Raw genomic sequence first — 57,671 nt, 5'->3', positions numbered from 1 at the left:
AGGACTACCAGGTTGTGTAATGTTTATGAAGACGACGGTTTTTGATGTTATATTACCATTTATCATGTCAGACACTGAAGTTACTAAACAAATAATTGCAGAGCTTGGGTATGGTGGGTTTTGTTTGGGATGTGATGACTGTCACTATCCTAACTGTCAATATGGTAAGGGGATTTAATGAAAAAACAAGACAAAATTATTATATTTTTTGCCTTTGCATGGTTAATAACTTTGATTGTTTCTTTTAAGTTGAATATGAATTTTTTTAAAAATTATGACTATCATATACTAAGATTTATTAGAAACAACATTCATTTTATAAGTTTTTATAAGTTTATAACATTTTTTGGAAATACAACTACCTACTTTTACATCTTTATTCCCGTAGGAATATGGATGATTAGGAGAAAGAAAGGTAAGAAGTTTCTTTATATTTTAGCTGCAATTTTAATTGCAACTTTGATTATGGTGACAATAAAAAATACTGTAAGAAGGACTAGACCTATAGACTTCTTTGTTATTAATCAGGGTGGTTATAGCTTTCCAAGCGGTCACTCCATAGTTTCCGCAGCAACCTATTGGACTATTTATAGGATAAATGATTTAAAGAATACTTCGTATAAGGTGTTTTTAATTATTTTTCCACTATTAATAGGATTTAGTAGACTTGCATTGGGGGTACATTGGCCAACTGATGTAATAACAGGATTACTACTTGGCTATTCCATATCTTCAGTTGTAAAATATAGATATAAGAAGGTCTTAATATGATTAAAAATTTACCTACAACAATAACGGTGCTGCTTATTTTGACGGTACTTACAGTTGGTATAATTGGTAGAAGATCAAATGGTTTTAAACTTGATGTAAGAGTCAGAGATTTTTTAGTAGCTAATACATCAAAAAATATGAGAGAGATTATGGAGACTGTAACCAACTTGGCAAATGTGGATTCAATTTGGATTATGACGCTGCCAATTGTATTTTACTTGGTTTCAGAAATGAAATACGAAGCTGCATCAGCCATAATTCTTTCAATAATCACAGCTGTTATAGCAAGTCAAGGACTTAAAATTCTATTTAGAATTCATAGACCAGAAACTGCAAAAGAGTTTTATGACTTGGGTTATTCATTTCCAAGTGGTCACTCCACAGTTGGCATGAGCTACTATCTCACTATGGGATTTGTACTTTCCGACATGACTGGAGGAAGTCCCATTATTGTAATAGGGATGGGTATATTGGGAGTGATGATAGGATTTTCAAGACTTGTACTGGGAGTACATTGGTTCACCGATGTGGTTATTGGACTTTTACTTGGAGCCATTTGCTGTTATTGGGTAATATTTCTTTTCAGTACAGGCTATTATATTAAATTATTATTTTAAATTAGGGGGATATTATGAGTTTTTTAGACGGATTAAGAAAAGATAAGATGCAAGCATTGAAGAATAAAGATAAATTAAAGGTTAATGTTATAACATTACTTATGTCATCAATAGCATTGGAGGAAAAAGAATCTAAAAAGGTTTTAACTGACGATGAGGCTATTAAATTCGTTCAAAGGGAACTTAAACAACTTAAGGATACTTTGGCACAAACTCCAGAAGATAGAAAAGATATTATTGATGAAACAAACGCTAGAATTGAAATCGTTGAGTCCTACTTGCCAGAACAGGTATCCGAAGATGATATAGAAAAGGAAGTTAAAATGTTTATTGAACAAGAGGGCTTAGAGATTTCACCTAAGAGCAAGGGATTAATAATTAAACACGTTTTAGGAAAATATGGTTCACAAACCGATGGAAAGACTGTAAATGGTGTAGTTGACAAAGTTTTAAAAGCTTAGAAAGTAAAGGTGCATTATGGGGCAAGAGGCAAGTAGATTATTAGAAGCCATATCATATATAAGAATAAGAGATGTTATTGACATTATAATTGTAGCTTTAGCCATTTATAAGATATTTATTCTTATAAAGCAAACTAGAGCAGAGCAGTTAATGAAGGGTGTTTTAGCTATTTTCACATTTGCAATTATAAGCAAGCTTCTTAATCTATATACTGTAACATGGATACTTGGAAGAGCCATGACAGCAGGTCTAATACTCTTTATTGTTGTATTTCAACCTGAACTTAGAAGGATGCTTGAGTATATAGGAACAAGCAATATCTTTAGAAAGTCGTTTATAGACTTACAATATGAAACTATTAATCAAGTTACATCTGAAGTGGTTTCCGCAATGAGTTCTCTATCAAGACAAAAAATAGGAGCGCTTCTTGTGTTTGAAAATAAGACTGGATTGAATGAAGTTATTGAAACAGGAACAAAGTTAAATTCAGATATATCCAGTGAACTGTTGATAAATATATTTATTCCAAATACGCCTTTACATGATGGTGCTGTAATCATAAGAAAAGATAAAATTATTGCAGCCTCATGCTTCTTACCGATGTCTGATAGCCAAGCAATTTCAAAGGAGCTTGGAACAAGACATAGGGCTGCCCTTGGAATGTCTGAAAGGTCAGACTCTCTATCAGTAATAGTATCAGAAGAGACTGGAAGTATTTCCGTTGCAGAAAAAGGTGAACTAAAAAGATATGTGGATGAAGATACTTTAAAAGAAATTCTATTGAAGTTCTATAATTATGATAATGAAAAGAAAGGGGTTTTAGATGGAGAAGATTAAAGAAAACTGGCCATTCAAATTAATCTCTTTGATTTTCGCCATAGCACTTTGGTACTATGTTGTTTCAGAAACCAATCCTAACATAAAAAAAGAATACAAGGCTATTCCTGTAACTTACAAAAACGAAAGTGTTTTAAAGAAAAAGAACATGGCGATTATAGATCCCATAGACCCTGTGGTAAATGTTACGTTAGAGGGAAAGAGAAATATTATTTCAAGAGTGAGTAGAAATGATATTCTAGTTTATGCAGATATGAACGAAATGAACGAAGATGGAGAAGTTAGTTTAAACTTCTCAGTACCACAAGGGACTTCTATTATAGAAAAATCAGATTATAAGCTGACTTTGAAACTAGATGAAATAATGACTCTTGTAAAAAAAGTAGAAGTAAAGCGCATTGGAGAATTGCCGTCTGATAACACCACTGTTACAGATATAGAAGTGGTGCCAGGAGAGGTTAAGATAACGGACCAAAAGGAACTTATAGACAAAATCGCTAAAGTTGTTGTTCCGGTTGACTTGTCGGTTATAACTAAGGATACATCTATTTCTAAAAAGATTCAGATTCTTGACTCAAATGATACTGAAATTAGAGATTTAGATGCAGAAAATACAGATGTAACAGTAAATATTTTTGTGTCATCTACAAAACAAGTACCAATTAAAGTAAATTACAAAAATCAACCATTTGATTTTAAGTCAGAAGACTTAAAATTGAGTAAGAGTAAGATGACCATAATCGGACAAAGAGAAAAGCTAGATAAGATAAAAGAGATTAGTACAGAAACTTTAGACCTTTCAGATTTTATAAACAATACAACTAAAAATATAAAGATAGAATTTCCAGAAGGCATAGCGCCACTTTCAGCAGAAGATAAATTCATAGACGTAACCTATTCTTCAAATGTAGGAGAAGGAAAGCCTAGTAAATTATTTAATGTAAGCACTGAAAACATAGAAGTTATAAACAAAGCAAGTGGTAAAGCGTTAATTCTTCCTTCTGATTTATCTGAAGTATCCGTTAGGGTATTTGGTGATGAAAAAGTTGTAGAAGCCATAAGGCTTAAAGATTTCAAATTGCAAATAGATTTAAAAGATTTGGAAGATGGAGAACATGATGTTCCTATAATTATTAAGTTAGATGAAGAGGGAATAGATAGCACATTGGTGTATCCATCAACAATAAAAATTAAAATAGTTAATGAATAATGGAGGAAATATGGGTAGATATTTTGGAACAGATGGAATAAGAGGAGTTGCAAATAGTGAACTTACTCCAGAACTTGCGTATAAGCTTGCTAGAGCTTCCGCATATAGATTGGAAGAAGACAATAATAAGTTAATATTAATTGGAAAGGACACTAGAATTTCAGGCGACATGCTTGAAGCCGCACTAGTAGCAGGTTACACTTCCATGGGATTTGATGTAAAACTATTGGGAGTAATACCGACACCGGCAGTTGCCCATCTAGTTTTAGAGTATAATGCAGAAGCAGGTATAGTAATTTCTGCATCACATAACTCCTTTGAATTTAATGGAATTAAATACTTTGGTAGCGATGGATATAAATTGCCAGACGAAGTAGAAGATGACATTGAAGATTTAATAGACAACTATAAATCAATAGAAGAAAGGCCTATCGCCAAAGATTTAGGAAGGGTAATCTATGACCAAGAGTCTGCTATAAATTATAAAAACTACTTGGAAAAGTGTGCTTCATTAAAACTTGATGGATATAAAGTTGCACTTGACTGCGGAAATGGTGCAACATATAAAATAGCGCCTGAAATATTTAAAGAGCTTGGTGCAGAAGTAATAGCCATAAATACAGATCCTAACGGAATAAACATCAATGATAAATGTGGTTCCACTCACCCTGAAAAATTGCAAAAGTTAGTTGTAGAAAATAATTGCGACATTGGATTTGCATATGATGGTGATGGGGACAGATTAATAACTGTTGATGAAAAGGGAAATCTATTAGATGGAGATCACTTCTTAGCTATTTTATCAATGCACCTTAAAGAAAAAGGAAAGCTCGAAAATAATGGCGTTGTAGGAACTGTAATGACCAATATTGGTCTGGGAGAGTTCTGTGATAAACAAGATATAAATTTAATAAAGGCTTCTGTAGGGGATAGATATGTGCTAGAAAAAATGTTAAAAGAAGGCTACTGCATTGGTGGTGAGCAATCAGGACATATTATCTTTAAAGAGCATGCAACAACTGGAGACGGAATATTATCATCACTCTTATTGATGCAAGTTGTAGTAGAATCATCTAAAAAAGTATTTGAGTTAAATGATTTAATGACCACATACCCTCAAGTACTAGTTAATGCAAAAGTAAAGAATGAATTTAAAAAGTCTTACGAAACAGACGAGGAAATTCAAGAAGAGATAAAAAGAGTAGAGGCGATTTTTGAAGGACAGGGCAGAGTTCTTATAAGACCGTCAGGAACAGAACCTTTAGTTAGAGTTATGATAGAGGGAAAGGATTTAGAAATTTTAGAAAGAGAAGCCAATAAGATTGCTTTACTAATTGAATCTAAATTCTTCTAGGAGGTTTTATGACAAAGAGATTAATACTTGCGGATTCTGCATGTGATCTTAACGATAAAATAAAAAAGAGACTTAATATAGAATTAGTTCCATTTCACATAGACATAGACGGAGAAAGTATTTTAGATTCCCCTGATGTGGATAGAGAAAAGTTTCTAAAACAAATGGAAAAGACTTCTAAACCAATAGGTTCAGCAGCACCATCTCCAAACCAATTCATGGAGAAGTTCAAGGACTATGAAGAAATTTTCATTATAACAATATCAAAGAAACTAAGTGGAACATATAATAATGCAGTTCTTGCTAAGAATATGTTTGGAGAGAGTTCAAATGCAAAAGTTCATGTTTTTGATTCTAAGTCAGCGGGGTCTGGTGAAACAGCAGTTGCATTGAAGATTCAAGAACTGATAGAAGAAGAAAAAACTTTTGAAGATATAGTTAAAGATACAGAAAAATTTATTTCAGAGTTAAAAACTTATTTTATCCTAGACAACTTTGATAACTTAATCAAAAATGGAAGGATGTCAATGCTTACAGGAAAAATAGCAAAGTTTTTATCCTTCAAACCTGTTATGCATGGTGTGGATGGTGAAATAGAAGTATATGCAAAGACAAGGGGATATTTAAATGCATTAAAGGAACTTTACAGTGCAATATCCAACGAATCTAATTTAAATGAGAGAAATTTTGTTATTTCACATTGTAAATCCTTAGATATGACCAAAAAAATAAAAAACCATATTGATCACAATTTTAAAAACAAGAGCATTAACATTGTAGATACAGGTCTTTTAACTTCCGTCTATGCAAACCTTGGTGGAGTTATTGTATGCTTTTAGAAAATAAAAATATTGGGATTATTTGCGCAATGGAGTCTGAATTAAAATTCTTTTTAGATAGAGTTGAAATAAAAAGTACTTCAAAAATATGTAAGAGAAAAATATACGAAGGTATTTATCTTGGTAAGAATATTTACTTTACTGACTGTGGAGTTGGAAAAGTAAATGCAGCAATGCTAACTCAGGGTATAATAGATAAATATAGTCCAAGCATAGTTATAAATTCAGGAATTGCAGGAGCATTAGACAAAAGACTTAAACATCTTGATTTAGTTGTGGCAAATGAACTTACCTACCATGACTATGAGCTAAGACTTTTAAAAAAATATTCTCCATTTGTAAGTTCTTTTAAAGTTGATAAAGATATTCTTTTAAAATTTGAAGAACTTTTAAAAGGGGATTCATACTATGAAGGTCTTATAATCACGGGGGATAAGTTTGTAGTTGATGACAAATCAAAAAACGAATTAAAAAATAATTTTGATGCTCTATGCGTTGAGATGGAAGGAGCGAGCATAGCACATGTTTGCTACTTAAATGACACTAAGTTTTTAGTTATTAGATCCATCTCCGACTTAGCGGATAGCTCTGGAGATAACGACTATGATGAATTTGAATTTATTGCAGGGAAAAGAGCTGCAGAGCTAACATTAAAATTCATAGAAGAGATATAAAATAACCTCTAATGATTCTTCTAAAAAGAAGAATGGTTAGAGGTTAAAACTTTTTATATTTTAATATTATTTCATACCAAAAGTCGATTAACGGTCCTGTAAAAAACGCAGATATAATTGTACCTACACCAATTGGGCCGCTAAATAAAAAAGCCACAAGAGTAAAGGTGGTGTCTTGTATAACCCTAAGCACTCTATACTTAAGACCGGTCTTTTCTTCGATTAATAAAGTCAGTCCATCATAGGGAGCAACACCTAGTCCGGAAATAATATAAACGCTTATTCCAAGTGCAAAGATGGAACAGCCTAAAATCAAAGTAATAGCTTTGAAAAACAAATTTGATTGGTACACCGTAAGGCCATTAAGTAAGCCTGTAAAGAATTCAACACTATAACCAATCATCACCATACTTATAACAGTACCAAGCCCAAGAAACTTTCTTCCAAACAAAAGTAATACAACAAGCATGATTATATTCATAAGTAGTTGAAAATTTCCAAGTGTTATATGAAAGGCGCCTCCAACTCCGATATTAAAAGCCGTAAATGGATCTACGCCAACATTACCAATATTTAAAATGGCCACTCCAAAACTTAGTATAAAAACTCCAACTACAGAAAACAAAGTATTATAAATTAATTTTTTCTTTTTCATAACAACCTCTTATTCCATAGACTTCTCAATGCACTTCTTAGTTAAAACATCCATTGCATCAATATAATGAAGACTTGAATCTAAAAACTTTAAACAACTTAACTCTGTGCAGGCAAGTATGGGCATGATGTCCTTTTCGTTTAAATCCCTGATTAGTTTTTCAAACTCATCGGACTGAATCATTGCATCTTCCTTAACCCTATAAATAGTTTGCATTGAAAGTTCTTTTTCCATTTCAGATAGCAAATATGACTCAAGTTCATATTTACTTATATATCTTTCATACACTTTTGAATTCAAAGTTCCATAGGTTCCAAGAACAGCAATTTTATTAAAATTAGTTTCATTTGCAATATAGAGAACAGTCTCTTCAACCATGTTAATAATATTTATATCTGTCATCTTTTTAAAATCATCAATAAAAAAATGGCTAGTGTTGCAAGGGATAGCAATATTATCCACCTTTAGATGATTCATTATTTCAAAATCTTTATTTATTGCATCAAGAAAAACATCATAATTCTTTTCTTCAATTACTTTAGTCCTATCAGGAAGAGAAGCGTGATTTAATATTACCATGTCTATATGATCTTGATCTTTATGGGCATCAGTATTTTCAACAATTCTTTCATAAAATCTAACAGTGGCAAGGGGACCCATGCCACCAATAATACCTAATTTTTTTATTTTTAACACCAACTTTCTTAACAAGATTATTATATATAATCTTTAGAGGCTTGGCAATTTTTTAAAATGTAGTATAATAAGGGCAGTGCCAAAATAATATTACTTGCTTTTTAAGCTAATTTAAAATTTTTTAAAAATATTTCAAAAAAAGCTTGCAAAAAAAATTTGTTGGTGCTATACTATAATAGTCGTTGAAAAAGAAACGACATTTCGGGGTGTAGCGCAGTCCGGTAGCGCACGTGGTTTGGGACCATGGGGCCGGGGGTTCAAATCCTCTCACCCCGACCATAAAGACGTCTGATTTATCAGGCGTTTTTTTATTGCCTATTTTCACCTAGGAAAGTGTTTAATCACCCTGCGGGAAAATAAAATTAATTATCAATTTATTAAAGATAAAATAAAGAAATAAAATCAAAACATAGCGAACATAAGGTTAAATGTTACAAAAAAGTTACAAAATATAAAAAAATTTGGTAAAATCGGCCTATAAATTGGAATAGTTTTCATCTTTAAGATATAATTCTATTAGATTTGGGAGGAAAAAAGGAGAGAGAAAAAGAATGAGCAAAAAAATTGTTAGAAAAATTTCTTTATTGATGGCTTTAACTATAATGCTTACTACTTTGTTTTTCGGTAATGCATTAGTTTCTAAGTCACTAGCTAGTGAAGCAGTAAATATAAGCAGTATAGAAGGGGTTAAAAACATACCTCTATATATTAAAGACAGTAGACTTGGAAGCATCAATGGGAACACAAAGGTAACTTTTAAAAACGAAGATGGTACCATTAGGGAATTTAATTCAAGTTTCGATGAAGATTTAGGTCTTTATTATCTAGAACTTAACTTTGATACTTCTGGACATTGGAAGCTTGTTAATGAAAATATTCCTAGTAACATAAATGCAGAAGATTTTTCTGTTAATATCTATGAAAACTTAAATGAAATGACAGGATTTTCTGGAGGATATGTTTCAACAGAAAATTTGGAAAATAATTCTTCAATAATTGGCGAAAAGCTAGAAGATTTAATTTCAAAATTAATTGGATATGATAGCACAGGTAATTATACTGATGTTAAACTAAGTTTTTCTGGACAGGCAAATGCAACAATAAATGTATTTAATAATGGAATGTCTTCATCAATAACAGTTCCAGAAAATACAAACCTACCTGCAGGAAGATACAATGTTAAAGTTCAAGCAGGTTCTTTTATAAAAGATGTTACTATAAATTTATTATCAGATTATAGCAACATAGAAGATCTAGAAAACATTGAATCAGTAAGTACACTAAGCGGAGAATCATCTCTATCAGCTACTGTTTCAGCGGATAGACTATCAGGCATAAGTAGATATGAAACTGCTGTTGCAATATCTAAGAACCAGTTTTCTAGTTCAAAATATGTAGTTCTTGCAAATGGACAAGCTCCTAATGATATATTAGTTGCTTCAAGTCTTGCAGGAAATTTAAATGCGCCTATATTAATTACTGATAGAAATTCCTTAAATGCTTCAACAAAGGCAGAAATACAAAGACTTAATTCAAGCAATATCATAGTAATCGGAGGAAATTCAAAAATTTCTTCAGCTGTTACAAATTCATTGAAATCAATGGGTAAAAATGTTGAAGTTATCAATGGATCATCAGATGCTGATATGTCTGTTAAAGTTGCAAATAAAGCAATGGAATTTAAATCAGCAAATACAGTTATACTGTCAAGTGAAAAGGGTTTACCAGACTCATTATCAGCTTCAGCACTAGCAGCAAAAAATGGATATCCAATAATCTACACAGGAAAAAATGCAATTTCAGGAGTTGCAAAGGGCTTTATAAAAAATGGAAAGATCTCTAATGTCATAATTGTTGGTGGAGACCAAACTATAAGTAATGGAGTTTTAAACTCAGTTAAATCCATGGGAAAATCTGTGAGTAGAGTTTATGGAAGATCAAGATATGACACTTCACTTGCAATTGCAAAGAATTACTTTAACAATAGTTCAACAGTGGGACTTGCTACTGGAGCAGAATTTGTAGACAGTTTGACTTCAGGACCTGTAAGTGGATTGAATAATCAAGCAATCCTACTTGTTAGCAATAACACATTATCTTCAGGAATAAAGGATTATATTAAGAGCACCGGTGCAAAGAGTGTATACCTATATGGTGGAACATCTTGGCTTTCTGAAGGCTTTAGAGGAGAAGTATTAAAATATTTAAATCAAATTCACAACATTTCTCAAACACAAAATGTGGCAACTAAACCTAGACCTACAAAGCCTAGAAGTGGAAAGGTTAGAATTTTATTAGACCCAGGTCATGGAGCAGGATCAAGACATAACAGAGGTTATGTTGGACCTAAGTGGAAGAACGAAGGAGATGGAAACTATTACTATTCACTTCTTCTAGCAAAAGAATTAAGAGCATATGGAATTGAAGTAGGTACTACAAGGGACAATATCTATAAGGATCCAAGTCTTCAAGCAAGGGGACAAATGGCAAGGGGATATGACCTATTTATATCTCTTCATACCAACGCCTTTAAAGGTCAGACAAGTGGTGTAGAAATATATGAAGATGTTAATGATGGAGCTCCTGCGCTTACAGCAGCTTTAAGTAGAACTATTTCTGAAACACTAGATATTCCAAATAGAGGAGTTAAGCATAGATATTATGGAGATAATGACTCTGGAGTTAATCCTAAAGCAAATTATTATGGAGTGCTAAGGGCAAATGGAGCAACTGCCGGTATGTTAATCGAACATTGCTACCACGACTACGAAAGTGATGTTTTGAAATATGAAGCAAGGGCAGAACAACTTGCTAAAAACATGGCAAGAACTATTGCAAAATATTATGGCTTAATTTAAAATAATTAGTGAAATGGGCTACCTGAGGTAGCCTTTTTTATGCAAATTTTAAGAAAATATGATATACTAAAACAATGTTGATATTTTAATTATAATGGAGGAATATAATGAGCGCAGTATTAGTAAGTAAAGAAAAAAACAGAGCGGTTTTCACTGTAGAACTTCCGGGAGAAAAGCTAGAAGAAGCAATACAAAAAGCTTATTTAAAAAATAAAAGTAGATTTTCAATTCCTGGCTTTAGAAAGGGACATGTTCCAAGAAAAATTATCGAAATGAACTATGGAGTTGAAATCTTCTATGAAGACGCAGTAAATATTTTACTGCCAGATGCATATGAAGAAGCTATTGAAGAACTTGATTTAGACCCAGTGGCACAACCAGAAGTAGATGTGGATGAAATCGAAAAGGGTGGCCCTGTTAAGTTTAAATTTGAAGTAGATGTAAGACCAGAAGTTGAACTTGGTGACTATTCAAAACTAGAAGCAGAAGTAAACAAATATGAAGTTACTGATGAAGACATTATGAGAGAAATAAATAGAGAGCTTGACCAAAACTCAAGAATAATCTCTGTTGAAGACAGAGCAGTTAAAGACGGAGACATTGTAAATATTGACTTTGTTGGTAAGCTTGACGGTGAAGAGTTCCCAGGTGGAGACGCTAAGGGATACGACTTAGTTATAGGTTCAGGTGCATTCATTCCAGGCTTTGAAGAACAAATAATTGGAAAAGAAATTGGGCAAGAGTTTAATGTTGATGTAGTATTCCCAGAAGACTATCATGAAGAAAGCCTTGCGGGAAAGAATGTTATATTTGAAGTTAAACTAAACTCTATTCAAGAAAAAGAATTACCTGAGTTAGATGATGAATTTGTAAAAGACATTTCAGAATTTGACACATTAGAAGAATACAAAAACAATGTAAAGATAGATCTTGAACAAGAACTAAAAAAACAAGCTGAGGTTGAAAAGGAAAATAAGGCAGTAGAAGCTCTTATTGACGTTATGACCGTTGACATTCCAGAGTCTATGATAGACATGGAAGTACAAAGAGAGTACCAAAACTTCCTTTACAGAGTTCAAGGCATGGGAATTACTCTAGACCAATACTTTGCAATTGCAAACTCTGACGAAGAAAAGACAAAAGGAGATCTTAGACCTGCTTCTGAAAAGAAGCTTAAAGGAGAACTTGCTTTAGATGAATTTATTGTAAAAGAAAATATTGATGCAACAGAAGAAGAAATAGACAAAGAAATTGCTGAACTTGCAGAACAATACGAATTAAAAGATGTAGATTCATTTAAAGAAACTTTAAAAGAGTCAGGAGATTTAGACTTTATAACAGATGCCGTTAAGAGAAGAAAAGCCTTAGAAAAACTAGTTGAGATGGTAAAATTTAAAGAAGCTTAAATAGTTAGGAGGTATTTTATGACTTTAGTACCTATGGTAGTTGAACAAACTAATAGGGGTGAAAGATCTTACGATATATATTCCAGACTTTTAAAGGATAGAATAATCTTTGTAAGTGGTGAAATAAATAACCAAATGGCAGATTTAATCGTTGCCCAATTGTTATTCTTGGAATCTGAAGATCCGAACAAGGACATTCAGATGTATATAAACTCACCAGGAGGATCAGTTAGTGCGGGATTTGCAATATACGACACTATGCAATATGTAAAATGTGATGTAAATACAATTTGCATTGGTATGGCAGCAAGTATGGGAGCTTTTTTACTTGCAGCAGGAGAAAAGGGAAAGAGATTTGCACTTCCAAACTCAGATATAATGATTCACCAACCTCTTGGAGGAGCCCAAGGACAAGCGGAAGATATTAGAATACATGCTGAAAAGATTATTAAGATTAGACAGAAGTTGAATCAAATTTTATCTGAAAGAACGGGACAACCACTTGAAGTTATTGAGAGGGATACCGATAGAGATAAATTCTTAGAAGCACAAGAAGCAAAGGAATATGGATTAATTGACAAGGTAATAGAAAAGTCAAATTAAGGGGGTCATATGACAAAAAAAGAGGAAAATAGAATTAGTTGCTCTTTCTGTGGAAAAACCTCCGATGAAGTCAATAGATTAATTGCAGGACCAAATGTCTTCATCTGCGATGAATGTATTAAACTATGTAATGACATAATAGATGAAGAGTTTAGAACTGCACAGAAAAAAGAGTTAAAAGAGAGTAAGTTTTACAAGCCGGCTGAGATAAAGTCCGTTTTAGATGACTATGTTATACAACAGGATCAGGGCAAGAGGGCCTTGGCAGTTGCAGTATACAATCACTATAAAAGGCTTAACAGTAATTTAGACGACTCCGATGTAGAACTACAAAAGTCCAATATATTATTAATTGGACCTACGGGTTCAGGAAAGACTCTCTTAGCTCAGACACTGGCAAAAACTTTGGAAGTGCCATTTGCCATAGCAGATGCAACTTCACTAACAGAAGCTGGATATGTGGGGGAAGATGTTGAAAATATAATACTAAAACTCGTACAAGCAGCTGATTACGATATTGAGAGGGCTGAAAGAGGTATTATATATGTGGATGAAATCGACAAGATTTCAAAAAAATCTGCAAACCCTTCAATCACTAGAGACGTTAGTGGCGAAGGAGTTCAACAGGCCCTTCTAAAGATTATTGAAGGAACAATTGCCAATGTTCCACCACAAGGTGGAAGAAAACACCCTAACCAAGAATATATCGAAGTGGACACTTCAAATATCCTATTTATTTTTGGTGGTGCATTTGACGGTGTTGAAAAAATTGTTGAAAAGAGAAAGGAAACTAAGTCCATTGGATTTGGGGCCGACACCCTTGGAAGGCATGGCAAAAAGATAAATGAACTTCTTAAGGAAGTAAAACAGGAAGATTTACTAAAATACGGTCTTATTCCCGAACTTATAGGTAGAATTCCTCTAATAGTAACTTTAGATGAACTTGACGTTGATTCACTGGTTAAGATACTATGTGAACCAAAGAATGCAATAGTTAAGCAATATCAAAAGTTATTTGAAATGGATGGAGTTGAGTTAGAGTTTACAGACGAAAGTTTAAGAGCAATAGCTCAAAAGGCCTATGACAGGAAAACCGGAGCTAGGGGACTGAGATCTATAATAGAAGAACTATTACTTGATTTGATGTTTGAAATACCTTCAATGAAAAACATTAAAAAGGTAATAATTGAAGAAAAAACTGTAGTTGATGATGAAAAACCAACTTTAGTATATAATGAATAAAAGGCTCACTTTAGTGAGCCTGTTTTTATGAGAGGTAAGATATGGATAAAGAGAAAAACAATTCCCTTGAAAAGATAATTCCGGTAATACCTTTAAGAGGAGTTTCCGTTTATCCTCACACAATAATGCATTTTGATGTGGGAAGGGAAAAATCAATAAATGCTTTAAATACATCCTTATTAAATGACGAAAGGATTTTGCTTGTACCACAAATTGAAGCTATTGAGGAAAATCCAAAGTTTGAAGACCTTTATGACTATGGAGTGGTTTCTCAAATAAAACAGACCTTAAAGCTTCCCGGTGGCAACACTAGAGTTCTAGTTGAAGGAGAATCTAGATGCAAGGTCCTTGAGTTAGCAAATAGGGATAATTACATTGTAGCAAGGGTTGAAATAATAGAGGAAGAAGAAATAAAAAATCCTACAGAGGAGATGGAAGTTTTAAGAAGACTTCTTTTAAAAGATGTAAATGAATATGTTAGTAACAATCCACTAATAACACAAGAGATGGTTCTTCCTTTAATGGAGATAAATGATCCAATTCTTTTAACAGATACAATTAGTTCCTATTTGGATTTAAAGACTGAAGACTATTACACACTATTAAAAGAAGTGGACATAGTAAAAAGACTAAAATCCCTACATGAAATCTTCTTAAAAGAGATAGAGTACCTAAGAATTGAAGAAGAGATTAACAAAAAAGTAAATGTTCAGATAAACAAGTCGCAAAGAGAATACTTTTTAAAAGAACAGCTTACTGCAATTAGAGAAGAACTTGGAGAAGAGGAAGACGAGTCCCTTGTTGATAACTACATCAAGAAGATAAAAAGACTTAAGTTGGATAAGGACTCACAAAAACATCTTCTTAAAGAAGCCAATAGACTAAAGACAATGTCCATGGGAAGTCCCGAGATAAATGTCATTCAGTCATACCTAGATGAAGTATTGTCACTTCCATGGAAAAAAGCTTCCAAGGAAAGTTACGATATAAAAAAGGCCAGAACAATATTAGACGAAGACCACTACGGACTTAATGATGTAAAGGAAAGAATTTTAGAATATATCGCCGTAAGAAAACTTACGGAAGGACTAAAGGGACCAATACTTTGCTTTGTAGGCCCTCCAGGAGTTGGTAAGACATCCATAGTAAAATCAATTGCAAATGCAACCAACAGAGAATTTGTAAGCATGAGGCTTGGTGGAGTTAGAGATGAAGCGGAGATAAGAGGCCATAGAAAAACCTATATCGGAGCAATGCCAGGAAAGATTATTAAGCTACTTGAAAAAGCAGATACTAAAAATCCTGTGTTCTTGCTTGACGAAATAGACAAGCTTTCTTCAGATTTCAGAGGAGACCCAGCTTCGGCATTACTGGAAGTTTTGGATCCTGCACAAAATGACAGCTTCATAGACAACTATATTGAGATTCCATTTGACTTGTCCAAGGTTATTTTTATTACAACTGCAAATTCACTTAACACAATTCCAGCAGCCCTTCTGGATAGAATGGAAGTTATAAGAATTGCAGGTTATACTGAGTTTGAAAAGTTCAATATAGCTAAGAAGTATTTAGTGCCTAAGCAAATAAAAGAACATGGTTTAAAAGAAGAACAATTTAGTATTTCAGATGCTAGCATAAGAAAGATTATACTAAACTACACTAGAGAGTCAGGAGTTAGAAATCTAGAGAGATTAATATCAAAGGCCGTTAGAAGAGCCGTTGTTGAAATAGTTGAAAACGAAAAAGAGTCAATAAAAATAGATGGCAGAAACCTTGAAAAGTATATCGGGCACGAAAAGATTATTGATGACGACATTCCAAAACAAGACATGGTAGGCGTTGTAAATGGATTGGCATGGACTTCCGTTGGTGGAGAAATCCTTACAATCGAAGCAAATGTCATGAAGGGAAGTGGCAAATTAAAGCTAACTGGAATGTTAGGGGATGTTATGAAGGAGTCGGCACAGGCTGCGGTTTCATATATTAGAAGCAATCAAGAAGCCCTTGGCATTGAAGGTGAATTTTATAAAGACAAGGACATTCACCTACACTTCCCAGAGGGGGCAGTGCCAAAGGACGGACCTTCAGCAGGTATTTCCATAACAACAGCTTTAGTTTCAGCCCTAAGCGGAAAGAAGGTTGACCATGAACTTGCCATGACAGGTGAAATTACCCTTAGGGGAAGAGTTTTACCAATTGGTGGAGTCAAAGAAAAGGTACTTGCAGCAAATAGATACTCTATGAAGAGGGTTTTATTACCGCTGGGAAATAAAAAGGACCTTGATGAAATACCGGAAAATGTTAAGAAGAATATTGAAATTAAATTTGTTGAAACTATTGACGAAGTATTGGAGTTAGCTTTAATAAAGTAATATCTGTTTATAAACTTGTAGATAGCTTTAGCTATGGTTATAATAATAGATAGGAATAAGCAAAGGAGTTTAATATGGATAATAGACGGTTGGCAATTAACACTATTAAAGTTTTATCGGCTGAGGCCATTCAAAAGGCAAACTCAGGACACCCTGGATTACCTTTAGGAGCGGCGCCAATGGCGTTTACTCTTTGGAATGATGTTTTAAAGCACAATCCAAAAAATCCAAATTGGATAAATAGAGACAGATTTATTTTATCTGCTGGACATGGTTCAATGTTACTATATTCTCTATTACATCTATTTGGATATGGTGTAACGATTGAGGACATAAAAGATTTTAGACAATTGGACTCAAAGACACCAGGCCATCCAGAGCATGGTCATACTGTTGGAGTTGAAGCTACAACAGGGCCACTTGGACAAGGTATTTCCATGGCTGTAGGAATGGCTATGGCAGAAGCCCATTTAGCTGCAAAGTACAACAGAGAAGGACTAGATATTATTGACCACTACACCTATGCACTAGTGGGAGATGGTTGTCTAATGGAAGGAATTTCAAACGAAGCTTCTTCATTTGCAGGTACAAATGAACTTTCAAAACTAATTGTACTTTATGATTCAAATAACATCACAATTGAAGGTGATACTGAAATAGCTTTTAAAGAATCCGTTATAGACAGATACAAAGCACTAGGCTGGGAAACTTTCTTAGTAGAAGATGGAACAGACTGTGAAGAAATTCTTAAGGCTATTAACAAAGCAAAGAAATCTTTAAAGCCTTCACTAATTGAAATCAAAACTAAAATTGGTGCAGACAGTCCAAGGGAAGGCATGGCAAAAGCACATGGCGAAGCCCTAGGAGAAGATGGAGTAAAGGCTTTAAAAGAAAAACTAAACTGGAATTACGAAGAAGAGTTTTATGTTCCAAGTGAAGTTTCAGAAAGCATAAACAGGGATAATGAAAATAGACAAAAAGTTGAAGATAAATGGAATGCTCTTTTTGAAAAATATGAAAAAGAATATCCTGAAGAAGCGGCTCAACTAAAGAGTTCCTTTGAAAAGGAAATCCCTTCAAATCTTTTTGATGATGACTTCTACAAATTTGAAAAAGATGACGCATCAAGAGGGTATTCAGGAACAGTTTTAAATAGAATTGCCGAAAAAGTTCCTTATCTATTTGGTGGATCAGCAGACTTATCACCATCAAACAAATCTGTTATGAAAAATTCTGAATTTTTCAGTCCAAAAAATAGAGGAGCATCCAATATAAACTTTGGTGTTAGAGAGATGGGCATGGCTGCAATTGCAAATGGAATCAGCTTACATGGAGGACTACTTCCGTACGCTGCCACATTCCTAGTATTTAGCGATTACTTCAAGCCATCCATAAGACTTTCTGCCCTAATGAATCAACAAGTTCTATACATCTTGACCCACGATAGCATTGGAGTTGGAGAAGATGGACCAACACATCAACCTATTGAACAGATAGCAATGCTTAGAGCAACACCAAACACAACCGTATTTAGACCAGCTGATGGAATGGAAACAGCGGCAGCATATGAATATGCACTTACAAATAAAACAGGCCCTACAGTATTTGCTCTATCAAGACAAAAATTAAAAAATCTTGAAGAAACATCTAAAGATGCAATGCATGGAGGATATGTACTAAAGGACTTAGGAGACAGAATAGATATTATTCTAATGGCTTCAGGTTCGGAAGTTGGACTAATCTGTGAAGCAGCTGAAAGACTAAACAAATTAGGCCATGGCGTAAGGGTAATTTCAATGCCGAGCCTAGACCTATTCTTGAGACAAGAAAAGTCATATAGGGACAATGTACTGCCAAATGAAATAAGAAAGAGAGTTTCTGTTGAAGCCCTTTCCACATTTGGTTGGGACAAGGTTGTTGGCCTAGATGGAATCACAATAGGAATGGAAGGCTTTGGTGCATCAGCACCTGCTGAACAGCTTTTTAAAAAGTTTGGATTTACAGTTGATAATATAGTAGAAAAATCACTTGAACTTTTAAAGTAAGGTTTGATAATTAAGATGTCTATTGACGATGGAATAGACATCTTTCCTTATTTTTTACTTGATAGGAATGTATAATTATGATATTATCGTAAATGAACTTATGCACGGGAGGTGGCAAATGAATACTTTTTTACAAGTTCTACTTGGATTAGCAAGTATAGTTATTATAGTTGCAGTTTTATTACAAGAGTCTAAGTCAGATGGATTAGCATCACTTACAGAAAGCTCTAATACTGCAGGATATGGTAGAAAAACTTCAAAGAATTACTACATTGATAGAATAGTTATAGTAGCATCAATCATATTTTTACTTTCAGCATTGATATTGGCTATGATATCGAAGTAATATTGTAAATTTAGCGATTAAAGAAATCGCTTTATTTTTGTTATTATTAAAATTTATAGGAGGAGAAAATGGAATCAAATATTTTTGGTTATGTTGCCATATGTGCAGGAGTATTAGCATTAATCTTTGCTTTTATTAAACTTAATTCAATAAACTCCATGCCTGTGGGAACAGATAGAATGAAAGAAATATCTTCTTTTATTCACGAAGGTGCAATGGCTTACCTTGGAAGACAAAACAAAGCAATCTTTATTTTCTTAATTGTTGTTGCAATAGTATTAGGCGTTGCAGTTGGAATTAAGACAGCTATCTGCTTTGTACTAGGTGGACTTTTATCAATGGCAGCAGGTTATATCGGTATGGTTGCTGCAACAAAAGCAAATGTAAGAACAGCAAATGCTGCTAAAGAAGGCGGTATGGCGAAGGCTTTAAACGTTGCATTCTCAGGTGGAGCAATCATGGGTATGTGCGTAGTAGGTCTTGGTATTATCGGTATTACAGCATGTTACTTAATCTTTAAAGATGCAACAATCGTAACAGGATTCAGTTTTGGTGCTTCATCAATCGCTCTTTTCGCAAGAGTTGGTGGTGGTATCTACACTAAAGCTGCAGACGTTGGAGCAGACCTTGTAGGTAAGGTTGAAGCAGGTATCCCTGAAGACGACCCAAGAAACCCAGCAGTTATTGCAGATAACGTTGGAGATAACGTAGGGGACGTTGCAGGTATGGGAGCTGACCTTTTCGAATCATATGTAGGATCAATCCTTTCAGGTATTACACTTGGAATGGTTGCTTTTGGTGCACAAGGTATTTATTACTCTATTGCAGTTGCAGCCCTTGGTGTTATAGCATCAATTATTGGTATCTTAACAGTTAGAGGAGACAAAGACCCACAAAAGGCATTAAATGGTGGTACATTAATTTCTGCGATATTAGCTATAATTGGTGCAGCAGTACTTTCAAAGATGATTCTTGAAAGCTATCAACCATTCATAGCTGTAGCTATAGGTATCGTAGTTGGAGTATTAATTTCTCACTTCACTGAATACTACACTTCAGGAGACAAGAAACCAGTACAAAAAATTGCAGAAGAATCAGAAACAGGTTCAGCTACAAATATCATCTCTGGTCTTGCAGTAGGTATGATGTCAACAGCAGCTCCAATCGTTATAATTGCAATCGGTATAATCGTTGCATTTATTTCAGCTAACGGAGCACAAAACCCACAACAAGGACTTTATGGTATAGCAGTTGCTGCAATTGGTATGCTTTCAACTTGTGGTATGACTATAGCAGTTGATGCTTATGGTCCTATTTCAGATAACGCTGGCGGAATTGCAGAAATGTCAAACCTACCAGAAGAAGTTAGAAATATTACTGACAAACTAGATGCGGTTGGAAACACTACAGCAGCTATCGGTAAGGGATTCGCAATTGGATCAGCAGCCCTAACCGCATTAGCGCTATTCGCATCATATAATGAAGTTGTACAACTTGAATCAATTGACGTTTCAAAACCAGCAGTAGTTGCAGGTATGTTAATCGGTGGTATGCTTCCATTCCTATTCTCATCACTTACAATGGATGCAGTAGGAACAGCAGCTAACGATATGATTATTGAAGTTAGACGTCAATTTAAAGAAATTCCTGGAATCATGGAAGGAAAAGCAACTCCTGATTACAAGACATGCGTAGACATTTCCACTTCAGCAGCTTTAAAACAAATGATCGTTCCTGGAGTTCTTGCAGTAGTATCACCAATCCTTATTGGATTCTTATTAGGAGCAGAAGCTCTTGGTGGATTACTAGCAGGTTCATTAATCACAGGTGTACTAATGGCGATATTCATGTCAAACGCAGGTGGAGCATGGGACAATGCAAAGAAATACATTGAAGATGGTAACCACGGTGGTAAGGGTTCACCAGCACATGCTGCAGCTGTTAACGGAGATACAGTTGGAGACCCATTCAAAGATACATCAGGTCCTTCACTAAACATCCTTATTAAGTTAATGACAGTAGTATCATTAGTATTCGCTCCACTTATTTACCAATATGGTGGAATCATTATAAACTCATTTGGAAAATAAAATAAATTCGCTTATTAAAGGGAGTGCGAAAGCATTCCCTTTTTACATATAAAAACTAATAAAATTTCAAATGAAATAAATATTCTTTAAGAATTTTTTAATGAAACTCTGTTACTATGATACTAATGAGGTGAAGTGAATGAGAATTTTAATAGTTGAAGATGAAGTGAGACTTGCAGAGGCAATCTCCGAAATAGTTAAAGAGGAAAAGTACGAATCGGATATGGTCTACACTGGCGTAGACGGACTTTACTATGCTTCATCTGAAATATACGACTGCATTATACTAGACGTTATGCTTCCAGAGATGGACGGCTTCGAAGTTTTAAAAGAGATTAGAAAAAAGGGAATAGAAACACCAATACTTATGCTCACAGCAAGAGACGAAGTAAAGTCAAAGGTCAAAGGACTGGATTATGGTGCAGATGATTATATGACTAAACCCTTTGATGTAGAAGAGCTCCTAGCGCGAATTAGGGCTATTACGAGGAGAAAGGGGCAGGTTATACTAGATGAACTTAAGTTTGAAGACTTAGTTCTAGACTTAAATAACTATAGCATCTCAACTAATTTCAAATCCATCAACCTAACAGCAAAGGAGTTTGAAATTATTAAACTACTAATGTCAAATGCAAATATAGTGGTAACCAAGGACGATTTAATTTCAAAAATTTGGGGCTACGATTCAGACGCAGAAGATAATAACGTAGAAGTTTACATTTCATTTATAAGAAAGAAACTTAAATTTATAAAGAGTAAGGTTGAAATAACAACGTTAAGAAAGTTAGGATATAAACTTGAATATACTGGATAAACTAAAGAAAAAATTTTTAATAATTTCAATATCACTGGTAGGAGCAGTTCTTTTAATTGTTTTTTCAAGTATATTTTTTTACTTTTATAGAGTAATAAATATAAGCACCGACGACTATCTACAAAATGTAGTTTCAGAACTATTTACCGGTGGAGAAATATATGGGGTGCCTTTTTTTGCAAGAGGAGATAACAAAAGCCAACCCACCTTTGTCTATGAGATAGACGGAGAACCAAAATTTATTGCCAGCAATATAAATAGACAATTAAAAGATGATATTATAAAAAAGATCGTAAATAGCATTGACCCTGATCAATCTACAAGAGGATTTATTTTAAATGAAGAATTTAAATACCAACTGGTAAAGACCTCAGATGGACATCACATACTTTTTTTACTAAACATTTCCCCACAAATAAATATGATAAAGCTTTTGGCAAAGTCACTAATAAGTTCCTTTGTCTTCACAATGATATTAATCGGATTTATCGCAAAATATTTAATTGCCAAGGCATTGGATCCAGTTGAACAGTCCTGGAACGACCAAAAGCAGTTTACTGCAGACGCTTCACATGAACTAAAGACGCCGCTTACTGTTATACTTGCAAATCTTAAAATACTAAAAAAATATGAAAACTATGACGAGAATCAAATAAAGTGGATTGACAACACAGAACACGAGACCAAAAGGATGAAGGGCCTTGTGGAAGAGATGCTCTTCTTGGCAAGACGAGACTCAGGAAACATGGTACTAAACTTTGAAACAGTTAACTTTTCAGAGCTAGTTGAAGAAGTAGCACTTACCTTTGAATCAATCGCCTTTGAAAATGATTTGAAAATGATATTTGAAGAAAAAGAAGATAACTTGACACTAGAAGGAGATAAAAAACAACTTAAAAGACTTGCAATTATACTTATAGACAATGCCTGCAAATATGCAAAGCCACACAGTGACATACTTATTAGACTGATTAAAAAAGAAAAGAGGATTATATTTTCAGTCACCTCAATGGGAGCACCAATAGACGAAGACTGCGCAAAGAGAATTTTCGAACGCTTTGTAAGAGAGTCTAAGTCTAGATCAAGGGACTCACAGGGAGGGTATGGTCTTGGGCTTGCAATTGCAAAAAGTATTACAGAAAGTCATAATGGAAAAATATACTGGAGAAACTTCGAAGACAAGGGCAACACTTTTGTTGTAGAATTACAAGCTTAACACTTTTTTTAAAAGCTCATATGTGTTATATTTAATAATAATGAATTTTTTAGGAGGAAACATGGAAGGCACTATACCGGACGTCTCGAAGCAGATAGCAATTTTAATTTTACTTACTACGATTAATGGTTTTTTTGCTGCTGCGGAGATGGCGATAGTATCCGTAGACAGAAAAAGAATTAATTACTTAGCCGATGAGGAAGGAAATAAAAGAGCAAAAATACTTTTAAAGCTAATAGCTGAACCATCAAGGTTTTTATCAACCATACAAGTTGGAATAACTTTGGCAGGTTTTTTTAGTGCGGGTTCCGCATCAGTAGGACTTACACAACAACTTGCAAAAGTATTTAAAGAATTTGGAATACCATACTCAACTAAGATTTCATTTATTTTAATAACAGTAATACTAGCCTACTTTAACCTAGTATTTGGAGAGTTAGTACCAAAGAGAGTTGCATTACAAAATGCAGAAAAATTCTCTTTGATATCCATAGGAGTTGTAAATTTCTTCTATAAAATAATGAGACCATTCGTATACCTATTATCTGCAACTACAAATGGCGTGCTTAGACTAATAGGACAAGACATTAGTGACATGGAAGCAAAAGTCACCCTAGAAGAGATAAAGTCAATTGTAGAAGTTGGACAAGAACAGGGTATAATCGACCCAGCTGAAAGAGAGATGATAGACTCTGTAATAGGATTCGATGACACGCTTGCAGAAGATATAATGACCGCAAGAACAGAAGCCTTTTGCATCGACATAACAAGTCCAATCGAAGACTATATTGACCAGATGATGGAACTAAAATACAGTAGAATTCCAGTGTATGAAGAAGAGATAGACAATATTATCGGCATACTATACATTAAAGACTTTATGAAAGAAGCCTACACTCATGGATTTATGAATGTGGACATTCGTAAAATTTTAAAACCCGCATTCTTCGTTCCAGAGAGAAAAAATATCAACGAACTCTTTTTAGAACTACAAGAGGCCAAGGTTCACCTTGCAGTTTTAATTGACGAGTATGGTGGATTTTCTGGAATAGTTACTCTAGAAGATCTTATAGAAGAAATCATGGGAGAAATCTATGACGAGTATGACTTCGACGAGCCTGACTTCAAAGTTATAAATGAAAACACATTCCTAGTTAAAGGAAACCTAGAAATAGACGAACTAAACTATAGACTGGGAAGCGAATTTGACGAAGATACAGAAGACTACGACACAGTTGCAGGACTAATAATATTTCACCTAGGCTATATACCAAGGGACGGAGAAAAACCTACACTGGAACTAGATGGCGTTAAGTTCAATGTTGAAATTGTTAAAAACAAGAGAATTGAATTAGTTAAAGTTATTTTAACAGAAGATTTCAACTCAGATAAACACTCAGAGGAGAATGAAGATAATTGATTTACATTAAAAATTCTAAAGAAATAGAAGCGATGTATAAATCTGGGCAGATAGTTGCGCAGATGCATAAAGAGCTAAGAGATTTTATAAAACCGGGAGTTACCACAGGAGAAATAGACAAATTTTGTGAAAAATTTATAAGAAGCCAAGGAGGTATTCCTGCGCAAATTGGATACCAAGGTTATCCGTATGCCACATGTACATCAGTTAACGATGTAATATGCCATGGATTTCCAAGTGACCAAGTCCTAAAAGAAGGAGATTTAATTACAGTAGACACCGTAGTTGAATACGAGGGCTTTATGGGAGACTCCGCATGGAGTTATAAAGTTGGAAAAGTATCTGACCAAGTAAACAAACTTATGGACATAACAAAAGAATGTCTCTACCTTGGAATAAAAGAGGCAGTTATAGGAAACCGCCTTGGAGACATAGGCCATGTAATACAAAAACACGCAGAAGCAAATGGCTTTTCAGTAGTAAGAGAGTTTACAGGTCACGGCATAGGCAGAAGTATGCACGAAGACCCAATGGTACTTCACTATGGACAAAGTGGCAGAGGCTTAAGACTACAAGAGGGAATGGTAATAACCATTGAGCCTATGATAAACACCGGAGACTGGAGAAGTAAAATTGACGATGACGGATGGACTGCTAGAACAAAAGACGGAAGTCTGTCATGCCAGTACGAACATACCTTTGCAATCACAAAAGATGGACCAAGGGTACTTACAATTCAAGACGGAGAAACAATATAATTATTACCCCTAAGATTGAGAAATAATTTTAGGGGTAAAATTATGCGGATATCTAAAATTAGGTAGACATCTAAAATTTGAAATCAATTCATTATAAACAAGTAGTAATTTGTGAAACTTTAGGATTCCATATATAATGAATCAATAATCTAGGTGCAGCAGCTATTGCAGCATCTGCTCTTGCGTTCTTACAAAGAAAAAAAGACGACGACAAAAAATAAATCTTAACGAGGAGGGCTAAATGAAAAGAAAAATTATAAGTATCATCCAAGCCCTTCTTGTACTCATACTTGCATGGAGCGTATATAAGATTTATTCTTATAAGAATGATAATCAAGCCTATAAAGTTATTGATAATAAATATAAAGTCATGCGTGATAAGAGTAATGAAAAAATAAAGAGAAATCTAATAAGGGGGAGGTAGACCCTGAGATACAGGCTGCCGTACTCTTTGTTCGAGAGCTTAATAAATCTTATCCACAGATTAAGGGGAGACTCTTAATTGAAAATTTGGATATGGATTACCCAATAGTTCAAGGAGAGGATAATTCTTTTTATCTAGATCACGATTATGAGGGAAATTATCATCCATTTGGTGCAGTTTTCATGGACTCTAGAAATTCTTTTGATTTTAGAAATCAAAACACTATTTTATATGGTCACAATGTTAAGTCGGGACATGTTTTTAATCCGCTTAACAAGTATAGGGATGAAAATTACGTTGAAGACAATCCTAATATAGTGATTGATAGTCTTGAAGGAAGATTCACATATGAAATCTTTGCGGTTTATGAGGCGGATCAATACGAAGATTATAGGTCTCCATCATATGATGAAAAAGATTTTGAAGAATTTATTTCCAGAATAGAGGAAAAGAATTTTTTAGATGGGGAGCTGCCTAATAAAGATGATAAAATATTGACTCTGTCCACTTGTTCCGATGTGAATGAGAGGATGGTTGTTCAAGCAAAGTTAGTAAAAATTGAAAAGTAATATAAATTAAAACGGCCTCTTGGCCGTTTTTTGAATAGTGAATTTTTGGGAGATTTACTTACTATCCTAATATCAACATTGAATTTATTACTTCTCAACAATGGGAAAATATTCATACTCAGACTTGATTTCGTCTGTAATTATATTGTAAAGAGTAGTTGCTTCATCTTCCAATTTAAATAATTTTTTTGATAGCCCATCTTCCAAGTTGAAATCTTTTTTATTTACGATCAAGGACAAATCGGAATTGTCGTTTATTTTTTTTAGTATTTCCTTTCCTTTTTCATTAAACCCTAGCACATTTACAAATTTGGGTCTTGTGGAAATGGCTTCGTCCACAAAGTCCTTTGTTATATCTAACAGGCTATTTAAAATAAATCTCTTAATTCGTCCTTCTTTAAATCTTTTGCTCTTTGAATTTTCTATAAAATCTTCAAAGTTAGTAGTCAACTTTAAATTTTTAACAATCATATCATCCATTCCCTTCTCATAGCCTGTAATGGTATCAAATTTTTTATTCGATAGAAGGAAGTGGTATTTTATTATGTCGTAGTAGTTCCATCTATAATCTACGCTTTTAAGGCTTGTAGCAGTGGACATAGGAACGAACTTTTCAACTAAATCAAAATTATTTTGGGTTACCATTTTCCTAATTGCAATTGCTGATGGCTGCAAATCTTCTTTGTAATCTTGGCTTAGATATGAAGATCCCTTTCTCTTTATTGGAAGTAGTTCTATGGATGAATTGTTTTTTAATTTCGATTTTATATATTCCAATGCCAAAATATTATTTGACTGAAATACATCCACTTCCTCATTAAATAGTTCTCTTGTTGCAAGTTCAAAGGCCTTTGGATAGGAGTAACCTTCAGTCATATGGTTTGAAATAATTTTTTCAATCTCTTCTTTGTTTTCGTATTGAAACTTCGCAATTTCAAAAAGCTTATCAAAGTCTTCAGTCTCCACACCAAAGGATAAAATATCAATTACATTTAAATCTTCTAAAATATTATATGGTCCTAAGGCAAAGTTCTCAGCTGACTGTAAGGAATAGATGGTAGGTATTTGTAATACTAAATCAACACTTGAATCGATTGCGTTTTTACATCTTTCATATTTGTTAAGTACTGCAGGTTCTCCTCTTTGCACAAAGTTTCCCGACATTATTGCTGTAATTGTAGAATTTGGATATATTTTTTTTATTTCATTTATTTGATGCACATGCCCATTATGAAATGGATTATATTCTGAGATTATCGCGATATTTTTCCTCAAAGCTAATGGGAACCTCCTTATTTATTTTAATACTGTCCTTTGTAACTATAGAGTTATAGGCCTTAAGCAATACATTATTTTCCTTTGCTCTTATTAGTGCCATGGAAAAGTCTTTGTCCATATTGTAATTAGGAACTAGCAAATTAGCATTTTCTAATTGTATTAGAAATACAAATATAGCACCATAGCCTTCACTAACCGCATCCACAAGTTCATCTAAATGTTTCTTGCCCCTTGTGGTAGGTGCACCTGGAAAGGCAGCTATCCCATTTTCTTCCAAGGATACTCCCTTTACTTCAAGAAAATACTTTTTATCCTCACTTTGGGAATAAAATGATATATCAAATCTGGAAGATTTATAATTTACTTCTCTTTTTATATCGGCTGGTTTAAGACTTGATAAAATTTTCCCTTCCACAATTGCATCAAAAATAATTTTATTTGGTATTTGCGAATCCAAATTTATTAAGATACCATTTTTCTCTGCAGAGATTAAAGTGTATTTTGTCTTTCTATTTGGATTTGAAGATTTTTCTAAATAGCAAATTGCACCGGGAATAAATATTTCACCACATCTTGATGTGTTTTTTATATGAACACTTTCTATTTTTCCATTTATGTCAACAAGGGCTAATAAGCGATTTAATCTTTTTACAAAATGCCCTTTAAATATATTTTTATACATTTAAACTCCTTATTGCTTTTCTATTATGCTTATTATATACTAAAAAAACAAGGGTGGTCATATGGATATTAGAATTACTTTTGAAGATATTTTTGAAATTGAGTCAGATGGGCTTGTTTTCTTTTCGGACAATGTTCTTTTAGATAAAGGCTCAAACAGTTTAATTAAGAATGCAGGGGAGAGAGTACTTTCTCCTTTATCAAAGATTCAGGGTGTAGCTACTGGGGATGTAAAAATAATTCCCGGATTCGATTTGAAACAGCTATATATTTTTTTAACCGTACTTCCTGAAGACATTGAATCGGAATTAAACCAGAAATTATTTAAAGACTCTTTTAAAAAGATTATAGGACTGTCAAAGGAATTTAATTTGGAGTCCATTGCAATAAATTTAAATTATTTAAAAGAGAGATATGGAGAATATTATATCGACTGTTTAAACAGGGTTTTACGTAGTGACGACTATAAATTTGAAGATTTAATAGTGTTTTTGTGCGGCTAGTTCCATTGACTTTTTATATTAATTTTGGTAGTATTTAATAGCAGTTAATTTAGAATTAACATATGGAAAGGATGTTTTACTATATTACCAAACACACACGTTATAATAGCAAATAAACTTTATGAAACTCTTAAAAGAGATTATAATATTAAATTAAATAAAAAGTGGCTTGCTTGGGGAGCTGTATCTCCAGATGTATTACCACAGTATAAAATTGTAAGACATTACAAGGAATATAGTATTGATTTCTTGGTAAATGAAATTGTTAGTCTTATTTACCTTGCTAAAATTTTTGACTTTAAGAACTTAGATAGGGTAAAAAGAAAATATTTATCTAAAAAGCTAGGAGTTATTAGCCATTTTCTATGCGACTACATGTGCTTGCCACATAAGGAGAATATGACTTTTAAAGGCTCTTTCAGAGAACATTGTAAATACGAAAAAGATTTAAATAAATTTGCAAAATCACATGTTTTTACAGAAAATGTGATTAAACTGGAACCAATTGACTTATTTGAGTTTGAAACTGTAAATCTTAAGCAATTGGTAATTAATTATATAGATAAGGTTGAAGAAGAATATTCAAAGAGTGTATCTTTTGAAAGGGACTTGGACTTTGCATTAAACTTAAGTTTAAATATGTCCTGCTTTATAGTAGAAGTTGCAGAAGCTCTAGCAGCAGAAAAGGACTTGAGATACTCTTTTGTATTCTAATTAAAAGTATGAAAAGGAGGGACTATGCATCTTGCTAGAAAAAAAGAAGACAAGTTAAAAGATGAATTGAAGTCGAGATTTCTATATCAAGATGACCTAGACTCCCTATACCTTTTACTTTCGGTTATTGAATCGCAGTACAGATGTAACACTCTAAGACCAAAGTACTCTTGCACTAAGAGAGCCTACAATGCATTGGGCAAGTTCTTTATGGACAGGGAGGATGTTGAAGAGATAAAAGCTGCAGGAGTCAAAATACTAAATGACGACCTTTCAAGGTTAGAGTTTGCAATATACCTTGAAGCTTACACTCTAGGCTATGAAAACTTACATTCAGTAAATATGGCAGAAAATTATATTCTCACCAAAATTTCCCCAAAGGACATCAAAGGTAAGAAGAAATTACTTCACACTTACAAAGATAAAGAAACTAGACAGGTTAAGAAGTGTATTGTAGAAAATCTAAAGGATTATAAAGAGTTTGAAAAGAACACTGAGATACTTGTGAGAAAGTTTTTCGACAGGATTGTTAAAGACAAGATATATTATTTAAATAAATACTTAGATAAGCAATTAATCTTTAGATATGACGGTGTCAACACCTATATCGTAGAAGAGAGATTTATAACTTTAAAAGAACTGGAATTATTATTTGACAAATTATTAAAAACCTATATGCGCTCAATCAAGTTCCTAAGTAAGGAAGCCATATGGTATGGCGTAAATGATAGAGTTCTAAGTAGATATTAAGAGGGGATACCCTCTTTTTATTTTGCCACATAGATGTGAAACTGCTTTACGAATATATGGTAAAATTATAATGAGGTGTTATTTTGAGAGTTTTAGGAATAGATCCAGGAATAGCAATAGTTGGATATTCTATTTTGGATTTTGAAAATAATAAATTTAAATTGGTTGAATATGGATGTATTACCACTGCTTCAACTTCACCCCTGACAGAGAGGCTGAAGTTTATTTATATGGAGATGGAAAATATAATAAAGGAATTTAAACCAACTGACATGGCAATAGAGGAACTGTTTTTTAATAAAAATGTTAAAACTGCCATTACAGTTGCCCAGGCCAGGGGCGTGGAAATTCTTGCTGGAATAAATAATGGACTTTCCATTTATGAATATACTCCCCTTCAAGTTAAGCAGGGGATTGTAGGATATGGAAGGGCAGATAAATTTCAAGTACAACAATCGGTAAAAAATATGTTGAGACTTGACCATATACCAAAGCCCGATGACGCAGCAGATGCTATTGCAATTGCTATTTGCCATTGTTTCAGTAGCAAGTTTAAAGATTTATATGAAATGAGGTAAGAGATTGTACGCTTATATTATTGGAGATGTTAAATCCATTTTACAAGGTGAAGTTATAATTGAAAACAATGGAATAGGTTATAGAATTTTTACAACTGCCAGTACAATTGCAGAGTTAAATACTTATGAGACCTTTAAGTTATACACAGAATATATCGTAAGGGAAGATGGAGTTTTTCTATATGGATTTGCTACTGAAGAAGAGTTAGATTTGTTTAAACTTCTTATAAAGGTTTCTTCCGTTGGTCCAAAGGTTGCCATAGGACTACTTTCAACTTTAAATGCTAATGATATTAAATACTCTATTCACAACAATGACATAGAGCTTTTAACAAAAGCGCCAGGAATTGGGAAAAAGACCGCAGGAAGAATAATTTTAGAACTTAAGGACAAGATTGGACAGGACTTTGAACTTCCTACTGCAAATGAAGGCGTAAATTCTTTTGACGATGACGACAGCTTTGCACTGGAAGCATTAATAAATCTTGGATATATGAAGAATGATGTGGAGAAGGTGTTAAGAAAACTTGATCCTGAACTTAGACTTGAAGACAAGATAAAACTTGCCATGAAGAATTTAGAGAGTAAGAGGTGATAATGGTGGAAGATTCTAACGAAAGAATAGTTGGGAGAAATTTTATTTCTCAAGACGAAGTCATCGAAAACTCTTTAAGACCCAAGTGGATGGGTGATTATATTGGCCAGGACAAGGCAAAGGAAAAACTTGATATATTTATAAAAGCTGCAAGGGAGAGAGGAGAAGCGCTGGACCATGTGCTATTACATGGGCCACCGGGACTTGGTAAAACCACATTGGCAAATATAATTGCAAATGAAATGGGAGTAAATCTTAGAATTACCAGTGGACCAGCCATAGAAAAGCCTTCAGACTTAGCATCTATTTTAACCAACTTACAAAAGGACGATGTTTTATTTATCGATGAGATTCACAGAATAAATCGCTCCGTTGAAGAGGTGCTATACCCTGCAATGGAGGACTTTGCCCTTGATATAATCGTTGGAAAGGGACCTTCTGCAAGGTCTTTGAGAATAGACTTGGAACACTTTACATTAATAGGAGCAACTACAAGGGCGGGACAGTTAACTTCGCCGTTAAGGGATAGATTTGGTGTGTTACTAAACTTTGAACTTTATTCCAATTCAGACTTGGCAAAGATTGTAAAGCGTTCGGCAGGAGTTTTAGATGTTGAGATTGACGATGAAGGAGCTCTTGAAATCGCTAGACGAAGCAGGGGGACTCCAAGAATAGCAAATAGGCTTCTAAAGAGGGTTAGAGACTATGCACAGGTGCTACATGATGGCAAAATCGACAAGGATGTTGCAAATCATGCACTGGATATGCTTGAAGTGGATAACTTGGGCTTGGACAGCGTAGATAAAAAGATAATTCTAACCATTATAAATAATTTTAATGGAGGGCCTGTGGGAGTAGACACCATTGCTGCTTCAACGGGAGAAGAGAGCATTACAATAGAGGATGTTTATGAGCCCTATCTACTTCAAATCGGATTTTTAAACAGGACCAGTAGAGGTAGAATGGTTACTAAGAGGGCTTATGAACATTTTGGAATAGAGTATGAGGAGTAGATATTGAAAACAGATGATTTTGATTTTGACTTAGACGAAAGTCTCATAGCCCAACATCCCATTAAGAACAGGGATGAGTCAAGGCTTATGGTCATGAGTCGGTCAAGTGGAGAAATTTCACATAAAAAGTTTTATGATATTATAGATTATTTAAACCCAGGGGATGTGCTGGTGCTTAACGACACCAGGGTTATTCCCGCAAGGCTTTTTGGAAACAGGCCGGGCAAGGACGAAAAGATAGAAGTCCTTCTGGTACAAAGAGGCGACGATGATGTTTGGGAGACTCTTGTAAAGCCAGGTAAGAAGATGAAACTTGGGTCTGAAATTTCATTTGGAGATGGTTTACTAAAAGGCGAAGTGGTTGATATTAGTGATGAGGGAAATAGATTTGTAAAGTTTTATTATGATGGAATCTTTGAAGAGATATTAGATAAACTTGGCAACATGCCCCTTCCACCATATATAACTGAAAAACTTGAAGACAAAGAGAGATATCAAACTGTGTATGCAAAGCATGAAGGCTCTGCTGCAGCGCCAACTGCAGGACTACACTTTACAAAGGAACTTTTGAAAAAGATAGAAGAAAAGGGCGTTATTGTAAAATTTGTCACCCTTCATGTTGGACTTGGAACTTTTAGACCTGTTAAGGTTGATGATGTGGAAAAGCATAACATGCACTCTGAAATGTATATTATGCCAAAGGACACGGCAGATGCAATTAATGAAGCTAAGAAAAATGGCAAAAATATAATTGCGGTAGGAACAACCTGCATTAGAACTTTAGAATCAGTTGCAAAAAAGCATGGAGACATAAGGGAAGACAGTGGATGGACTGATATTTTTATCTATCCAGGATTTGAATTTAAAGTTGTGGACAGTTTAATTACAAACTTCCATCTACCTAAGTCAACACTTTTGATGCTGGTATCGGCATTTTCAACTAAGGAAAATATTTTAAGGGCATATGACATTGCAGTTAAGGAAAGATATAGATTTTTCTCCTTTGGCGATGCTATGTTTATAAAGAGGGATTAATATGATAAGTTATGAAATAGAAAAGAAGTCCTCAAATACCAAGGCCAGGGCAGGTATAATTCACACTCCCCATGGAGACATAAAGACACCAGTGTTTATGCCAGTTGGTACTAGAGCGACTGTTAAGACGATGACTCCAGAAGAGTTAAAGGACATTGGAGCACAGATTATACTTGGGAACACCTACCATTTATACTTAAGACCTGGACAAGAGGTATTAAGACAGGCAGGCGGACTTCATAAGTTTATGAACTGGGACAGGCCTATACTTACAGACTCAGGAGGCTTTCAAGTATTTAGTTTAAATAAGATTAGAAAAATAACCGAAGAGGGAGTGGAGTTTCGTTCCCACATTGATGGATCAAAACATTTTATTTCTCCTGAAAAGTCAATGGAGATTCAAAATGACATTGGTTCTGACATAATGATGGCATTTGATGAATGTGCACCATATCCATCAACCTATGACTATATAAAGAACTCTACTGAAAGAACTCTGAGATGGCTAGAAAGGTGCAAAGAGTACCACAAGAACACTGACAAACAATCACTTTTTGGAATTGTTCAAGGTGGTATGTACAAAGATCTTAGAAAGTTTTCTGCAATTGAATCGGCAAAGCTAGACTTACCTGGCTACTCAATTGGTGGTCTATCTGTGGGAGAGCCGAGAGAGCTTATGATTGAGATGTTAAATTACACAACACCATTTATGCCAGAAAATAAACCGAGATATTTAATGGGTGTAGGAACTCCTGACTATCTTTTCGAAGCTGTAGAAGCAGGAGTTGACATGGCGGACTGTGTTCTTCCTACTAGGATTGCAAGAAATGGAACTGCAATAACAACCCATGGTAGATTGGTTGTTAGGAATGCAAAATATAAAAATGATTTTAGTCCACTGGATAGTGAATGTGATTGTTATACATGTAGAAACTATTCAAAGGCCTATATTAGACATTTGATAAGTGTAAATGAAATACTTGGAGCAAGGCTATTGACAATTCACAACTTATCATTTTTAATAAATATGATGGATAATATTAGAAATTCAATTCTTGAGGATAATTTCCTCGAATATAAAAATGAATTTTATGAAAAATATGGTTATGAATACCACAAATAAAGGAGGAGAATATGCCACAACAACAATTATTTAGTTCAATAAGTTTTATGGTCATCGTATTTGGTGCCATGTACTTTTTCATGATTAGACCTTCTCAAAAGAAACAAAAAGAAGTAAATAAGATGAGAGAAAATCTAAAAGTAGGAGACAACATAATTACAATTGGTGGAATCAAGGGAAAAGTGATCAAAATCGGAGATGACTTTGTAGTAATTGAAAGCTCAAATTCAAAAACAAAATTAGAATTTGTAAAATCTGCAGTGGGAACAGTTATTGCAAATGAAGCCAATATAGCAACAGAAAAAGAAGAAAAAGAAGAGAAATAATAAAAGAGGGAAAGATAAGATATTTTTAAAATAACTTATCTTTTTTTGGTGAAAAATGAATAAGTGGTTAATTAAAGCGGCAAAAAAAGAATATAAAAAAATCGCTAATGATTTTGAAATAAATGAAGTTTTAGCAAAGATAATTGCAAATAGAAATGTCGAATATGACGATATACCAAAATATATAAACCCCACAGCTGAAAACTCAATGCATGACCCATTCTTGATGAAGGACATGGACAAGGCAGTGGATATGCTAATTGAAGCCATAGATTTAAATAAACATATAAGGATTGTGGGAGACTATGACCAAGATGGTAACTCTTCTACCATGACACTACTAGATGGTCTTATGCTCTTTACTGAAAATATTTCATATGCCATACCACATAGAGTTGAAGATGGATATGGAATTTCAAAGAGGATTGTTGAGAAGGCAAAGGAAGAGGGAGTAGATTTAATTATCACCTGCGACAATGGAATCAGTTCCTTTGAGCCGGTGAAGCTTGCTAGGGAACTTGGCATGGATGTAATTATAACGGACCACCACCAAGTTACTAAGGACGAAAATGGCGAAGATATACTTCCAGAGGCAAATGCTGTGCTAAATCCAAATAGAAGTGATTGTGAATATCCCTTTAAAAAACTTTGTGGTGCAGGGGTTGCTTTTAAATTTATGTATGGCCTCTACCTAAAATTGGATGGAGATCTGGATTATTTAATGGACTTGCTTGAATATGTTGCCATGGGTACTGTGGCAGATATTGTAGACCTTTTAGATGAAAATAGATTTTTTGTAATGGAAGGTCTTAAAAAGATTCATAAGACCAATAACTATGGAATCAAAGCCCTTATTAGGGAAACAAAACTAGAGCAGGAAAGTATTGATGTATATAAAATTGGATTTATACTTGGACCATGTATTAACGCAGCAGGAAGGCTTGACACTGCAACCTTGGGAATAGAACTCTTCTTGGAAGAAAATCTTGAGCGTATTGATGAAATTGCAAAAAGACTTGTGGAGTTAAACAACGAGAGAAAGGCTTTGACGGAAGAAGGAGTAAAGCTTGTAATGGACAAGGTGGAGAGTGAAGAGCTTTACAAAAAAGATATAATCCTAGTATGTGAAAAGTCCATCCACGAGTCATTGGCAGGTATAATTGCAGGACGTGTTAAAGAGTTTTACAATAGGCCTACAATTGTTTTTACAGCAGCAAGGGAAGAAGGAGTTTTAAAGGGCTCTGGCAGAAGTATTGCTGAGTATGACATGTATAAAAATATTTTTCCATTTAAAGAGATGTTAAAATCTTTTGGAGGACACCCGATGGCATGTGGCCTTTCGGTGTATGAAGAGAATTTCGATTTACTTTATTCAAGCCTATTAGACTCTTCAAAATTAACAGAAGAAGATTTAATTCCAAAGAAATATATTGACAGTCAACTGTTTATAGACAAGGTAACATTTGAAATTGTAGTGCTTATCAACACGTTGGAACCATATGGCGCAGGCAATCCTAAGCCTGTGTTTGGAGATAGAAATATTGAAGTGCTTGATATGAAAATTCTTGGCAAAAATGAAAACACTTTAAAACTTCAACTTAAGGCCAGGGGAAGAAAGCTTGATGGAATAATGTTTTCTAACAAGGAAAAGATAAAAGTTATATATGACTATGTGGTATCAAAGGGAAGTAATAAAAATCCTTTTATAGATATAATCTACTATCCTGATATAAATGAATTTATGGGAAATAAAAATCTACAAATCAGAATTGTAGACCTTCGTTAAATTGAAGATTAACTAAAAATATGATACTATAATAGTATTATTTAATGCGATGGAGATGTGTAAAATGCTTGATGATTTGCTTCAAAAAATAGAATCCTACAATCCGGATGTGGACAAAGAACTTATAACAAGAGCATATGATTTGGCTGAAAAGGTGCATGAAGGACAGTTCAGAAGTTCCGGTGAACCGTATTTTATACATCCGGTTGCAGTTGCCAATATATTGGCGGACTTGAACATGGACGATGAAACCATAGTTGCAGGTCTTTTACATGATGTTCTTGAAGACACAGAAGTTACTGAAGAAGAGTTAACGGAAATATTTGGTGAAGAGATAACTCTTTTGGTTGAAGGTGTAACAAAACTTAATAAAATCTATTACAAGTCTAAACAGGAAAACCAAGCTGAAAACCTTCGTAAGATGGTTTTGGCTATGTCAAAGGACATAAGGGTTATAATTGTAAAGTTAGCTGACAGGCTTCACAACATGAGAACTCTTGAGTATATGGAGAGGACAAAACAGATTGAAAAGGCCACAGAGACCTTAGAAATCTACGCTCCACTGGCACATAGACTTGGTATTAGTACTGTTAAATGGGAACTGGAAGATCTTAGCTTAAGATATTTAGAACCAAAGATATATTACGATTTGGTTGAAAAAGTAAAGCTTAAAAGAAGAGAGAGAGAGTCTTTTATTCAAGATATTATTTCAGTTTTGAACTTGGCAATGGAAGAACTTGGAATTACTGGAGAAATAAGTGGTAGACCTAAGAGCATCTACAGTATCTACCGTAAGATGTATCAACAGGGAAAGGCCTTTGAAGAGATTTTTGACCTTTCAGCGGTGAGGGTAATCACTGATAGCGTTAAAAGTTGTTATGGTGTTCTAGGTGCGGTGCATACACTTTGGAAGCCGATTCCAGGCAGATTTAAAGACTATATAGCCATGCCAAAACCAAATCTATACCAATCACTTCACACTACTGTTATAGGGCCGCGTGGAGAGATTTTTGAAGTACAGATTAGAACTTATGAAATGCATAGAACTGCTGAATATGGTATTGCAGCCCATTGGAAGTACAAAGAGGGAACTAGCGGAAAGAAATCGTCCCTTGATGAAAAGTTGGCATGGATTAGAGAGCTTATGGAATGGCAAAAGGACATGTCCGACTCCAGAGAGTTTATAAACTCTTTTAAAGAAAACTTTACTTCAGATGAAGTATTTGTATTCTCACCAAAGGGAGATGTAATAGAACTTAGGGAAGGCTCAACTCCAATTGACTTTGCCTATAGAGTTCACTCAGCAGTTGGCAATAAATGTGTTGGTGCAAAAGTAGATGGAAGAATTGTACCTTTGACATATAAATTAAAAACTGGAAATATTGTAGAGATACTAACTTCAACAACTTCTTCAGGCCCTAGCATGGACTGGCTTAAAATTGTACAGACATCTCAGGCTAGACAGAAGATTAAACAATATTTCAAAAAGAAGGAAAGAGATAGCAACATAGTTAAGGGTAGAGACATGCTTGAAAAGGAAGTTAGAAAGCAGGGTTACACCTTTAATGAGATTTTAAAAGAAGACTGGCTTAATAATGTTATGGAGAGGATGAAGTTTAACTCTCTTGACGACATGTATGCATCCATTGGCTTTGGGACAACTCCTTTAACACAGATTATGCCTAAGCTAAAGGAACTTCATAAGGAATATTACAAGACAGACGAAATAGAAGAAGAAAAACATGATATTGAGTTAAAGAACATACCTGAGAGTTCAGAACATGGAATCGTACTTAAGGGCGTGGACAATATTCAAATCAAGATTGCAAAATGTTGTAACCCTGTTCCGGGAGACGATATCGTAGGTTATATTACAAGAGGTAGAGGAGTTTCCGTTCATAGAAAGGACTGCTCAAATATTTCAAATATTGATCCTAATAGACTTATTGATGTGTATTGGGATGCTGATGATGAATCGACTTACAATGTTGAAATTCAAATTATTGCATTTGATAGATTTGGATACTTGGCAAACTTGACATCAAAGATATCAGAACTTGGCACAGACACCAAGGGCATGAATGTTATTAAAAACAAGGACAAGACATATACCATAAATATAATTGTAGAAGTAAATCACACTCAACAGGTGAAGGACATTCTACAGGCGTTGAGAAGTATAAAAGGAACATTGGACGTTTATAGGGTGACAGCATAATGAGAGCAGTTATACAAAGAGTAAAAAGAGCTTCAGTAACTGTAGAAGATGAAAAGATAGGTGAAATATCCAAAGGGTTTTTAATTCTTCTTGCAGTTCATGAAGGTGATACAAAAGATGATATGGACTATATATTAAAAAAGGTTTCAAAGCTTAGAGTATTTGAAGATGAAGAAGGAAAGATGAACCTTTCAATCCAAGACATTGGCGGAGAATTTTTAGTAGTATCTCAATTTACACTTTACGGCGATGCAAGAAAGGGAAACAGGCCTAGCTTTATAGAATCTGCCAAACATGAAAAGGCAAATGAATATTATGAAGAGTTTGTAAAGGAATTAAGACAGCTAACTGGGCTCAAGGTTGAAACTGGTAAATTTGCAGCTGATATGCAGGTTGAACTTGTAAACGATGGTCCAGTTACTATTCAACTTGATAGTAGCAAAATATATTAGGAGAAAATATGGAAGTATTAAAGATTGAAACAAGAAGACTTGTGGAAAATATTTATATTATAATTGAAGGAGATGGAGCAATTATAATAGACCCTGGATATGAATTTGATGCACTAGTGGATTTAATTGAAAACAGGGATTTAAAACTTGAAAAAATTCTTTTAACCCATGGACATGGGGACCATATTGGTTCTTGCGAACAGCTCAGAGCAAAGTACAACACACCTGTTTATGCCCATGAAAAGGAAAGGGAATTGTTACTAGACCCTAACCTCAATTTAAGTGCGGCAATGTATGGTGATATAAGTATAGACGCTGACTTTTATGTAAATGAAGACAGTGAAGTTTATTTCAATGACCACAAAATTGAGTTCATTTATACACCTGGTCACACCATAGGAAGTCAATGTATTAAAATTGGACAAAATCTTTTCACTGGAGACACACTATTTAGAAACTCCATAGGAAGAACAGATCTACCTACAAGTAGCCCAGAAGATATGAAAAATTCACTTGAGAAAATTAAACTACTTGATGATGAACTAATAGTTTATCCAGGACATAACTCAAGTAGTACCATTGGAGATGAAAAGAAGTACAATCAATTTTTAATTTGATATTTTCATTAAAATATGATAATATTTCTATAAAATTGATATTTACGTTGAAGAAGAGGAGTAAGTTAAAATTATTTTTTAGAGAGGAAGAGTTTGGTGAAATCTTCTAAATGTTTTAATTGAAGGTTGCTTTGGAGTAAAGTTGATTACTTTATAATCATTTGAGTGTCATTGAATAATGAAAATTAGGTGGTAACACGGAACCTTTCGTCCTAAGTGGATGGAAGGTTTTTTTATTATAATCAAAGACAAAAAGATAAAACTTTAGAAAAAAGGGGAGTACAGAATGAAAAATTTGGAAAAAACTTATGATCCCAAATCATTTGAAGAAAAAATTTACAAAACATGGAAGGATAACGGATACTTTAGAGCAGAAGTGGATAAGGACAAAAAGCCTTTTACAATTGTTATGCCACCACCAAATGTTACAGGTGTACTACATTTAGGTCATGCTTTAAATAATACACTACAAGATATTCTTATAAGAAGAAAGAGAATGCAAGGTTACAGCGCCCTTTGGATTCCAGGAACGGACCACGCCAGTATTTCAACTGAAATGAAAGTTGTTCAAAAGATTGAATCTGAAGGCAAGAGCAAGAAGGACTTGGGAAGGGAAAAGTTTTTGGAAGAAGCTTGGGACTGGACTAGAATTTATGGTGGAAATATAAAGAACCAACTTCAAAAACTTGGTGTGTCATGTGACTGGTCAAGGGAGGCCTTTACACTTGACGAACACCTTTCTGATGCGGTACTAGAAGTGTTTATAAAGATGTATAATGAAGGCCTTATATATAGGGGCGACCGTATTGTAAACTGGTGTGTGTCCTGTGGTACAGCGGTATCCGATGCGGAAGTTGAACATGTCGATGAAGATGGAAAACTTTGGCATATTAAATATCCTTTTAAAGATGAGGATGACTATATAGTTATTGCCACCACAAGACCAGAAACTATGCTTGGAGACTTGGCTGTTGCGGTTAATCCTGAGGATGAAAGATATAAGGACATTGTTGGAAAAAAACTAATACTACCATTAGTAGAAAGGGAAATTCCTATAATTGCCGATGATTATGTGGAAATGGAATTTGGAACAGGCATGGTAAAGATTACCCCATCCCACGACCCTAACGACTTTGAAGTTGGAGAAAGACATAATCTTGGTCAATGTATCGTAATAGATGAAACTGGTCATATATCTGAAGGTTACGGAAAATACTCTGGCATGGAAAGAATAGAAGCTAGAAAAGAAATGATTAAGGACCTAGAAGAACTTGGACTTATTGAAAAGATTGAAGACCATAGTCACGCAGTAGGTCACTGTGAGAGATGTGGAACTGTTATTGAACCTGTTGTATCAAAACAATGGTTCGTTAAAATGGAAAAATTTGCCAAGGAAGCACTTGAAGCCTATGAAGATGGAAAGCTTAATCTAATTCCAAATAGACTTGGCAAAACCTATGAAAACTGGCTTACTAACACAAGAGATTGGTGTATATCAAGACAACTTTGGTGGGGTCACAGAATCCCAGTTTACTATTGTAAAGACTGTGGTGAAGTGATTGTATCTAAGGAACACGTTGATACCTGTCCAAAGTGTGGAAGTTCAAATGTGGTTCAAGATCCAGACACATTGGACACATGGTTTTCATCTGCACTATGGCCTTTCTCAACTTTAGGTTGGCCACATAAAACAGAAGATTTAGAATATTTCTTCCCTACAGATGTACTTGTAACTGGATATGACATAATCTTCTTCTGGGTTATAAGAATGGTATTTTCATCAATACACAATATGGGAGAACTTCCATTTAAGGATGTATACTTTACTGGACTTATTCGTGACTCTCAAGGAAGAAAGATGTCTAAGTCACTTAATAACGGAATTGACCCATTAGAAGTAATTGAAAACTATGGAGCAGACGCCCTTAGATTTACTCTTGTTACTGGAAACTCCCCAGGAAATGATATGAGATTCTATATGGAGAGGGTTGAAGCAAACAGAAACTTCGCAAACAAACTTTGGAACGCAACTAGATTTATATTTATGAATCTAAAAGAAGAAAAGATAAAAGATATTAAAGATGTAAAACTTGAAGTTGAAGACAAGTGGATAATATCAGAATTAAATAGCTTGATTAAAAACGTAGATCAAAACATAGACAAGTATGAAATAGGACTTGCTGCTGATAAGATATATGACTTTATTTGGAATGAATTCTGTGACTGGTATATTGAACTTGTAAAACCAAGACTTTATGAAGAGGGTAATGAAGAGTCCGAAGTTGCTGCACAATCAACTTTAATTCATGTGCTTGACAATGTTATAAAACTACTTCATCCTTTTATGCCATATATCACAGAGGAAATTTACTCTATTATGCCAAATAAAAAGGATATGTTAATAAATGAAACTTGGCCTGAGTACAACAGCTCTTTCTGCTTTAAAGAAGATGTAGAAGAGATAGAAATGTTGATAGAAACAACAAAGGCAATTAGAAATGCAAGGGCAGAGCTTGATATTGCACCAAGCAAAAAAGCTGAGTTATTCATCTTGGTTGAAAATGATGAAATTAAATCAAAACTTGAAAATATTTCTCATCATTTTAAAACAGTTGCTTCAGTTTCAGAAACTCATTTTGCAGATGAAGATATGACTTCAGAAGACTCTATATCAATAGTACAAAATGGATTTAAGGGTTTTATTCCTCTTGATGAACTTATTGATTACAGTAAGGAACTAGACAGACTTACAAAGGAACAAGACAGACTGTCAGGAGAAATTAAGAGGGCAGAAGGAAAACTTTCTAATAAAAATTTTGTGGACAAAGCACCAGAAAAAGTTGTTGCTGAAGAGAGAGAAAAGCTTGAAAAATATATTTCAATGAAGGAAGAAGTTGACACAGCACTACAAAAGGTGAGAGAAAAGGTAAATGGAATATAAACAAGCTCTTGATTTAATAGAAAATGTAAATTATGGACATAGTGAGGACTCTTCTAATTTTGAAAGAGTCCTTAGAAAGCTTGAACTTAGAATAGATGAAAACAAAATAATTCAAATTGCTGGCACCAATGGGAAAGGCTCGGTTGGAACTTTTTTATCAACTCTGTTAAAAGAACAGGGATATAAAGTAATGCATTTTTCATCTCCCCATTTGGAAAAGTATGAGGAGAGAATAAAAATAGATTTAAAACCAATTTCACAAGAGCTTTTAATTAAAAATGTGGAAGAGATTTTAGAAAAAATAGAAATTAAAGACTTAAAGAGTTTAAATTATTTTGAAGTTTCATTTCTCCTTGCTCTAAAGATATTTGATAATGAAAAGCCTGACTATTTTGTGGTTGAAACTGGAATTGGTGGTAGATTTGATATTACAAATATTTTTGATTCAAACTTACTAAGTATAGTAACCACAATTGACTATGACCACCAGGATAGACTTGGAAACACTTTGGAAGAGATAGCCTACCACAAGGCAGGAATAATAAAAGAAAATGGAAGAGTGGTTTCATTTGAGCATGAAGGCTTTGTGGATGAAGTTATTTTAAAAGAAGCAAAAAATAAAGATGCAAATTTTAAATTTTTAAAATCAACTGATTATAATGCAAAAGAAATTTCGCCAGCAGGTTCAAAGTTTGAGTATGGGGGAATGAAACTTGAAACAAATGTTTTAGGTTCTTATCAAATATCAAATATATGCCTTGCTATTTTAGCTCTTAGTGAAATAATAAAAAACCCAGATGTTCAAAAAATAAAATCAGCAGTTAAAGAGCTTTACTTTGAAGGTAGAATGGAAGTGTTGAAAAAGAATCCTCTTATAATAGTAGATGGTGCCCATAACTATGAAGGTATAAGGGCCTTAAGAGAAAATGTTGAAATGCTTAACTTAAAAGATTTTAATCTAGTTATTGGTTCCATGAAGGATAAAGATATTATTGACCATCTGGAGGATATAATAAAGTTTTCAAAGAGGGTTATAATAACTAAAATTGATTATGAAAGGGCAATGGATCCGAAAGAGTTCGCCAAGAAGCTAAAAGAGTACAATAAGGAAATTGTAATAACAAGTGGCGTTGAAGAGGCTTGTAACTTTATTAGAGATAAAATTTTACCAGAAGAAAAAATTATCATAACCGGTTCCCTTTATTTAATCGGACAATTTAAAAAATATTTAAAGGATGAGTAATATGGAAAATAAAAAAGAAGTAGTACTTTTTAGTCGTGAAGAAATAGCAAGTAGAGTTAAAGAGCTTGGAAGAGAAATAACAGAGCATTACAATGGTGAAGAGGTTATAGTAATCCCTGTTTTAAGGGGAGGATTTGTGTTTGCAGCAGACCTTATAAGAGAACTTGAGATTCCAGTTGTGGTTGACTTTGCAATAACTTCATCCTATGAGTCGAGAGAGGAAAGCTCAGGACAGGTAAATATAATAAGTGACATTAGAGAAGAAATTGAAGGTAAAAATGTTTTAATTGTGGATGATATTATGGACTCTGGTCACACACTTAAAAATTTAAAGGAACTATTTGGAAAAAGAAATCCAAAAACATTAAATGTATGTGTACTATTGGACAAGCCAAGTAGAAGACAAGTGGAACTTAAACCTGATTTTAGAGGATTTGAGATTGAAGATGTGTTCATAGTTGGATATGGACTAAACTATGGTAAAAATTACAGAAATATTCCTTATATCTTCAGCTGGGAAGATATAGATGTATAATGAGTTTTCAAGTATCTACGATAAACTTGTCTTTGACATCGACTATGAAAACCATAGTAGAATAATAAAAGAAAATGTGGATTTCAAAGAAAACATGAACATACTTGAAATAGGAATTGGAACGGGAAATATGACAAAATACTTTATAGGAAATTCAAAAGAGTATTTTGGACTAGATCCAAGTGTGGAGATGTTAGAAATTGCCTCTAATAAGCTAATAGACTACTCAAATATAAGATACCTAAACATAGGTATAGAGGAGTTAGAGATAAAAGACTATTTTGATTTTGCATTTTCCACATTAGATACCATAAACTATTTGAAAGATTATGAGACTGTAAAGAAAAGTTTTGAAAACGTGTACGATTCTTTGAAACATGGATCTTATTTTTCTTTTGATGTAAACTCTTTGGACAAAATAGAAAATGTTCTAGGAGACAATAGCTATGTGTATGAGTACGAAAATATTTTTTACACTTGGCAAAACGAGTATGATTATGAAAATAAAGAGGTTGATATGATTCTTGACTTCTTTGTAGAAGAAGAGGGAGCGTATAATAGGATTACTGAGTACCAACATCAAAAATACTATTCTACTGAAATTTTAAAAGAGATGCTTAAAGAAATTGGATTTAGTAATTTTAAAATAAAAGATTTTGATACGGGAAAAGATATAGAAGAATATACTCAGAGAATACTTATAACTTGTCAAAAATAAAACGCTTCTTGCAGTAATAAATAAAACATGATATACTTTTAAAGTACAGTAAATAAAGCTGTTAATTATTTATTGGTTAATTTTTTTGGAGGAACAAAATGGCAAAAGGCAAAGTAAAATGGTTTAATGCAACTAAAGGATTTGGATTTATTTCTACAGATGAAGGCGAAGACGTTTTCGTTCACTACACTGCTTTAGAAGACAATGGTGAATTCAGAACTTTAGACGAAGGACAAGAAGTTGAATTCGAAGTAGTAGAAGGAACTAAAGGTCCACAAGCTTCTAATGTAGTAAAATTATAATATAAATTTTTTTAGAAGTACAACTTAGCCCCTGTAAAGGGGCTTTTGCATTTTTGAAATAAAATTAATTAAATAAAGGATGATAAAATGGTTCAACTATACAGATATTTAAATGAAAAAGAGACTTTGAGTTTCTTTATAATAAACTCCACTGAGCTTGTTGAAGAGATGAGACAAGTTCATGAGACTTCTACCACTGCAACGGCAGCTCTAGGAAGGCTTTCAACCATGGCTTCTCTAATGGGCTCAGAGATTAAAAACGAAAAAGAGAGAATAATATTAAAAATTCAGGGAGATGGTCCTGCTGGCCTACTTGTATCTGAAATAAATTATTATGGTGACATTAGATCCTACATTCAAAACCCTAAGATTGACATACCATCAGTGGAAGGAAAACCAAAGCTTGATGTGGGAGGTTTTGTAGGACACAATGGCAATCTAGTTGTAACGAGAGACCTTGGATTTGGACAGCCTTACAATGGCTATACAGAGCTTGTTAATGGAGAAATTGCAGAAGACTTTGCAAAGTATTTCTATTCATCATATCAAATGCCAACGGTGGTTAGTTTAGGTGTTCTTGTTGATGTTGACTACAGTGTAAAGTCTGCAGGAGGATTATTTATTCAAGCTCTTCCAAATTATGATGATGAAGATTTGGATATGCTTGAAAGTGCATTAAAGGACTTTCCTGCAATAAGTTCTCTATTTGTTGAAGAAGAGAGTCCTCAAGCTGTAATTGAAAAATATTTTAAAGAGTTTAATCCAAAGTTAGTTGGAGTTGACGAAAGAAGATATAAATGTTCTTGCAATCGTGATAAGATTGAAAAATTAATAATTTCCCTTGGAGACGAAGAAGTGAAAGATATTCTTAAAGAAGAGGGTAAAGTTGAAATAAAGTGCAGCTACTGCAATAAGATGTATGAATTTTCAGAAGATGAAGTAAAAGAAATCTATGACAATCTAAAATAAAATGGCGCACCAGAGAGGATTCGAACCCCCAACATGCGGTTCCGGAAACCGATGCTCTATCCCTTGAGCTACTGGTGCGTATAAAATTATTTTATCATAGAGGAAAAATAATTACAGCATTCTGTTTTCATGATATAATAAGGCTAATAGGTCAAAGGAGATATTATGAGATCAATTTTAGAAATGATAAATGACAATATGGATAAAGTAATAAAAGTTCCGATGTTTTGTGTTTTCGCAATGTTAATTGTGATTGTTGTTTTCTTTTTTATAAAGCGTGAAGGAATTGTAAAGTACTTATTTGGGCTATTATTACTGGCAGCGGCTATGATTACGTTTATTGTAGCTATAACAAATCTAACGGATCCAGTGGCACTTTCTATGCTGGAATATTTTGTATTGTCCCTTGCAAGTGGAATAATATCATTATGCACTGCATGGTTTTTAGACATATTTTTTGTAAAAAAGAAAAAGAGAAGACAACAAAAGGGCTAGAAAAATCTAACCCTTTTTTATTTTGCGTTTTTTATTTCTCTTATAAAGACAGAAGGATTGACCTTCGTGTGCATTCTTTTTTTAGGAACCAATAGAGTTAAGTGTTTCTTTGCTCTTGTTATGGCTACATAAAAAAGTCTTCTTTCTTCTTCGCTGTCAATAACTCTTTCATCATAAATTGGAAACTCCCCATCCACCAAGTCAGTTATTATAACATGGTCATATTCAAGGCCCTTTGACTGATGTACTGTGGATACATAGATTGGGTTTTCATTGGTAGGGTTTATTAGACTCTTGCTATTTATATTTTCAATAAAGCTTTTTACTTCATGCAAATCTTCGTGATTTTCCGAAAGATTTAAAAGTATTTCTTGAACTAAGTCCAAGGAAAAGTTTTCGTAATGTCTTTTTAAATAGTCCAAATATCCTGTGTTAAAAAATATTTCTTCAAGCTTTCCTTTTAAATTTAATTTCTTCATTCTATTTAATGAATTGGAAAACTCTACCATAATATTTTTTTGATAATCAGGCAGTGAATAATCTAAAATAATTGTCTTTACAATTCCTTCGGAGCTATCGGGAATTATGGAGTAGACATAGTCTTTTCTCAGATACAAATTAAGTTTATAATAAATTCTCTTAAATGCATCCATGTTGTTTTTGTCCATGGAAAGATCAACTATATCAATTAAGTCTCTTAAAATCTCGTTTAAAATATCGGCTTTAAAGTTTAGCCTCTTTGTGTACTTTACATTATTCTTTTCAAAAAAGTTTATAATGCTAATTGCATTAATATTATTTCTAAACAGTATTCCAAGGGTCTCTCCATCTTTTATATCTTTAATATAGTCTAATATATATTTGTTTTGCACATGCAAATTTTTCACCTTGGCCAATGTTATAGGAAGGTTTTGATTGCTATTTGACTTAACATCTTTTAAATATCTATTTTTATTCTTCTGGATAAGAAAATCAGAAAGGCGTACAATATCGTTTGAAGATCTATAATTTACATTTAGGTACATCATGTTGATATCTGGGTATATATGTTGTATATCAAGAAGATATTTTGGATTGGCACCTCTAAAACCATATATGGATTGGTCATCGTCAGCTACTATGAAAAGATTATTTTTTGGTTTAGCAATCTCTTCCAATATTTTAAACTGAATCAAAGATGCGTCTTGACCTTCATCTAGCTGAATATACTTATAAAATCTTCTGACTGAATTTAAAACTTTTTCTTCAGACAATAAGATTTTATAGGCAAGAGACAGCATGTCATCAAAGTCGATAAAATAATTTGCCTCTTTAAAGGTATCGTACTCATTTGCGATTTCTTCAAAATAATTATTGTTTTGGAAATCATAGCCAAGCAAATTGTTTTTTACATAGGAGTAGTTTGTAAAGAAGGTGTCTAAGTCTTCCTTACTAAGATACCTATTGTGACTTTGAGCGGAGATTCTATTTACAAGGGCATACTTATTAAATTCGTGGCTTCCTTCGATAAGTCTAAAGTTTAATTTCATCTCCTTTGCATAGAATCTTATGATGCTATAGCAAAATGCATGTATGGTAGAAAAATTTGGTTTTAAAGATGTATTTAGTCTATAAAACCTACTTTTCATGTCAAGAGCTTGAGTTTTTGAAAAAGTTAAATTTAATATTTGATTATCCTTTATTTTAAAGGTATTATTTAAGTAAACGATTCTATTTAACAACACAGTGGTTTTTCCCGAGCCGGGTACTGCAAGTACCAGTGCGGGACCTTCATTGTGTTCAATGGCATTTTTTTGCTGAATAGATATCTTCATTTAATCACCTGAGTTGATTATAACAGAAAAAATATAACGGAGGAATTATGGACTTAAAAGAATTTTTAGAAAAAAGAAAATCATGCAGAAAGTATGAAGACAGAGAATTAACTTCTCAAGTGTTGGACAAGGTAAAAAAACTTTTAGAAGCTGAAAACGAAAAGGCTTTAAAGCATAATGTGGAATATAAATTATATGGAGATTCCATATATAATGGACTTGAAGGCGTTGGTGGATATTCAGGAGTTATGATAAAGTCACCTAACTACATTACTATGAACTACAAAGTTAAGGACAAGGAGTCTTTAATTTACGGTGCTTATTATTTGGAAGAGATTGTTGGTGAGCTTTCTCAAATGGGTCTTGGAACTTGCTGGATTACACTTTTTGGAGTTGATGAAGAAATTAAGTCAAAAACCTTTGGAACTCAAGACAAAATAGACTTTGTACTTGCATTTGGTTATCCAGAAAGCAAACCTACTTTTGAAATTGATGAATACTCTGCAAGACATGGAATAGAAGACTTTGTTTACTTTGAAGACTTTGACACACCTTGTACCGTTGAACAACTTTACAGCTATGGCATTGATGAAATATTCTATTACATCAAAAATGCTCCATCAGCATATAACAGTCAACCATGGAGATTTTTAATAAAGGGTGGAAATATTTATCTATACATTGAAGACTTTAAGGGCGATGCAAATTACACTGACTCAGGTATTGTAATGTACTACTATACAAAAATGGCAGAACTTTCAAGCATAGACGCTACTTGGCACTTAGACGATGAACCTGAAGTTGAAACTAACTTCAAATACATTGGAAGTACTAATTTCTAAAAATGAATAGATATAGAAGAAGCGATAATTATATTAAATTAGCGCAAAATTTCTATTTAAACGGTGAATACAAAAAATCTGTTGAAGCACTTAATAAGGCTTTAAGGTTTGAAAATACTGAAGAAAAATATATTGAAATATATCTCGACAAGGCTCAAATATATTATGAGGTGAAAAACTATTACAATGCAATAAAAGTTTATAATGTCATAATTGAGAGATTTGGCGAGATTCTTCAGGCATTTTATGGCATAGGGGTTATGTATGACTTTTTAGACGAATTTTATTTAGCTGAAAAATATTATAAAAAATCCATAGCTATAGACGATAACTTTAGAGAAGGTTATTTCTTTCTTGCAGATTTATATGACCGTTATGGATTTACAGACAAAGCTATTTGCTATTATAAAAAGACGATTGAAAAATTTCCCAAGGATTATATGGCTTATAATAACTTGGGAAGTATTCTTGAGATGCAAAAAAACTATGGAGAGGCTCTAAAATATTTTGAAAAATCAGTTGAAATAAATCCTGATTACTTTAGATCTACATTTAATCTTGGAATAGCATATGAAAGATTAAATGATGAAAATAAGGCGCTTGAATATTATTATAGGGCTTCTGAATTAAATCCAGAATATCAAGATATTTATCTAAACATATCCGCACTGTATATCAAGCAGAAAAAGTTTATGGAGAGTTTAGAAATACTCACTGAAGGAATTTCATATGCTGAAAATACCTACAATCTTTATTACAACAGAGCTTGTGTATATTTAAAGGTTGGAGAAGAGGAGAAGAGCTTTAACGATTTGAAAAATGCAGTTATAGAAAACCCGAAGCTAAAAGATTATTTAAAAGTAGATGAAGATTTTAAGAGCTACAGGAAAGATGAACGATATTTAAAAATAATAGGAAGGGATTAAAATGAAAAATATTAAAAAAATACTTTTATTCACATTATGTTTATCCGTTTTAATATTTACTGCTTCATGTAATAGGGGAAATGTTGAAGAAACGGTAAAGGACAAAGTTGAAGACGCTTCAAAGGAAACTGAACAAACTTCTGGAGGAGAAATTTTAGTAGGTGCTGCGGCAAGTTTAACTGACGCAATGAATGAAATTAAACCGATATTTGAAGAAAAAGAAAATTGCACATTGAACTTTACCTATGCGGCAAGTGGAACTCTTCAAAAACAAATTGAAGAAGACGGTGGAATAGATGTATTTATCTCTGCCAGTGAAGCAAAGATGAATGCAGTTGACGAAAAAGATTTAATGGTTAAGGAATCCATATTTCCTCTATTAAAAAACAAACTTGTACTTATTAAGAACAAAGAAGCTAATGAAGATATCAATATGGAGAACTTTATTGAAAAGTCAAACAAGATTGCAATTGGGCAACCAGATGTAGTTCCTGCAGGACAATATGCAAAACAAAGTTTGGAAAGTTTAAATTTATGGGAAAGTGGTCAAGAAAAATTTGTATTCGCAAAGGATGTTAGGGCGGTACTTGCATATGTGTCTACAGGTGAATGTGAATCAGGTTTTGTATATAAGTCAGATGCTGTTATAGACGACAATGTTGAAATAGCTGAAGAAGTTAAAGATGATGTACATGACCCAATAGTATATCCTGGTGGAATTGTAAAATCTACAAAGAACCAAGAACTTGCACAAAAGTTTTTAGATTTCTTAAAAGAAAGTGAAGCTAAAGATATACTTACAAAGTATGGATTTGAAATAAATGAATAAAGCTGAAATCATGGCGCCAATAATGCTATCATTTAAAATTGCTGTTATTTCTACTTTTATAACGCTTATTTTAGGTTTGATATTGGCGTATGTATTCACTAAACACGAATTTTTATTTAAGGACGGCCTGGAAGTTATACTAACGCTACCAATGACATTGCCACCTACCATAATGGGTTATATCCTACTACTTTTATTTAGCAGGAAGGGACCAATAGGAAAAATTCTCTACAATGCATTTGATATAAATGTAATCTTCACATGGGTAGCTGGATGTATTGCGGCGGTGGTTGTATCACTACCACTTATGTATCAAAGTATAAAATCATCTTTTCTAAGTACTGATCCGGTTTATGAGAACGTGGCAAGAACTTTGGGTAAGTCTGAGTTTGAAATTTTCACAAAAGTAACCATACCCTTAGCTCTTCCAGGAATTGTAAGTGGAATTGTACTGAGCTTTTCAAGGGCCATAGGGGAATTTGGCGCAACTTTAATGGTGGCTGGTAATATTCCAGGAAAAACTGAGACTATACCACTTGCCATCTTTTATGCGGTTGAGTCAAATAATAGACAAAAGGCAAATCTACTAATGGCAATCGTAATAGGCTTTAGCTTTATAAATATATATCTACTAAACAAGTGGATAAAGAAAAGGAAGGTAAATTGATGCTTTCTGTTGACATTGAAAAACAATTAGAGTTATTTAAATTGGATTTAAAATTTCATATCGATAAAGAAGTTCTAGCAATTCAAGGTGCTTCGGGAAGTGGAAAGACAACCATATTAAATATAATTGCTGGACTTGTTAAAGCAGATAGAGCAGAAATATCCAATGGAGATACTATTTTAGAGTCAACGGAAAAAAATATCTATCTCCCATCAAGAAAGAGAAACTTAGGTTACATGTTTCAAAACTATGGACTTTTTCCACATCTAAGCGTTGAGAAAAATATTAAATTTGCAATGAAGGATAGGGAGCTTTATGAAGACCTTCTGGATGTATTAGGACTTAGAGATTTACTTAAGAGATATCCTTCCGATATATCTGGCGGTGAGAAACAAAGGGTTGCACTTTTAAGAACTTTAGTAACAAAGCCTAAGGTTTTACTAATGGACGAACCATTTAGTGCCCTGGACGCTGAACTAAAAGAAAAATTATATCCAAGCTTTAGTGAATTAATAAAGAGTTTAAATATACCGGTTTTAATTATCACCCATGATAATGATGAAGCCAACTTTTTAGCAGATAGTATAATTCACATCGATAAAGGTAAAATAACAGCTTAAATGCTGTTATTTTATTTTTAACGATGATATTTTATATGATTTGGTATAATGGATATAAAGAGTGAAAGCAGGAGGTAGAAATGAGAATAAAAGAAAAAATATTAGAATATATTTCATCAGAGGACTACATGCCAAGAACTTCTGAAGAGCTATGTATGATTTTTAATATAGAGCCTAAGGGAAGAAGGGACTTTGTAAATGTTTTAAATGTTCTCGAAAAAGAGGGCTTGCTTATAACTACAGCAAAGGGCAAGTATATGCTTCCTGCAAGTGAAAATCTATTTAGAGGTGTTCTTGAAGGTAACAAGGCGGGCTTTGCATACTTTATAGAAGAACATGGCATTATAGATGACGTTTTCATTCCAAGGGATGATTTAAGAGGAGCATGGCACCAGGACAAGGTGTTAGTAAAGGTTACTAAAAAAGCTGAAACGGACAAAAAAGCAGAAGGCGAAGTTGTAAAGATAATAGAAAAGAATAAAAGACCAATAATAGGAACCTATATTCAAGGCAAGAACTTTGGCTTTGTAGTTCCAGACGACACTAGATATGGCTTTGACCTATTCATTAGCAAGGGTGACCGTAATGGTGCCAAGACCAATGACAAGGTTGTTGCAAAGATAAAGGATAGGAAACCTAAGGGAAAGAATCCAGAAGCCATAGTGACAAATATAATTGGAAACATAAATGAAAAAGGTGTGGATATTACATCCATCGTAATGGAATTTGATTTACCCTTTGAATTTTCTAAAAAAGTGCAAGACAGGGCGAGGGAAATTGAAACGGAAGTGGACCCTAAAGAAGTTGAAGAGAGAACTGACTTTAGAGATCTCTTCACAGTTACAATTGATGGGGCTACTGCAAAAGATTTTGATGATGCCATATCGATTGATAAAAAGGATGATAACTATTTGCTCTATGTTCATATTGCGGATGTTGCTCACTATGTGGCTAAAGGCTCTGCACTGGACAAAGAGGCCTATAGAAGAGGAAACTCAGTTTATTTATTAGACAGAGTTATTCCAATGCTACCAAAGGAATTGTCCAATGGTATTTGTAGTTTAAACCCAGGAGTGGATAGACTTTCCATGACTGTAAAAATGGAAATTAACAAGAGGGGAAAGGTAGTTGATTACAAGTTTTATGAATCTGTTATAAACTCTGATTACAGACTAATCTATACCAATGTTTCAGATATAATTGAAGGAAAACAAGATATATATGAAGATGAATCATTAAAGGAAAAACTTTTAATGATGAATGAGCTTTTTGAAATTTTGAAAGAAAAAAGAGAGAGAAGGGGAAGTATAGATTTCAACTTCACTGATCCAGAAATAATTCTTGGACATGACGGAAAGCCAATAGACATTGTACAGGAAGAAAGAAGGGTTGCAAATAGAATTATTGAAGAGTTTATGATTGTGACAAACGAAACTGTAGGAAGTCACTTTGGATTTATGGAAGAGCCCTTTATATATAGAATTCACGAAGATCCTTCTGAAATGAAGGTGGAAGAACTAAGAAAAATGATTAAAAAATTTGGTTACTCCATTAAAGGTCAGGACATTCATCCAAAGGACTATGAGTCAATAATAAACGAAGTTAAGGGAAAGCCGGAAGAGCCGCTTATTTCAATGATGCTTTTAAGATCCATGTCAAAGGCGGAGTACTCCCCAGATCCACAGCCGCATTTTGGTTTAGCAAGCATGTTCTATACCCACTTCACTTCTCCTATTAGAAGGTATCCAGACCTATTTATTCATAGAATCCTAAAAAACTTTTTGAGAAATAAAAAGAATACAAATAATATGAATGAGTATATGAAGTTTTTACACGATGTGAGTAAGCACTGCTCAATGACTGAGAGAAGAGCTGAAGACGCTGAACGTGAAGTTGTAAATATGAAAATGGCAGAGTATATGGAGGACAACATCGGAAAGAGATTTGACGGTGTAATATCTGGCCTTACTAAGTTTGGTATATTTGTAAGACTTGACAATGGAGTTGAAGGGCTGGTGTCCTTTGTAAACATGACCGATGATTATTATAATTTTAATGAAGAAGCCTTTATTGTGGTTGGAGAAACAAGAAATAGAATATATAATTTAGGACAAAAGGTTCGAGTACAAGTAATTGATGCAAGCAGTATTAAGAGACAGATTGATTTTAAATTTGTAAATGGTGATAAAGATGGCAAAAATACTAACGAATAATAAGAAGGCAAGACATGAATATTTTATAGAGCAGGAGTATGAAGCGGGAATAGCTCTTAAGGGCACAGAGGTAAAGTCCTTAAGACTTGGCAAGGCATCTGTAACTGAAGCCTTTTGCCAAATTAGAAATGGAGAAGTCTTCATTTATGGAATGCATATTAGTCCCTATGAACAGGGAAATAGAAATAATGTGGATCCATTACGAATAAGAAAGTTACTTCTTCATAGACGAGAGATAAATAAACTTATTGGTGCAACTAAAGAAAAGGGATATACAATAATCCCATTATCCGTATATTTAAAAAATGGACTTGTCAAAGTGAAGATTGGTCTTGCGAAAGGTAAAAAACTTCACGACAAGAGAGATACAATTGCAAAGAGAGATTCTGACAGAAGAATACAACAAGCGTTGAGAAGAAGATAAAGAAAACCTCCTTGAGAAAGGAGGTTTAAATCTCTTTAAATATTTGAAAATTAAATTCCCTTGGATTTACAAAAATCGTTTTAAAATCTTCATAGTAGACCATACCAGGTTTTGCGCCTTTAGCCTTTCTAACATTTTTCTTTTCCGTATAATCCACAGCAACGTTTTGTTCATTTGAAACAGAGGAGTACTTTGAGGCTAATAAGCAACCGTCGAGTATATCTTCTTCTGTAATGTTATCATTTCTTAAAATCACATGTGAGCCAGGAACGTCTTTAACATGGATAAAGATGTCCTCTTTATTTGCAAGTTTCAAAGTGATGTAGTCATTTTGATAATTATTTTTTCCCACATAAAAATGTTTATCCCTCTCGTTTACAAAGTGATGAGGAGTGGAAGGCTTTGAAGATTTATTTTTGTCTTTATTTTTCGTTTTGCCCTTGCTAATATAACCACCACTGGCAAGTTCGGACCTAATCTCCATTACTTCAGAATCGGTTTCAACCTTTTTCAAACTGTCTAGTACTTGCTCAAAATATTTTATATCTTCCTCTAGTAGGGGAATCTGTTTCTTTAAAAGATTTTCAGAAGTTTTTAACTTGCTAAACTTTTTATAATAAAATTGTGCATTCTCCCAAGGAGATTTTTTTATATCAAGGGGAATTTCAATATTAGAAAGCTCAGGGTCATAAAAATTTTGAAGCGTTATGCTCTTTAGTCCCCTGTCCATACTATGAACATTGGCAGAGATTATATCTGCATACACTTTATACTTTTCTCTATCACTAGCTTTTTCTCTTTCGTCTAAAAGTTTAACTAATTTATTTCTATCTTTTTCTAAAAGATGAGAGACTTTCTTCGAAAGGCTGGAAACTTTTTGTGAAACTTTGTCGGACACAAAAGATTCGCTAAAATAATTTTCACATGCAGTTGACATGTTATCTTCAATTTTAGGTTCTACATTTAAATAATTTAATTTTAAACAGTGAAAGTCAAGTAGCTTTCCGGTTTCGTCACGGTATGTTGCATAAAAATAATCTTGTGATAGAATTCGATCTGAAGTTTCCTTAAATGAATTATCAATTCTTTCTAATTCTTCAGAATTTAGCTCCATAGCTTTTTTATTTCTATCAACATTTGACTCATAAAGAATTTCATCTGTAATCTGAGGTGAAAATCCCGTATAATTCATATAGAAAAATCTTGCCATCTTAATATCTTTTTCCATATTGGAAATTATTTCAGATGGAAGTTTGTTTTCGTTTGTAATATCCACCTTGTCATCTTCGATATAGGAGTAGCTTAGTCCAGGAAGAAGTTGGCGCACTCTAGAAAGATCTTCCGTAACCCTTGTGATGGAATCTAAAATATTAAACTCTTCTCTAAGAATAATATTGGAATACTTTCCCATAACTTCAATTGTCAAAGTCTTTGTAACTAAATCTCCCAATTCATTCATTGATGATATATTTATATCCAAAACCCTGTCTAGGCCCTTTTGTTCAATAGACTCTATAACTCCATTTTGTAAATGCTTTCTTAAAAGCATACAGAAGTTTGGTGCCTTAATGGGGTTTTCTTTATTTTCATTTGAAAGATAAAACCCAGGACGATTACTAGAAGCGTCCAATAATAATTTGTAATTATTTTTTTTATTATAAATTTGTAGCAAGATAGTTCTATTTTCCGGTTGGTTAATTCGATTTACTTTTCCACCGACCAATTTATCTTTAAGTTCTTTGACTACTGCCCTTGTTACAATTCCGTCAAAACTCATAATTACCTCCAATCTATACTTATAAATTATACCATAGTAAAACTTTCGTGAATAATACAAGAAATTTGTTACGAAAATGTAACATATTATTGAATTAGCCTTGACATTGTTATAGAATGAAAAGAAAGAAGAGGTGGACTATGATATATTCAATGACTGGTTTTGGAAGATCATCCATAGAAGACAATAGCTATGGAGTATCTGTAGAAATAAAAACTGTAAACAATAAATATTTAGATGTGCAAGTTAAAAATCCTAACTTTTTAAATTTTTTAGAAGAGGATATTAAAAAGACCATAAGAAAAAAATTGGACCGAGGACGTGCAGATGTCTTTATAAGATGTCAAAAGAAAGAATCCAACATTTCGAAGATGTATTTTGATTCCAACTTAGTTTCAAATTATATTGA

General features: G+C 33.6%; 57 protein-coding genes, 2 tRNA genes and 1 other annotated feature (2 of these 60 cut by a window edge). Of the genes, 52 read left to right on the top strand and 7 right to left on the bottom strand.

Features of this window, described 5'->3' with window-relative positions; translation table 11 throughout:
• The 9 genes in view from WKS98_RS01940 to WKS98_RS01900 are tightly spaced (at most 16 nt apart) and all read left to right on the top strand, a layout consistent with a single transcriptional unit that may run on beyond the window.
• Positions 1 to 178 carry the end of a molybdopterin-binding protein gene (locus tag WKS98_RS01940; protein ID WP_498916442.1) on the top strand. It extends 845 nt beyond the left edge of the window, so the window shows 178 of its 1,023 coding nt (coding positions 846-1,023); its start codon lies beyond the left edge, outside the window; its stop codon occupies positions 176 to 178.
• Positions 178 to 771 carry a phosphatase PAP2 family protein gene (locus WKS98_RS01935; protein WP_498916440.1) on the top strand — a complete coding sequence of 198 codons (594 nt, stop codon included), beginning with the start codon at positions 178 to 180 and terminating at the stop codon, positions 769 to 771. Before WKS98_RS01940 ends, WKS98_RS01935 begins: the two co-directional genes overlap by 1 nt.
• Positions 768 to 1,388, top strand: coding sequence for a phosphatase PAP2 family protein (locus WKS98_RS01930; protein ID WP_498916439.1), 621 nt, complete (start codon positions 768 to 770; stop codon positions 1,386 to 1,388). The genes WKS98_RS01935 and WKS98_RS01930 overlap by 4 nt, the downstream gene beginning before the upstream one ends.
• 14 nt (positions 1,389 to 1,402) lie before the next feature.
• Positions 1,403 to 1,849: a GatB/YqeY domain-containing protein gene (locus WKS98_RS01925; protein WP_498916437.1), complete on the top strand. Its 447-nt coding sequence runs from the start codon at positions 1,403 to 1,405 to the stop codon at positions 1,847 to 1,849.
• 16 nt (positions 1,850 to 1,865) lie between these two features.
• Positions 1,866 to 2,687 (top strand): diadenylate cyclase CdaA, encoded by an 822-nt coding sequence (gene cdaA, locus WKS98_RS01920; protein ID WP_498916436.1) that lies wholly within the window; start codon positions 1,866 to 1,868, stop codon positions 2,685 to 2,687.
• On the top strand, positions 2,674 to 3,897 hold the full coding sequence (locus tag WKS98_RS01915) for a CdaR family protein (RefSeq protein WP_498916434.1): 1,224 nt from the start codon (positions 2,674 to 2,676) through the stop codon (positions 3,895 to 3,897). Before cdaA ends, WKS98_RS01915 begins: the two co-directional genes overlap by 14 nt.
• A gap of 10 nt (positions 3,898 to 3,907) precedes the next feature.
• Entirely contained in the window at positions 3,908 to 5,251 is a 1,344-nt protein-coding gene (gene glmM, locus WKS98_RS01910) for a phosphoglucosamine mutase (protein WP_498916432.1), read from the top strand.
• An 8-nt stretch (positions 5,252 to 5,259) separates the two neighbouring features.
• Entirely contained in the window at positions 5,260 to 6,090 is an 831-nt protein-coding gene (locus WKS98_RS01905; protein WP_498916431.1) for a DegV family protein, read from the top strand.
• Complete coding sequence (locus WKS98_RS01900; RefSeq protein ID WP_498916430.1) at positions 6,081 to 6,764, top strand: 5'-methylthioadenosine/adenosylhomocysteine nucleosidase; 684 nt, start codon at positions 6,081 to 6,083, stop codon at positions 6,762 to 6,764. The genes WKS98_RS01905 and WKS98_RS01900 overlap by 10 nt, the downstream gene beginning before the upstream one ends.
• 43 nt (positions 6,765 to 6,807) lie before the next feature.
• Here WKS98_RS01900 and WKS98_RS01895 read toward each other — a convergent pair whose 3' ends face one another.
• Together WKS98_RS01895 and WKS98_RS01890 are read right to left on the bottom strand one after the other, a co-directional pair.
• The gene (locus WKS98_RS01895; protein ID WP_498916428.1) at positions 6,808 to 7,419 is read right to left on the bottom strand and encodes a YczE/YyaS/YitT family protein; all 612 of its coding nucleotides are present in this window, start codon (positions 7,417 to 7,419) and stop codon (positions 6,808 to 6,810) included.
• 9 nt (positions 7,420 to 7,428) lie between these two features.
• Positions 7,429 to 8,115 carry an aspartate/glutamate racemase family protein gene (locus tag WKS98_RS01890; protein WP_498916426.1) on the bottom strand — a complete coding sequence of 229 codons (687 nt, stop codon included), beginning with the start codon at positions 8,113 to 8,115 and terminating at the stop codon, positions 7,429 to 7,431.
• A gap of 202 nt (positions 8,116 to 8,317) precedes the next feature.
• Between WKS98_RS01890 and WKS98_RS01885 the strand changes: the two genes are divergently transcribed.
• The 15 genes from WKS98_RS01885 (at position 8,318) to WKS98_RS01815 (ending at position 26,278) form a co-directional block, all read left to right on the top strand.
• Positions 8,318 to 8,394 (top strand) — tRNA-Pro (locus WKS98_RS01885).
• Positions 8,395 to 8,666: 272 nt separating this feature from the next.
• Positions 8,667 to 10,973 carry an N-acetylmuramoyl-L-alanine amidase gene (locus WKS98_RS01880; protein WP_498916425.1) on the top strand — a complete coding sequence of 769 codons (2,307 nt, stop codon included), beginning with the start codon at positions 8,667 to 8,669 and terminating at the stop codon, positions 10,971 to 10,973.
• 107 nt (positions 10,974 to 11,080) lie between these two features.
• Positions 11,081 to 12,379 carry a trigger factor gene (gene tig / locus WKS98_RS01875; protein WP_498916423.1) on the top strand — a complete coding sequence of 433 codons (1,299 nt, stop codon included), beginning with the start codon at positions 11,081 to 11,083 and terminating at the stop codon, positions 12,377 to 12,379.
• 18 nt (positions 12,380 to 12,397) lie between these two features.
• Positions 12,398 to 12,982 (top strand): ATP-dependent Clp endopeptidase proteolytic subunit ClpP, encoded by a 585-nt coding sequence (clpP, locus tag WKS98_RS01870; protein ID WP_498916422.1) that lies wholly within the window; start codon positions 12,398 to 12,400, stop codon positions 12,980 to 12,982.
• A gap of 9 nt (positions 12,983 to 12,991) precedes the next feature.
• Complete coding sequence (clpX, locus tag WKS98_RS01865) at positions 12,992 to 14,224, top strand: ATP-dependent Clp protease ATP-binding subunit ClpX (RefSeq protein WP_237036180.1); 1,233 nt, start codon at positions 12,992 to 12,994, stop codon at positions 14,222 to 14,224.
• Between the two features lie 41 nt (positions 14,225 to 14,265).
• Entirely contained in the window at positions 14,266 to 16,596 is a 2,331-nt protein-coding gene (gene lon / locus WKS98_RS01860; protein WP_498916420.1) for an endopeptidase La, read from the top strand.
• A gap of 74 nt (positions 16,597 to 16,670) precedes the next feature.
• A complete protein-coding gene (tkt, locus tag WKS98_RS01855; protein ID WP_498916418.1) occupies positions 16,671 to 18,641 on the top strand; it encodes a transketolase in 1,971 nt (656 codons plus the stop codon).
• Positions 18,642 to 18,759: 118 nt separating this feature from the next.
• Entirely contained in the window at positions 18,760 to 18,987 is a 228-nt protein-coding gene (secG, locus tag WKS98_RS01850) for a preprotein translocase subunit SecG (RefSeq protein WP_237036183.1), read from the top strand.
• Positions 18,988 to 19,055: 68 nt separating this feature from the next.
• Complete coding sequence (locus tag WKS98_RS01845) at positions 19,056 to 21,077, top strand: sodium-translocating pyrophosphatase (RefSeq protein ID WP_498916415.1); 2,022 nt, start codon at positions 19,056 to 19,058, stop codon at positions 21,075 to 21,077.
• Between the two features lie 139 nt (positions 21,078 to 21,216).
• Positions 21,217 to 21,891, top strand: coding sequence for a response regulator transcription factor (locus tag WKS98_RS01840; RefSeq protein ID WP_498916413.1), 675 nt, complete (start codon positions 21,217 to 21,219; stop codon positions 21,889 to 21,891).
• The gene (locus tag WKS98_RS01835) at positions 21,875 to 23,107 is read left to right on the top strand and encodes a sensor histidine kinase (RefSeq protein WP_498916412.1); all 1,233 of its coding nucleotides are present in this window, start codon (positions 21,875 to 21,877) and stop codon (positions 23,105 to 23,107) included. Before WKS98_RS01840 ends, WKS98_RS01835 begins: the two co-directional genes overlap by 17 nt.
• A gap of 61 nt (positions 23,108 to 23,168) precedes the next feature.
• The gene (locus WKS98_RS01830) at positions 23,169 to 24,527 is read left to right on the top strand and encodes a hemolysin family protein (protein ID WP_498916410.1); all 1,359 of its coding nucleotides are present in this window, start codon (positions 23,169 to 23,171) and stop codon (positions 24,525 to 24,527) included.
• Positions 24,524 to 25,285: a type I methionyl aminopeptidase gene (gene map, locus WKS98_RS01825; RefSeq protein ID WP_498916409.1), complete on the top strand. Its 762-nt coding sequence runs from the start codon at positions 24,524 to 24,526 to the stop codon at positions 25,283 to 25,285. The genes WKS98_RS01830 and map overlap by 4 nt, the downstream gene beginning before the upstream one ends.
• 241 nt (positions 25,286 to 25,526) lie before the next feature.
• Entirely contained in the window at positions 25,527 to 25,709 is a 183-nt protein-coding gene (locus tag WKS98_RS01820; protein ID WP_498916407.1) for a hypothetical protein, read from the top strand.
• An 86-nt stretch (positions 25,710 to 25,795) separates the two neighbouring features.
• Positions 25,796 to 26,278: a class B sortase gene (locus WKS98_RS01815; RefSeq protein ID WP_498916406.1), complete on the top strand. Its 483-nt coding sequence runs from the start codon at positions 25,796 to 25,798 to the stop codon at positions 26,276 to 26,278.
• A gap of 87 nt (positions 26,279 to 26,365) precedes the next feature.
• Here WKS98_RS01815 and WKS98_RS01810 read toward each other — a convergent pair whose 3' ends face one another.
• Positions 26,366 to 27,553: a tRNA(Met) cytidine acetate ligase gene (locus WKS98_RS01810; RefSeq protein WP_498916404.1), complete on the bottom strand. Its 1,188-nt coding sequence runs from the start codon at positions 27,551 to 27,553 to the stop codon at positions 26,366 to 26,368.
• Entirely contained in the window at positions 27,519 to 28,238 is a 720-nt protein-coding gene (sfsA, locus tag WKS98_RS01805; protein ID WP_498916402.1) for a DNA/RNA nuclease SfsA, read from the bottom strand. Before sfsA ends, WKS98_RS01810 begins: the two co-directional genes overlap by 35 nt.
• Positions 28,239 to 28,299: 61 nt before the next feature.
• Between sfsA and WKS98_RS01800 the strand changes: the two genes are divergently transcribed.
• The 19 genes from WKS98_RS01800 to hslO all read left to right on the top strand — a co-directional run bounded on the left by WKS98_RS01800 (position 28,300) and on the right by hslO (position 46,655).
• Positions 28,300 to 28,740: a macro domain-containing protein gene (locus tag WKS98_RS01800; protein WP_498916401.1), complete on the top strand. Its 441-nt coding sequence runs from the start codon at positions 28,300 to 28,302 to the stop codon at positions 28,738 to 28,740.
• Between the two features lie 54 nt (positions 28,741 to 28,794).
• On the top strand, positions 28,795 to 29,454 hold the full coding sequence (locus WKS98_RS01795) for a zinc dependent phospholipase C family protein (protein ID WP_498916467.1): 660 nt from the start codon (positions 28,795 to 28,797) through the stop codon (positions 29,452 to 29,454).
• Between the two features lie 24 nt (positions 29,455 to 29,478).
• Positions 29,479 to 30,204, top strand: a complete 726-nt coding sequence (locus WKS98_RS01790) for a hypothetical protein (protein WP_498916399.1) — start codon at positions 29,479 to 29,481, stop codon at positions 30,202 to 30,204.
• 83 nt (positions 30,205 to 30,287) lie between these two features.
• Positions 30,288 to 30,782, top strand: a complete 495-nt coding sequence (ruvC, locus tag WKS98_RS01785) for a crossover junction endodeoxyribonuclease RuvC (protein WP_237036196.1) — start codon at positions 30,288 to 30,290, stop codon at positions 30,780 to 30,782.
• A gap of 4 nt (positions 30,783 to 30,786) precedes the next feature.
• Complete coding sequence (gene ruvA, locus WKS98_RS01780) at positions 30,787 to 31,377, top strand: Holliday junction branch migration protein RuvA (RefSeq protein WP_498916397.1); 591 nt, start codon at positions 30,787 to 30,789, stop codon at positions 31,375 to 31,377.
• Between the two features lie 5 nt (positions 31,378 to 31,382).
• Positions 31,383 to 32,390 carry a Holliday junction branch migration DNA helicase RuvB gene (ruvB, locus tag WKS98_RS01775; RefSeq protein ID WP_498916466.1) on the top strand — a complete coding sequence of 336 codons (1,008 nt, stop codon included), beginning with the start codon at positions 31,383 to 31,385 and terminating at the stop codon, positions 32,388 to 32,390.
• 3 nt (positions 32,391 to 32,393) lie between these two features.
• Complete coding sequence (queA, locus tag WKS98_RS01770) at positions 32,394 to 33,425, top strand: tRNA preQ1(34) S-adenosylmethionine ribosyltransferase-isomerase QueA (RefSeq protein WP_498916395.1); 1,032 nt, start codon at positions 32,394 to 32,396, stop codon at positions 33,423 to 33,425.
• 1 nt (position 33,426) lies between these two features.
• Positions 33,427 to 34,548, top strand: coding sequence for a tRNA guanosine(34) transglycosylase Tgt (gene tgt, locus WKS98_RS01765; RefSeq protein WP_498916393.1), 1,122 nt, complete (start codon positions 33,427 to 33,429; stop codon positions 34,546 to 34,548).
• A gap of 11 nt (positions 34,549 to 34,559) precedes the next feature.
• Positions 34,560 to 34,874 carry a preprotein translocase subunit YajC gene (yajC, locus tag WKS98_RS01760; protein WP_498916392.1) on the top strand — a complete coding sequence of 105 codons (315 nt, stop codon included), beginning with the start codon at positions 34,560 to 34,562 and terminating at the stop codon, positions 34,872 to 34,874.
• 55 nt (positions 34,875 to 34,929) lie between these two features.
• The gene (gene recJ / locus WKS98_RS01755; protein ID WP_498916391.1) at positions 34,930 to 36,660 is read left to right on the top strand and encodes a single-stranded-DNA-specific exonuclease RecJ; all 1,731 of its coding nucleotides are present in this window, start codon (positions 34,930 to 34,932) and stop codon (positions 36,658 to 36,660) included.
• Between the two features lie 64 nt (positions 36,661 to 36,724).
• Positions 36,725 to 38,878 (top strand): RelA/SpoT family protein, encoded by a 2,154-nt coding sequence (locus WKS98_RS01750; protein ID WP_498916389.1) that lies wholly within the window; start codon positions 36,725 to 36,727, stop codon positions 38,876 to 38,878.
• Complete coding sequence (gene dtd, locus WKS98_RS01745) at positions 38,878 to 39,330, top strand: D-aminoacyl-tRNA deacylase (RefSeq protein ID WP_498916388.1); 453 nt, start codon at positions 38,878 to 38,880, stop codon at positions 39,328 to 39,330. The genes WKS98_RS01750 and dtd overlap by 1 nt, the downstream gene beginning before the upstream one ends.
• An 8-nt stretch (positions 39,331 to 39,338) precedes the next feature.
• Positions 39,339 to 39,947, top strand: coding sequence for an MBL fold metallo-hydrolase (locus tag WKS98_RS01740; RefSeq protein WP_498916386.1), 609 nt, complete (start codon positions 39,339 to 39,341; stop codon positions 39,945 to 39,947).
• A gap of 38 nt (positions 39,948 to 39,985) precedes the next feature.
• Positions 39,986 to 40,165: a binding site (T-box leader), on the top strand.
• A gap of 68 nt (positions 40,166 to 40,233) precedes the next feature.
• Positions 40,234 to 42,888, top strand: coding sequence for a valine--tRNA ligase (locus WKS98_RS01735; RefSeq protein WP_498916383.1), 2,655 nt, complete (start codon positions 40,234 to 40,236; stop codon positions 42,886 to 42,888).
• On the top strand, positions 42,878 to 44,131 hold the full coding sequence (locus WKS98_RS01730; protein ID WP_498916381.1) for a bifunctional folylpolyglutamate synthase/dihydrofolate synthase: 1,254 nt from the start codon (positions 42,878 to 42,880) through the stop codon (positions 44,129 to 44,131). The genes WKS98_RS01735 and WKS98_RS01730 overlap by 11 nt, the downstream gene beginning before the upstream one ends.
• A 1-nt stretch (position 44,132) precedes the next feature.
• On the top strand, positions 44,133 to 44,666 hold the full coding sequence (gene hpt, locus WKS98_RS01725; RefSeq protein ID WP_498916379.1) for a hypoxanthine phosphoribosyltransferase: 534 nt from the start codon (positions 44,133 to 44,135) through the stop codon (positions 44,664 to 44,666).
• On the top strand, positions 44,659 to 45,384 hold the full coding sequence (locus tag WKS98_RS01720) for a class I SAM-dependent DNA methyltransferase (protein WP_498916377.1): 726 nt from the start codon (positions 44,659 to 44,661) through the stop codon (positions 45,382 to 45,384). Before hpt ends, WKS98_RS01720 begins: the two co-directional genes overlap by 8 nt.
• A 98-nt stretch (positions 45,385 to 45,482) precedes the next feature.
• A complete protein-coding gene (locus WKS98_RS01715) occupies positions 45,483 to 45,686 on the top strand; it encodes a cold-shock protein (RefSeq protein ID WP_237036212.1) in 204 nt (67 codons plus the stop codon).
• 87 nt (positions 45,687 to 45,773) lie between these two features.
• Positions 45,774 to 46,655 carry an Hsp33 family molecular chaperone HslO gene (gene hslO, locus WKS98_RS01710; RefSeq protein ID WP_498916375.1) on the top strand — a complete coding sequence of 294 codons (882 nt, stop codon included), beginning with the start codon at positions 45,774 to 45,776 and terminating at the stop codon, positions 46,653 to 46,655.
• A 2-nt stretch (positions 46,656 to 46,657) separates the two neighbouring features.
• Here the strand turns inward: hslO and WKS98_RS01705 are convergent.
• Positions 46,658 to 46,733: transfer RNA gene (locus tag WKS98_RS01705), tRNA-Arg, on the bottom strand.
• Between the two features lie 87 nt (positions 46,734 to 46,820).
• Between WKS98_RS01705 and WKS98_RS01700 the strand changes: the two genes are divergently transcribed.
• Positions 46,821 to 47,150 (top strand): hypothetical protein, encoded by a 330-nt coding sequence (locus WKS98_RS01700; RefSeq protein ID WP_498916373.1) that lies wholly within the window; start codon positions 46,821 to 46,823, stop codon positions 47,148 to 47,150.
• A 17-nt stretch (positions 47,151 to 47,167) separates the two neighbouring features.
• Here WKS98_RS01700 and WKS98_RS01695 read toward each other — a convergent pair whose 3' ends face one another.
• Positions 47,168 to 48,964 carry an ATP-dependent helicase gene (locus tag WKS98_RS01695; protein WP_498916371.1) on the bottom strand — a complete coding sequence of 599 codons (1,797 nt, stop codon included), beginning with the start codon at positions 48,962 to 48,964 and terminating at the stop codon, positions 47,168 to 47,170.
• Between the two features lie 47 nt (positions 48,965 to 49,011).
• Between WKS98_RS01695 and WKS98_RS01690 the strand changes: the two genes are divergently transcribed.
• The 7 genes from WKS98_RS01690 (at position 49,012) to smpB (ending at position 55,485) form a co-directional block, all read left to right on the top strand.
• Positions 49,012 to 49,806, top strand: a complete 795-nt coding sequence (locus tag WKS98_RS01690) for a nitroreductase family protein (RefSeq protein WP_498916369.1) — start codon at positions 49,012 to 49,014, stop codon at positions 49,804 to 49,806.
• Between the two features lie 2 nt (positions 49,807 to 49,808).
• Positions 49,809 to 50,732 carry a tetratricopeptide repeat protein gene (locus WKS98_RS01685; protein WP_498916368.1) on the top strand — a complete coding sequence of 308 codons (924 nt, stop codon included), beginning with the start codon at positions 49,809 to 49,811 and terminating at the stop codon, positions 50,730 to 50,732.
• Between the two features lies 1 nt (position 50,733).
• Positions 50,734 to 51,561 carry a molybdate ABC transporter substrate-binding protein gene (gene modA, locus WKS98_RS01680; protein WP_498916367.1) on the top strand — a complete coding sequence of 276 codons (828 nt, stop codon included), beginning with the start codon at positions 50,734 to 50,736 and terminating at the stop codon, positions 51,559 to 51,561.
• The gene (modB, locus tag WKS98_RS01675; RefSeq protein WP_498916365.1) at positions 51,554 to 52,228 is read left to right on the top strand and encodes a molybdate ABC transporter permease subunit; all 675 of its coding nucleotides are present in this window, start codon (positions 51,554 to 51,556) and stop codon (positions 52,226 to 52,228) included. The genes modA and modB overlap by 8 nt, the downstream gene beginning before the upstream one ends.
• Positions 52,201 to 52,848 carry an ATP-binding cassette domain-containing protein gene (locus WKS98_RS01670; RefSeq protein WP_498916363.1) on the top strand — a complete coding sequence of 216 codons (648 nt, stop codon included), beginning with the start codon at positions 52,201 to 52,203 and terminating at the stop codon, positions 52,846 to 52,848. Before modB ends, WKS98_RS01670 begins: the two co-directional genes overlap by 28 nt.
• Positions 52,849 to 52,928: 80 nt before the next feature.
• Positions 52,929 to 55,061 (top strand): ribonuclease R, encoded by a 2,133-nt coding sequence (gene rnr, locus WKS98_RS01665; protein ID WP_498916362.1) that lies wholly within the window; start codon positions 52,929 to 52,931, stop codon positions 55,059 to 55,061.
• Positions 55,039 to 55,485, top strand: a complete 447-nt coding sequence (gene smpB / locus WKS98_RS01660; RefSeq protein WP_498916361.1) for an SsrA-binding protein SmpB — start codon at positions 55,039 to 55,041, stop codon at positions 55,483 to 55,485. The genes rnr and smpB overlap by 23 nt, the downstream gene beginning before the upstream one ends.
• A 25-nt stretch (positions 55,486 to 55,510) precedes the next feature.
• Here smpB and WKS98_RS01655 read toward each other — a convergent pair whose 3' ends face one another.
• Positions 55,511 to 57,262: an Rqc2 family fibronectin-binding protein gene (locus tag WKS98_RS01655; protein ID WP_498916359.1), complete on the bottom strand. Its 1,752-nt coding sequence runs from the start codon at positions 57,260 to 57,262 to the stop codon at positions 55,511 to 55,513.
• A gap of 140 nt (positions 57,263 to 57,402) precedes the next feature.
• Between WKS98_RS01655 and WKS98_RS01650 the strand changes: the two genes are divergently transcribed.
• On the top strand, positions 57,403 to 57,671 hold the beginning of the coding sequence (locus tag WKS98_RS01650) for a YicC/YloC family endoribonuclease (RefSeq protein ID WP_498916357.1). Its footprint extends 613 nt past the window's final position; the window shows 269 of its 882 coding nt (coding positions 1-269); its start codon is at positions 57,403 to 57,405; the stop codon falls past the right edge of the window.

Origin of the sequence: Lagierella sp. ICN-221743 (assembly GCF_037890055.1) — a bacterium.
Classification (GTDB): Bacteria; Bacillota; Clostridia; order Tissierellales; family Peptoniphilaceae; genus Mediannikoviicoccus.
This window is presented reverse-complemented; position numbering and strand designations above follow the sequence as displayed.

What these genes read in the sequence shown, in the direction of transcription:
- WKS98_RS01830 (WP_498916410.1), top strand. Translation starts at nt 23,169, where the DNA reads ATGGAAGGCACTATACCGGACGTCTCGAAGCAGATAGCAATTTTAATT.
- sfsA (WP_498916402.1), bottom strand. Translation starts at nt 28,238, where the DNA reads ATGTATAAAAATATATTTAAAGGGCATTTTGTAAAAAGATTAAATCGC.
- glmM (WP_498916432.1), top strand. Translation starts at nt 3,908, where the DNA reads ATGGGTAGATATTTTGGAACAGATGGAATAAGAGGAGTTGCAAATAGT.
- WKS98_RS01895 (WP_498916428.1), bottom strand. Translation starts at nt 7,419, where the DNA reads ATGAAAAAGAAAAAATTAATTTATAATACTTTGTTTTCTGTAGTTGGA.
- WKS98_RS01845 (WP_498916415.1), top strand. Translation starts at nt 19,056, where the DNA reads ATGGAATCAAATATTTTTGGTTATGTTGCCATATGTGCAGGAGTATTA.
- WKS98_RS01790 (WP_498916399.1), top strand. Translation starts at nt 29,479, where the DNA reads ATGCATCTTGCTAGAAAAAAAGAAGACAAGTTAAAAGATGAATTGAAG.
- rnr (WP_498916362.1), top strand. Translation starts at nt 52,929, where the DNA reads ATGAGAATAAAAGAAAAAATATTAGAATATATTTCATCAGAGGACTAC.
- WKS98_RS01800 (WP_498916401.1), top strand. Translation starts at nt 28,300, where the DNA reads ATGGATATTAGAATTACTTTTGAAGATATTTTTGAAATTGAGTCAGAT.
- clpP (WP_498916422.1), top strand. Translation starts at nt 12,398, where the DNA reads ATGACTTTAGTACCTATGGTAGTTGAACAAACTAATAGGGGTGAAAGA.
- hslO (WP_498916375.1), top strand. Translation starts at nt 45,774, where the DNA reads ATGGTTCAACTATACAGATATTTAAATGAAAAAGAGACTTTGAGTTTC.
- yajC (WP_498916392.1), top strand. Translation starts at nt 34,560, where the DNA reads ATGCCACAACAACAATTATTTAGTTCAATAAGTTTTATGGTCATCGTA.
- lon (WP_498916420.1), top strand. Translation starts at nt 14,266, where the DNA reads ATGGATAAAGAGAAAAACAATTCCCTTGAAAAGATAATTCCGGTAATA.
- WKS98_RS01935 (WP_498916440.1), top strand. Translation starts at nt 178, where the DNA reads ATGAAAAAACAAGACAAAATTATTATATTTTTTGCCTTTGCATGGTTA.
- smpB (WP_498916361.1), top strand. Translation starts at nt 55,039, where the DNA reads ATGGCAAAAATACTAACGAATAATAAGAAGGCAAGACATGAATATTTT.
- modA (WP_498916367.1), top strand. Translation starts at nt 50,734, where the DNA reads ATGAAAAATATTAAAAAAATACTTTTATTCACATTATGTTTATCCGTT.
- WKS98_RS01750 (WP_498916389.1), top strand. Translation starts at nt 36,725, where the DNA reads ATGCTTGATGATTTGCTTCAAAAAATAGAATCCTACAATCCGGATGTG.
- secG (WP_237036183.1), top strand. Translation starts at nt 18,760, where the DNA reads ATGAATACTTTTTTACAAGTTCTACTTGGATTAGCAAGTATAGTTATT.
- WKS98_RS01695 (WP_498916371.1), bottom strand. Translation starts at nt 48,964, where the DNA reads ATGAAGATATCTATTCAGCAAAAAAATGCCATTGAACACAATGAAGGT.
- WKS98_RS01690 (WP_498916369.1), top strand. Translation starts at nt 49,012, where the DNA reads ATGGACTTAAAAGAATTTTTAGAAAAAAGAAAATCATGCAGAAAGTAT.
- WKS98_RS01840 (WP_498916413.1), top strand. Translation starts at nt 21,217, where the DNA reads ATGAGAATTTTAATAGTTGAAGATGAAGTGAGACTTGCAGAGGCAATC.
- WKS98_RS01900 (WP_498916430.1), top strand. Translation starts at nt 6,081, where the DNA reads ATGCTTTTAGAAAATAAAAATATTGGGATTATTTGCGCAATGGAGTCT.
- tkt (WP_498916418.1), top strand. Translation starts at nt 16,671, where the DNA reads ATGGATAATAGACGGTTGGCAATTAACACTATTAAAGTTTTATCGGCT.
- WKS98_RS01915 (WP_498916434.1), top strand. Translation starts at nt 2,674, where the DNA reads ATGGAGAAGATTAAAGAAAACTGGCCATTCAAATTAATCTCTTTGATT.
- WKS98_RS01715 (WP_237036212.1), top strand. Translation starts at nt 45,483, where the DNA reads ATGGCAAAAGGCAAAGTAAAATGGTTTAATGCAACTAAAGGATTTGGA.
- recJ (WP_498916391.1), top strand. Translation starts at nt 34,930, where the DNA reads ATGAATAAGTGGTTAATTAAAGCGGCAAAAAAAGAATATAAAAAAATC.
- modB (WP_498916365.1), top strand. Translation starts at nt 51,554, where the DNA reads ATGAATAAAGCTGAAATCATGGCGCCAATAATGCTATCATTTAAAATT.
- WKS98_RS01905 (WP_498916431.1), top strand. Translation starts at nt 5,260, where the DNA reads ATGACAAAGAGATTAATACTTGCGGATTCTGCATGTGATCTTAACGAT.
- hpt (WP_498916379.1), top strand. Translation starts at nt 44,133, where the DNA reads ATGGAAAATAAAAAAGAAGTAGTACTTTTTAGTCGTGAAGAAATAGCA.
- WKS98_RS01730 (WP_498916381.1), top strand. Translation starts at nt 42,878, where the DNA reads ATGGAATATAAACAAGCTCTTGATTTAATAGAAAATGTAAATTATGGA.
- WKS98_RS01655 (WP_498916359.1), bottom strand. Translation starts at nt 57,262, where the DNA reads ATGAGTTTTGACGGAATTGTAACAAGGGCAGTAGTCAAAGAACTTAAA.
- tgt (WP_498916393.1), top strand. Translation starts at nt 33,427, where the DNA reads ATGATAAGTTATGAAATAGAAAAGAAGTCCTCAAATACCAAGGCCAGG.
- WKS98_RS01820 (WP_498916407.1), top strand. Translation starts at nt 25,527, where the DNA reads ATGAAAAGAAAAATTATAAGTATCATCCAAGCCCTTCTTGTACTCATA.
- dtd (WP_498916388.1), top strand. Translation starts at nt 38,878, where the DNA reads ATGAGAGCAGTTATACAAAGAGTAAAAAGAGCTTCAGTAACTGTAGAA.
- WKS98_RS01720 (WP_498916377.1), top strand. Translation starts at nt 44,659, where the DNA reads ATGTATAATGAGTTTTCAAGTATCTACGATAAACTTGTCTTTGACATC.
- WKS98_RS01880 (WP_498916425.1), top strand. Translation starts at nt 8,667, where the DNA reads ATGAGCAAAAAAATTGTTAGAAAAATTTCTTTATTGATGGCTTTAACT.
- clpX (WP_237036180.1), top strand. Translation starts at nt 12,992, where the DNA reads ATGACAAAAAAAGAGGAAAATAGAATTAGTTGCTCTTTCTGTGGAAAA.
- WKS98_RS01735 (WP_498916383.1), top strand. Translation starts at nt 40,234, where the DNA reads ATGAAAAATTTGGAAAAAACTTATGATCCCAAATCATTTGAAGAAAAA.
- WKS98_RS01925 (WP_498916437.1), top strand. Translation starts at nt 1,403, where the DNA reads ATGAGTTTTTTAGACGGATTAAGAAAAGATAAGATGCAAGCATTGAAG.
- WKS98_RS01700 (WP_498916373.1), top strand. Translation starts at nt 46,821, where the DNA reads ATGAGATCAATTTTAGAAATGATAAATGACAATATGGATAAAGTAATA.
- cdaA (WP_498916436.1), top strand. Translation starts at nt 1,866, where the DNA reads ATGGGGCAAGAGGCAAGTAGATTATTAGAAGCCATATCATATATAAGA.
- WKS98_RS01740 (WP_498916386.1), top strand. Translation starts at nt 39,339, where the DNA reads ATGGAAGTATTAAAGATTGAAACAAGAAGACTTGTGGAAAATATTTAT.
- WKS98_RS01685 (WP_498916368.1), top strand. Translation starts at nt 49,809, where the DNA reads ATGAATAGATATAGAAGAAGCGATAATTATATTAAATTAGCGCAAAAT.
- WKS98_RS01930 (WP_498916439.1), top strand. Translation starts at nt 768, where the DNA reads ATGATTAAAAATTTACCTACAACAATAACGGTGCTGCTTATTTTGACG.
- tig (WP_498916423.1), top strand. Translation starts at nt 11,081, where the DNA reads ATGAGCGCAGTATTAGTAAGTAAAGAAAAAAACAGAGCGGTTTTCACT.